38 protein-coding genes, 1 tRNA gene and 2 riboswitches (1 of these 41 only partly in view) are annotated in these 57,671 nt (G+C 64.8%); of the genes, 19 read left to right on the plus strand and 20 right to left on the minus strand.

The window, feature by feature from the left end; all coding sequences use genetic code 11:
- Positions 1 to 174: 174 nt before the first annotated feature.
- From AB870_RS22080 to AB870_RS22100, 5 genes are all read right to left on the minus strand, one after another.
- Positions 175 to 1,479, minus strand: coding sequence for an NAD(P)/FAD-dependent oxidoreductase (locus AB870_RS22080; protein WP_053059482.1), 1,305 nt, complete (start codon positions 1,477 to 1,479; stop codon positions 175 to 177).
- Positions 1,480 to 1,489: 10 nt separating this feature from the next.
- Positions 1,490 to 1,711 carry a c-type cytochrome gene (locus AB870_RS26510; RefSeq protein ID WP_157112400.1) on the minus strand — a complete coding sequence of 74 codons (222 nt, stop codon included), beginning with the start codon at positions 1,709 to 1,711 and terminating at the stop codon, positions 1,490 to 1,492.
- 302 nt (positions 1,712 to 2,013) lie between these two features.
- Complete coding sequence (locus tag AB870_RS22090; RefSeq protein ID WP_047906295.1) at positions 2,014 to 2,796, minus strand: BON domain-containing protein; 783 nt, start codon at positions 2,794 to 2,796, stop codon at positions 2,014 to 2,016.
- A gap of 120 nt (positions 2,797 to 2,916) precedes the next feature.
- Positions 2,917 to 3,504 (minus strand): phosphoheptose isomerase, encoded by a 588-nt coding sequence (locus AB870_RS22095; protein ID WP_047906296.1) that lies wholly within the window; start codon positions 3,502 to 3,504, stop codon positions 2,917 to 2,919.
- A gap of 166 nt (positions 3,505 to 3,670) precedes the next feature.
- Entirely contained in the window at positions 3,671 to 4,024 is a 354-nt protein-coding gene (locus AB870_RS22100; protein ID WP_053059484.1) for a YraN family protein, read from the minus strand.
- Positions 4,025 to 4,127: 103 nt separating this feature from the next.
- On the opposite strand from AB870_RS22100, the gene rsmI reads away from it, so the two are divergent.
- On the plus strand, positions 4,128 to 5,015 hold the full coding sequence (gene rsmI / locus AB870_RS22105; RefSeq protein WP_047906297.1) for a 16S rRNA (cytidine(1402)-2'-O)-methyltransferase: 888 nt from the start codon (positions 4,128 to 4,130) through the stop codon (positions 5,013 to 5,015).
- A gap of 127 nt (positions 5,016 to 5,142) precedes the next feature.
- Here rsmI and AB870_RS22110 read toward each other — a convergent pair whose 3' ends face one another.
- The 5 genes from AB870_RS22110 to AB870_RS22130 form a co-directional block, all read right to left on the minus strand.
- Positions 5,143 to 12,591: an NEL-type E3 ubiquitin ligase domain-containing protein gene (locus tag AB870_RS22110; RefSeq protein WP_047906298.1), complete on the minus strand. Its 7,449-nt coding sequence runs from the start codon at positions 12,589 to 12,591 to the stop codon at positions 5,143 to 5,145.
- 206 nt (positions 12,592 to 12,797) lie between these two features.
- On the minus strand, positions 12,798 to 13,592 hold the full coding sequence (locus AB870_RS22115) for an ABC transporter ATP-binding protein (RefSeq protein WP_047906299.1): 795 nt from the start codon (positions 13,590 to 13,592) through the stop codon (positions 12,798 to 12,800).
- A 2-nt stretch (positions 13,593 to 13,594) separates the two neighbouring features.
- The gene (locus AB870_RS22120) at positions 13,595 to 14,503 is read right to left on the minus strand and encodes an ABC transporter permease (protein WP_047906300.1); all 909 of its coding nucleotides are present in this window, start codon (positions 14,501 to 14,503) and stop codon (positions 13,595 to 13,597) included.
- Between the two features lie 252 nt (positions 14,504 to 14,755).
- On the minus strand, positions 14,756 to 15,742 hold the full coding sequence (locus AB870_RS22125; RefSeq protein ID WP_047906301.1) for an ABC transporter substrate-binding protein: 987 nt from the start codon (positions 15,740 to 15,742) through the stop codon (positions 14,756 to 14,758).
- Between the two features lie 538 nt (positions 15,743 to 16,280).
- A complete protein-coding gene (locus AB870_RS22130; protein ID WP_071386905.1) occupies positions 16,281 to 16,883 on the minus strand; it encodes a septal ring lytic transglycosylase RlpA family protein in 603 nt (200 codons plus the stop codon).
- Positions 16,884 to 17,118: 235 nt separating this feature from the next.
- Between AB870_RS22130 and AB870_RS22135 the strand changes: the two genes are divergently transcribed.
- A complete protein-coding gene (locus AB870_RS22135; RefSeq protein WP_047906302.1) occupies positions 17,119 to 17,775 on the plus strand; it encodes an MBL fold metallo-hydrolase in 657 nt (218 codons plus the stop codon).
- A gap of 8 nt (positions 17,776 to 17,783) precedes the next feature.
- On the plus strand, positions 17,784 to 18,527 hold the full coding sequence (locus tag AB870_RS22140; protein WP_047908561.1) for a 3'-5' exonuclease family protein: 744 nt from the start codon (positions 17,784 to 17,786) through the stop codon (positions 18,525 to 18,527).
- A gap of 80 nt (positions 18,528 to 18,607) precedes the next feature.
- Here AB870_RS22140 and arsC read toward each other — a convergent pair whose 3' ends face one another.
- Positions 18,608 to 18,958, minus strand: a complete 351-nt coding sequence (gene arsC / locus AB870_RS22145) for an arsenate reductase (glutaredoxin) (protein ID WP_047906303.1) — start codon at positions 18,956 to 18,958, stop codon at positions 18,608 to 18,610.
- A 108-nt stretch (positions 18,959 to 19,066) separates the two neighbouring features.
- Between arsC and AB870_RS26515 the strand changes: the two genes are divergently transcribed.
- From AB870_RS26515 to AB870_RS22165, 5 genes are all read left to right on the plus strand, one after another.
- Positions 19,067 to 19,216: a hypothetical protein gene (locus AB870_RS26515; RefSeq protein WP_157112401.1), complete on the plus strand. Its 150-nt coding sequence runs from the start codon at positions 19,067 to 19,069 to the stop codon at positions 19,214 to 19,216.
- A gap of 138 nt (positions 19,217 to 19,354) precedes the next feature.
- The gene (locus AB870_RS22150; RefSeq protein ID WP_084664001.1) at positions 19,355 to 19,930 is read left to right on the plus strand and encodes an energy transducer TonB family protein; all 576 of its coding nucleotides are present in this window, start codon (positions 19,355 to 19,357) and stop codon (positions 19,928 to 19,930) included.
- Positions 19,931 to 19,972: 42 nt separating this feature from the next.
- Positions 19,973 to 20,767, plus strand: coding sequence for a 2-oxo-tetronate isomerase (gene otnI / locus AB870_RS22155; protein WP_047906304.1), 795 nt, complete (start codon positions 19,973 to 19,975; stop codon positions 20,765 to 20,767).
- A gap of 709 nt (positions 20,768 to 21,476) precedes the next feature.
- Positions 21,477 to 21,932, plus strand: coding sequence for a CoA-binding protein (locus tag AB870_RS22160; protein WP_047906305.1), 456 nt, complete (start codon positions 21,477 to 21,479; stop codon positions 21,930 to 21,932).
- 116 nt (positions 21,933 to 22,048) lie between these two features.
- Entirely contained in the window at positions 22,049 to 22,987 is a 939-nt protein-coding gene (locus tag AB870_RS22165; protein WP_047906306.1) for an alpha/beta hydrolase, read from the plus strand.
- Positions 22,988 to 23,047: 60 nt separating this feature from the next.
- Here the strand turns inward: AB870_RS22165 and AB870_RS22170 are convergent, their stop codons facing one another.
- Positions 23,048 to 23,881 (minus strand): transporter substrate-binding domain-containing protein, encoded by an 834-nt coding sequence (locus AB870_RS22170; RefSeq protein ID WP_047906307.1) that lies wholly within the window; start codon positions 23,879 to 23,881, stop codon positions 23,048 to 23,050.
- Positions 23,882 to 24,250: 369 nt separating this feature from the next.
- On the opposite strand from AB870_RS22170, the gene hemE reads away from it, so the two are divergent.
- The 7 genes from hemE (at position 24,251) to AB870_RS22205 (ending at position 37,684) form a co-directional block, all read left to right on the plus strand.
- A complete protein-coding gene (hemE, locus tag AB870_RS22175; RefSeq protein WP_047906308.1) occupies positions 24,251 to 25,321 on the plus strand; it encodes a uroporphyrinogen decarboxylase in 1,071 nt (356 codons plus the stop codon).
- A gap of 405 nt (positions 25,322 to 25,726) precedes the next feature.
- The gene (locus tag AB870_RS22180) at positions 25,727 to 28,270 is read left to right on the plus strand and encodes a primosomal protein N' (protein WP_047906309.1); all 2,544 of its coding nucleotides are present in this window, start codon (positions 25,727 to 25,729) and stop codon (positions 28,268 to 28,270) included.
- Positions 28,271 to 28,423: 153 nt separating this feature from the next.
- A complete protein-coding gene (sorA, locus tag AB870_RS22185; protein ID WP_237170012.1) occupies positions 28,424 to 29,761 on the plus strand; it encodes a SorA family sulfite dehydrogenase catalytic subunit in 1,338 nt (445 codons plus the stop codon).
- Positions 29,762 to 29,798: 37 nt separating this feature from the next.
- On the plus strand, positions 29,799 to 30,131 hold the full coding sequence (gene sorB / locus AB870_RS22190; protein WP_064674889.1) for a SorB family sulfite dehydrogenase c-type cytochrome subunit: 333 nt from the start codon (positions 29,799 to 29,801) through the stop codon (positions 30,129 to 30,131).
- A gap of 145 nt (positions 30,132 to 30,276) precedes the next feature.
- Entirely contained in the window at positions 30,277 to 34,191 is a 3,915-nt protein-coding gene (putA, locus tag AB870_RS22195) for a trifunctional transcriptional regulator/proline dehydrogenase/L-glutamate gamma-semialdehyde dehydrogenase (protein WP_047906311.1), read from the plus strand.
- Positions 34,192 to 34,770: 579 nt separating this feature from the next.
- On the plus strand, positions 34,771 to 36,333 hold the full coding sequence (putP, locus tag AB870_RS22200) for a sodium/proline symporter PutP (RefSeq protein WP_047906312.1): 1,563 nt from the start codon (positions 34,771 to 34,773) through the stop codon (positions 36,331 to 36,333).
- A gap of 208 nt (positions 36,334 to 36,541) precedes the next feature.
- Positions 36,542 to 37,684, plus strand: a complete 1,143-nt coding sequence (locus AB870_RS22205; protein ID WP_047906313.1) for a branched-chain amino acid ABC transporter substrate-binding protein — start codon at positions 36,542 to 36,544, stop codon at positions 37,682 to 37,684.
- Between the two features lie 120 nt (positions 37,685 to 37,804).
- Here AB870_RS22205 and AB870_RS22210 read toward each other — a convergent pair whose 3' ends face one another.
- From AB870_RS22210 to AB870_RS22240, 7 genes are all read right to left on the minus strand, one after another.
- Positions 37,805 to 39,220: an alanine/glycine:cation symporter family protein gene (locus AB870_RS22210; protein ID WP_047906314.1), complete on the minus strand. Its 1,416-nt coding sequence runs from the start codon at positions 39,218 to 39,220 to the stop codon at positions 37,805 to 37,807.
- Positions 39,221 to 39,546: 326 nt separating this feature from the next.
- The gene (locus AB870_RS22215) at positions 39,547 to 41,484 is read right to left on the minus strand and encodes a hypothetical protein (RefSeq protein ID WP_047906315.1); all 1,938 of its coding nucleotides are present in this window, start codon (positions 41,482 to 41,484) and stop codon (positions 39,547 to 39,549) included.
- 224 nt (positions 41,485 to 41,708) lie between these two features.
- A complete protein-coding gene (locus AB870_RS22220; protein WP_047908564.1) occupies positions 41,709 to 43,112 on the minus strand; it encodes an L-serine ammonia-lyase in 1,404 nt (467 codons plus the stop codon).
- Between the two features lie 141 nt (positions 43,113 to 43,253).
- On the minus strand, positions 43,254 to 46,181 hold the full coding sequence (gcvP, locus tag AB870_RS22225; RefSeq protein ID WP_047906316.1) for an aminomethyl-transferring glycine dehydrogenase: 2,928 nt from the start codon (positions 46,179 to 46,181) through the stop codon (positions 43,254 to 43,256).
- Positions 46,182 to 46,309: 128 nt separating this feature from the next.
- Positions 46,310 to 46,693 carry a glycine cleavage system protein GcvH gene (gene gcvH / locus AB870_RS22230; protein WP_047906317.1) on the minus strand — a complete coding sequence of 128 codons (384 nt, stop codon included), beginning with the start codon at positions 46,691 to 46,693 and terminating at the stop codon, positions 46,310 to 46,312.
- Positions 46,694 to 46,767: 74 nt separating this feature from the next.
- Complete coding sequence (gene gcvT, locus AB870_RS22235; protein ID WP_047906318.1) at positions 46,768 to 47,874, minus strand: glycine cleavage system aminomethyltransferase GcvT; 1,107 nt, start codon at positions 47,872 to 47,874, stop codon at positions 46,768 to 46,770.
- A gap of 162 nt (positions 47,875 to 48,036) precedes the next feature.
- A riboswitch (glycine riboswitch) is annotated at positions 48,037 to 48,149 on the minus strand.
- A gap of 8 nt (positions 48,150 to 48,157) precedes the next feature.
- Positions 48,158 to 48,254, minus strand: a riboswitch (glycine riboswitch).
- 80 nt (positions 48,255 to 48,334) lie between these two features.
- Positions 48,335 to 49,375 carry a zinc finger Ran-binding domain-containing protein gene (locus AB870_RS22240; protein WP_157112403.1) on the minus strand — a complete coding sequence of 347 codons (1,041 nt, stop codon included), beginning with the start codon at positions 49,373 to 49,375 and terminating at the stop codon, positions 48,335 to 48,337.
- 321 nt (positions 49,376 to 49,696) lie between these two features.
- Here AB870_RS22240 and AB870_RS22250 point away from each other — a divergent pair, with 321 nt between their 5' ends.
- Both AB870_RS22250 and AB870_RS22255 read left to right on the plus strand, forming a co-directional pair.
- A complete protein-coding gene (locus AB870_RS22250; protein WP_047906320.1) occupies positions 49,697 to 51,799 on the plus strand; it encodes a UvrD-helicase domain-containing protein in 2,103 nt (700 codons plus the stop codon).
- A gap of 496 nt (positions 51,800 to 52,295) precedes the next feature.
- The gene (locus AB870_RS22255) at positions 52,296 to 53,072 is read left to right on the plus strand and encodes a metallophosphoesterase (protein WP_047906321.1); all 777 of its coding nucleotides are present in this window, start codon (positions 52,296 to 52,298) and stop codon (positions 53,070 to 53,072) included.
- Positions 53,073 to 53,145: 73 nt separating this feature from the next.
- Here the strand turns inward: AB870_RS22255 and AB870_RS22260 are convergent, their stop codons facing one another.
- A complete protein-coding gene (locus AB870_RS22260) occupies positions 53,146 to 54,045 on the minus strand; it encodes a c-type cytochrome (protein ID WP_047906322.1) in 900 nt (299 codons plus the stop codon).
- A gap of 391 nt (positions 54,046 to 54,436) precedes the next feature.
- On the opposite strand from AB870_RS22260, the gene AB870_RS22265 reads away from it, so the two are divergent.
- Positions 54,437 to 54,512: transfer RNA gene (locus AB870_RS22265), tRNA-Arg, on the plus strand.
- A gap of 428 nt (positions 54,513 to 54,940) precedes the next feature.
- Positions 54,941 to 57,671, plus strand: the 5' portion of a protein-coding gene (locus tag AB870_RS22270) for an autotransporter domain-containing protein (protein ID WP_053059488.1). It continues 860 nt past the right edge of the window; only the first 2,731 of its 3,591 coding nucleotides appear in the window; it begins with the start codon at positions 54,941 to 54,943; its stop codon lies beyond the right edge, outside the window.

Consider the following 57,671-nt stretch of genomic DNA (forward strand, 5'->3'; position numbering starts at 1 on the left):
TTCGTGGAGCCAGTGTAACCGCGAGGGGTGAGGCTGCGTCAACGGGGGAAACCGGGGGGTTTGCAGCGCTGCGACAACACCGCGAACGGGTGCGTCGGAGGGGCGTACGTCACGGCGCTTAGAGACTCCCCTCCAAACACAAACCGACGACGGCAAGCCGCGTCGCAATCCGCGTCACGCCAACATGTCGGCCCAGATACCTTGCGCCCATGCGAGTCCCAGGGCGAATTCGTCCCGTGTGGCCCGTGGCGACGCGCCTCCCGTGCCCGGCACCGGCATCATGGTGCGCTTCGATGCGTCGTAGCGATGCACGCTTGCGACATGCATCGCTTCGGTAGCCGAAACGAACGTGTAGCAGGTGTTGCTGTAAAGCGGCTCGGGATTGACCGCGCGCCCCGACAAGGCCGCCACGATCGCGGCGGCGCAAACCTTGCCGTGCTGATTCGCCATATGGCCGGACTTCGGCATTTGCGGGGCAATCTGGATCGCGTCGCCCAGAACGTGGACGTCGGGCACGGCGCTCGACGCGAAACCCAGAAACTCAACGTCGCACCAGCGCCCGTTGGCCGTGGCCAGCCCGCTGCTCACCGCAATGTCGCCGGCGCGCATCGGGGGAATCACGTTTAGCACGTCGGCACGGATTTCTTCTCCCAGATGGAAACGCGCCAGATGCCGCGTCCCATCGGCCACGGCCTCGATGCAGTCGAACTGCGGGTGATACTCGACGATGCCGGCAAATTGCGTGCGCCAGATCTCATGAAATTGCTCCGCTTCGGCGAGTACCTCGTGGTTGGCGTCGAAAACGAGCACCTTGGCGCGCGGATTGTGCTGCCGGATCCACGACGCCGCCTGACAGGCGCGCTCATACGGCGCCGGCGGGCAGCGGAACGGCGCTTCGGGAATGGTGATGGCGAATACGCCGCCCTCGGGCATCGCTTTCAATCGGGCGTGAAGCAGTGCGCTCTCACGGGCATCGGTCCAGCCAACGGGAAGCGCCTCGCGAATCGCGGGGTCGTTCAGTCCCGCAATGGCCTCGCGTTGGAGCGACACGCCGGGCGAGACGATCAGCTTGTCGTAGGCGAGGCGATTGCCGTCGGCCAGACGGACCTGCTTGCGCTCGGCGTCGATGGCCGCGGCGCGGGTACGGCGCCAGGTCACACCGTGGCGTGCGACAAGCGCGTCGTATGGCACGCTCAGATCGCTCACGCGCAGGTAACCGCCGACCACGAGGTTCGAAAGCGGCGACGAAACGAACGCGGGACCCGGTTCGACGAGTGTGACGTCGATCGTGTTGCCGGACAGGACACGCAGCGCTTTCGCGGCCGTTGCCCCGCCGAATCCGCCACCGATGACGACCACGCGCGCACGGCCTTTGACCGGCGTCGGCCATGACGGCGCCGCCAGGGCGTGCGAGACGGGCAACATCCCGGCGAGTGCGGCTGTCGAATGCAAACCGAGGAGGAATTGGCGGCGATCCATGGCGGCCGGTCTATCGGGGCGCAATCGCCGGTTGCGCGGCGAAATAGTCCGCGATGCGTTGCAGTTCGCCGTCCCGGTAGCCCTTGAGAAGTTGCGGCATCAGCGTGGCAGGTGGCTGCCCGTCGCGCATGGCGCGAAGCGACGCCATGAGCGCCGCCGCCGGACGTCCTTCGAGCGCCGGCAGCGCCGTCTTCCCCGCTGTGACCGGCGCAGCCGCGTTGTGACAACTCATGCAGGCCATCGCCCAGTCGCGTGCTTGCCAGTCGGGCAGGGAAGATCGCGAGGCGTCACCGGCCGGCGATGGCACGTAGGCCGGCGACGCTGCATGCGCGCCCGTCACAGACGGCGTCTGCGCGATGGCAAGACCTGTCGTCGCGCCGCACCCCACGTGGACGAACGTGTGAACGCAAGCCCGAACGAACACCGCCGCGACCGTCCGCGTCACCCGAAGGCGAGGCGAACGGTCGCGGCGGTTCGATGCAGGGCAACGGCCCATGCGCGTGCGCAGGAAGACCATCCGGAGCGCTGTCGCGTTCAGTTGCCGGTCTTGTTGGACGGCCCCGGCTTGACCGGGCCTTCGCTGATCGGTGCCGGCGACGACAAGGGCTTGGCCGTCACGGTATCGTTGCCGATCGGCGTCGTTGTGACCGTTGCGGCGTTGGGATCGTCGGGCTGCGCCGGAGCGGGGTTGTTCTTCGCTTCGGTCGACAGACGCTGCGCCTCTTCCGGCTTCACGTATTCATAGAGCTTCACGACCTTCTGCACGCCGTCGACACGGCTCGCCACGTTCGCGCCGATGGTGCCCTCTTCCTGCGAGACCAGCCCCATCAGGTACACGTCGCCGCGCTCGGTGACGACCTTGAAGACGTTGGCCGAAATCTCTTTCGTGTTGATGAGGTTGGCTTTGACCTTGCTGGTGATCCACGCGTCGTTCGAGCGCGAGCCGAACGAGCTCTTCGGGCCGATGGCGAGTTCGTCGACGATGCCGCGAACGTTGCTGATCTGCTTGACGATGTTCACCGCGGCCTGCTTGCTGGCGTCGTTCGGGACTTCGCCGGTCAGCAGCACACGACGATTGAAGACAGTCACGTTCACATGCACGGCGTCGTCGGTCAGCGTATTGGCGATGTTGGCTTCGGCCTTGACCTGAATTTCGCGATCTTCCGTCTGCGCACCGACCGAACGCCGGTCGGTGGCGACGAGCGCGCCGGTCGCGGCGCCGCCGAGAATGATGGGGGCGCAACCGGCCAGGGTTGCAGCAATCAGCACGGCCGCTGCAAGCGGCTTAACAACGCCTTGGACGCGTCGGAAACTCATCGGGCTTTCTCCTTCCTGGATGTTCTGACGGAACGGCCCCCGCCGCGCCGGATCGGCACCGCCCGCCCCCGCGACCCGGTGCCCGTCACTTGATCTTGACGCCTCAAGATGACAATAGGTTCACTCGTCGCCCAGCAGTATCGCGTCGATCAGATCGCACAGGCAGTGAATGGTGAGCAGGTGAACTTCCTGAATACGGGCGGTGCGATCGGACGGCACGCAGATGTGCACGTCGAGTTCGCCCAGCGCGCCATTGACCTTGCCACCGCCTTTGCCGGTCAGGGCGATCACGTGCATGCCGCGCTCACGGGCCACTTCAATGGCCTGAAGCACGTTGCCCGAGTTGCCGGACGTCGTGATGGCGAGCAGCACGTCGCCTTCCTGGCCGAGTGCGCGGACCTGCTTCGAGAAGATGGCGTCGAAGTTGTAGTCGTTGCCGACGGCCGTCAGGATCGACGAGTCCGTGGTCAGCGCGATGGCCGGCAGCTCCGGGCGCTCACGCTCGAAACGGCCGACGAGTTCGGCGGCGAAATGCTGGCAGTCGGCGGCCGAGCCACCGTTGCCGCACGCGAGGATCTTGTTGCCGTTGGCCAGGGCTTCGACCATGACGTCCGCTGCGGCGGCGATGGGGCCTGCGAGCGCGTCGCGCGCGGCCAGCTTGGTCTCGACGCTCTCCGTAAAGTGTTTCTGAATTCGTTTGATCGACATGGTCGTTCGCCAGGGTGTCGCAAGAGCTGCCGGCCTCGGAGGCCGCGCCGCACCGGGGGTATGGTTCCGGAGGGACGCGCGCCTGTGGCGCGCCGGCGTCACGGTGCCGTCGATAGTGAAAACGGCAATTCCGCAAGTGTAACAGGGCCGGCCGGCTTGGGTTCCCTCAGAGATCGTCGGCCCGGAAGGCGTCGGGCAGCCATCCGGCCACGGGCGGGCGCCCGTCGAAGGTCACGACATCGAAGCGGCAACGTGCCGCCGGACGCCGCAGCAGGTAGTGCCGCGCAGCCAACACGAGCCGTCGCCGCTTTCCATGCGTGATGCTTTGCGCCGCATCGCCGAAATCGCTGCGCGCCCGTGCGCGCACCTCGACGAATACCAGCACACCGGCGCGATCGCGCATAATGAGGTCGATTTCGCCGCCCCGGCATCGATAATTGCGGGCGACGAGCCGCCAGCCGCGCCGCTCCAACAAGCTCTGTGCGCGGCTCTCGAACGAAACTCCTAGCTGATTCGACATGGTTGTTCCGATGTTTTTCCTGACCGGCAACGCCGGTGCCGTTGCGCACCCGACCGGCGCCGCGCCCTGCCCGGCGGCGCCCCCGATTGCGGAGTCCGATGCCATGGATGAACGCCTGATGTCGCTGGCCGACGGCCAGCACTACCCGGCGGGCACGCTCTATGTCGTGGCCACGCCGCTGGGCAATGCCGCCGACATCACGGTGCGGGCCTTGCATATCCTCGGCATGGTCGACGCCATCGCCTGCGAAGATACGCGCAACAGCGCCTCGTTGTTGCAGCGGTATGGCATCGACAAACCGCTGATTGCGGCCCATCAGCACAACGAGAACGAAGCGGCGACGCGCGTTGTGGAGCGCCTGCGCGGGGGCGAGCGCATCGCCTATATTTCGGACGCCGGCACGCCCGGCATCTCGGACCCCGGCGCGCGGCTGGTGGACGCGGTGCGCACGGCAGGTCTCGGCGTGGTGCCGGTGCCCGGCGCCAGCGCGGTGATCACACTGCTGTGCGCGGCGGGCGCCTGGGTCGAGACATTCACCTTCGTGGGGTTCCTACCGTCCAGGGCACAGCAGCGCGCACAGGCGATTGCCACGCTGGCCGCCTCGACAGCCGCACAGGTGTTCTACGAAGCGCCCCACCGGATCGTCGAGACGGTCGAGGCCCTGGCCGCAGGGCTTGGCGGCGAGCGGCGCCTGCTGATTGGACGCGAGTTGACGAAGCGCTTCGAGGACATTCACGAGTGCGCGCTGGCCGATGGCGCGGCGTGGCTCAGGGCCGACGCCAACCGCCAGCGGGGCGAGTTCGTGCTGGCGGTGTCGGGCGCCGCTGCACAGGACAGCGGCGACGGCGTGAACGGTGAAGCCGAGCGCGTGCTGGCGTTACTCGTGGCCGAACTGCCGACGAAGAGTGCGGCGAAGCTCGCCGCGGCTATCACCGGCGCCCCGAAGAACGCACTCTACGAGCGCGCGCTGGCCCTCAAACCGGCGAAGTGAGCCGCATGCGTGGGGAAGCGCCTGCACAGGCGGCCGGATTATCGGAATGATCCGAGATCGTGCACGGCGCAGGCACAGACTTTGGCGCGGACGCTTACGCCGCGCCCGGCAAGACACGACGTACGACTCAGCCCTTGGCGAACAGCCGCTGGACGAGCGGCCCGTAAGCCTCGTGTACCAGATCGCGCTGCACGTCCGGCCCGACTTCCCGTAGCGCATCGTCGTCGTTTTCAAGACCGGTGCCCTTGAGCCGCTCCTGTGCGCGGGCTCTGAACGCGTCCGGATCGGCGCTCTGCGCGAGCTTGTCGGTGGCGGCGTCGAACGCTTCCGGCCACCGTCGCCGCAGCGCTTCCTGTATCGGCCCGGAATTGGACAGATAGGACGGAAAACGCTGCGCCTCACGGTCGAGCACCATGACTCTGGCCGCATCGAGGTCGTCGGGCGTCAGGCCCGCCACGCCGAAGAAGCGCATGTCTTCGGCGTCGATCGGCAACTTCAACGGCTCGCGCAACTTCACCTGATACCCAAGGTAGACCTCGACTTCGTCGACGTACGTCATGGTGGCGACTTTCGCCCGCGCGATATCCTCAAGCTCCGCGAGACGGAACAGCCCGCGCATTGTCGTTTCGAGCGCCGCCGGGTCGTTGTCGTAAGCGCCGTTGGCGACGTCCGCGGCGAGCAGCCTCTGCTTCATTTGCCCGTAAGTCCAGGTCACGCGGTCTTCGCAAGTCTCGGTCGCGCACAGGCTGAGCGGGAAGGTGTCCTTGCGCAACACCTCGTCCGTCTCCAGGCGGCGCACCCAGTGCGTGACCTTCGTCCGAAACGCCTCGCTCTCGTAGTTCACCGTGCGCCGCAGGCGATCGAGAAATGCGGAAAAGTCATCGGCGTTGTCCTCGTCGGCGAAGCGCTGCCACATTTCCTTGCGCGCTGCCTGAAGCGACGGCTCAAACCAGTCCGCGACGGCGTCTTCCAGCGCGCGCTGTCTTCCGCTCACGCCAGGCATCGAGAAATCCAGCCGGAAATCCGTCGCTCGCGCGCCCCGGCGAGTCCAGTCGGCGACCGCCTCTTCCGGTATCGGATTGCGCGACAAATCCACGCTCAAAAGGGGCCGCTGCACGCCTGCCTGCGCAATGCCGCGTACGTTTTCAAGGGCAGTGGGGACGCGGGAAAGCTCGTTGTTCGTCAGCCGCAAGTACCGCAACAGCGGCATTTGCGGAAGGTCCGACATTGTCGCAATGCGATTGTCGGACAAGTCCAGAAGCCAAAGCCCTGTCAGGCGGTGGTCCGGCGACAGCGGCACGCGCGTCAGGTCGTTGTGCGTCAGGGTGAGACTATCCAGCGCGGACATATCGACGGGCAGGTCGATTCGCTGAAGGCGCGGGTTCGCGGTGATCGCGATGCTCTGCATCGGAAGCGGCCCCGCATCAGGGGTGCCGGGTGACGCCGACGCAATCGCGACCGTGTGCAGGGCATCGTTGTTATTGATGCTCAACCCGCGCAGTTCGCGGCAATCGGCGGGGATCCGGATCGAGTTCACGTTCGTACCGTCGATGCTGATGGCGGTGACGCGGCGCATCGGCGGCAAGGCGAACGCCTCGGGGAGTCTTGCCGACTTGATGCTGAACGTCGTGACATCCGGCATATCGCGCGGGAGTGTGAGATCGACCGGGCCGGTGATTCGCAGCGTCCTGAGGTTGGGCATCGCCTCGGGGAGCGTGAGACGCGCTCCGGTATGCTCCACGACGCTCAGCGTCTCGATATCGAATGGAATGCGGTCCGGCCCGTAAAGGCGAATCACCGCTTCGGGCTCGACAAACCTGAAGGCCCACGACGGCGGCGCCCCCTCGAGAATGCGTGCGAGCGCGATCTTCCTTGCCTCCTCCTGAGACAGCCGGCCCGCCCTGCCGAAATTCTGCGGCGAAAAGTTATCGAGATAGGCCTTGGCCTCGCGCTGGTTCGGAAACAGGCCGGCGGTGACCAGCATCTTCGCCGGGGAGGCATTGACGTCGATTGGCGTGCGCAGATATTCGAGGAAGTCGAGCGGTGTCGATCCAAGCACCAGCCGCCGCTGTGCCAGCCATTCACGCCCTTTTCCATCGAACGCCGTGCTGGGGAACTCGAACTTGTCCAGATACTGCTTCACCTCGGCTTCGTTCGGAAACACATGGGAAGCGCCGAGGACCTGCTCCGCGGTGAGCCCCTCTTTGCGCAGCACGATCCACATGTCGCTGGGACGCAGATACCGGTACAAGGACGGCGGCGTGCGTCCGTTGAGCTTGCCTTCGATCAATTCGCGACGGCGCGCGGCATCGGGAAGATTGAACGCGGCAAGGTACCACCGGGCCTCCTCGGCGCTGCGAAACACCCCCTTCGCCAGCAGTATTTCCTCGGCGGTGAACATGTCGTCCAGGGTTTTTGCATAGGCGGCCGCCCAGACGGGCCGCACCCCGGTGGCCATCTCCTGATCGAACCATGCCCACATGGCGGCCTTCGGAAAGTCGAATTGCTCGCGATATCGCTGCAGCGAGGGGTCGACGCGCACCGCCCGGCTCCCAAGCACCTCCGCCGGCGTCTGTCCTGTCCAGCCGAAGATACTGCCGCGCTCGAACGAACGCGCATAGGGAAAGAACATGGGCGGAATCTTGCCGGTACTGTAGAGCGCCTGCACGAGATCCTGACGGCGCGCCGCCGCCGCGTCGCGCGGAAACACGAATGCCTTGAGAAACGTCTGCGCGTCGGCCGGGCTGAGTCCAAGCTCCATCAAGCGCACGACGGGGTCGTTCGTCCCGCGGTTGCCGCGCAACTGTGGCGCGCCGCCGAGCAGGCCCGCGTCGTCCCACCGCCACTTCCCGTCACGAAAGACGACGGGAATCCCCGCGCCGTTCGGTTGCAGGGGATCGCGCACCCTCACCGTCGCCCAGCCGTTCTGCGAAAAGACCTCAAACGTTTGCCCGCCATCGCGGATATAGCTGCGCCCGTCGCGCTCGTAACGCACGCCCGCGTTGCGGGGCCCTGTCCCCACGGGAATGGGCCACGCGTGTTCCACGTCGACGCCATGCTGCGCCAACCGGCCGTCGAGCCGCCCCTTCCCGTCGAATGCCGCGCGTTGGTATTGGATCGCGTCGATCGCCTGCGTGACCTCCGCGGCCGATGAAAAACGCGCCTTGCGCGCCCACGCCAGCAGTCGCCGGGGATCGAGCACCTTCAGGCCGGCGGCCACATCCATGAAATCGGCCCACAAGAACGCCACGTCCAGCAGCGCATCGGCAAATTTGCCGCGCTGGATGTTCCAGTAGGCATTCTTCAGATCCTCGCCGACCAGCACCGCGGTCCCGAGTCCGCACAGGATCAGCCCCGCACCGCCTGCCGGTACGATGCACACCGGCAGTGCCGCCATGCGCACGCCCGCAACAATCTGCGACCAGATCATTTCGGACCGGCCGGTGGTACTCTCCTGCGCGTCGTCGATCTTGTCGCGCAGCCGTTGTTCGCAAAAGCGTGCAAAGCTGTCGAGCACCGGGGCGCCGAACTCGGACACGCTCACGCCGTCGCTGTGACGCAATGCATCGTCGATGGTCTCCCGGTCTCTCACGAGCGCACGCGAGCGCAAGTCATCGTCGTATGGCGGACGGTGCAACTGAGCACGGTACTCGGACAGGGGCATCAACTCGGACCCATACGGTCCGTGAGGCAGCCACACGAAATCCTGGCGGATCGCCTGTCCCGCCGGATCGTCCGAGCGGCGCCAGCGGCGCGACAGTGTCAGCACGCCGGGAATGCGGCATCGGGCAACGTGCAGTTCGCCAAGCGCGGCGTTGCCGTTTGAGGTCCGGTCCGGCAGGCCTTCTATCAGCGCGCTCATCCAGACGGCATCCGTCTTGTCGATACGGCCGTTCGCGATCTCCTGCGACAGCGTCAACCGAAGCTGAGCATGTGTCGATGCTTCATTGAGCCTGCGCAGCGACTGCGCCTGCGAATCGTCCGAGCCGATCCAGGCACGCATGTGCGCGATGTATGCGTCACCGGCGTAGGTGGTTCGCAGATTTCGCTCAAGGCTTTCCCGGAAACTCGCGGTGCCGAGTACGCGGGCGATTTCCGGATCCTTGGCAGTGATGCGCGCATCACGCAGGAAATTGTTCGTCGGTGCCAGCGCATTGTCGCCGTACTGCCGATAGCCCTCCAGCACCCAGTCCGTCAGGGTCATGTTCTTGCCGTTGAACGCGATCGAGACTTCGTTCGCATCGGCCTTTTGCAGTTCCGGCAACCCGTTCGCCTTTAGCGCGCGAGTCAGCTTCCCGCTCTCGATACGACGCGTGAACTCTCGTATGGGCGGAAGATGTGTGCCTTCAAATTCGCTGAACTTCTGTTCGAGCGCGAGCGCATCGGCCAGTTGCGCCGGCAGCTTTGGCGCTTTGGCCAGGGTATCGAGCGAGACGCTCAGACGTTCGAGCTGCCGTTGCGCCCATTGCTCGACCCGAGGGCCGAGTCCATCGCCCTCATACGGCGCGAAGCGCAGATAGTCAGACTTCCAGTTCACGGGATTTTCGGACTGAACGTCGAAGAATTGCCGAAGCGCCCGGCGTTCGCCCGGCGCCGCCGCCTCTAATGCGACCTGCGGGAAAGACTTCGGCGTTTCCGTCCCCGTCTGCACGGTGGACGGCGCCATCTCGCCCACCAGCGCCTGATTCATGCGGGTCAGGTCCAGATACTGGAACAGCTCGCGGCGATTGCCGAAAACGGTCCACGCCTTGTCGTTCGGGCGGTACAGGACAACACAGCTGTCCCCATCGCCTTCCTTGCGTGTGAAGACAAGCCACGGCAACAACGGAACGGGACGGGATACGCCGGGCGCGTCCAGATGCAACTCGCCGATCTCAATTCCCGGAGCGCCTCGCAGCGCCTGCTCGATCAGCGTCAAACCGCGGACCCATGCGTGCGAGCCGCCAGTCAGATGCCCCTTGAGCTTGGCTTCCAGAATGTCGCGATACAACTCGGCCTCGAGAAATGCCGCGAAGCGGCCCTGAAGCGCGGGAATCTGCGAGCGAGCCGCATCGAGCCGCGCCTGAGGTGTCGTACGGCACCGTTCGTCGCGCAACAACGCGCGCATGCACCTCTCCTGTTCGGCGTCGACGCGCACGCCGTTCACAAACCCTTCGAACGTGTCGGGGTCGAGGTCCGGATCGCCGCAGAGGCACGCGTCGATGAGCGAGCGCCGCACCATGACCGGCTCACCGGTGGCGTGCCCCGAGGCGGGATAGCCGACCGTCCAGGATTCGGGCGAGCCGTCGAGCCCCGCGCTGGCGAACGCGACGGCAAAGCCGTCGCGCGGCTGCGTTTCGTCGAGCGCCTGTGAGAACTGCCCGAAACGATCGCCTGCGGCCTGCACATAATGCAGCCACAGCTTTTGCTCGGACTCGGGCGCGCGCGCCAGCCAGTCGAGCGCCGGATCGCTGCGCCAGCGCGCTTGCATGGCCTCGAACAGGAACGCCTCGTCGGACGCGAGCGATGAATGTTCGTATCGATCTACCGTATCGATGATCGCGGTGACGGTGTGGTCCGCGCCGCTTGCCTGCGTCGTCTGCGTCGTCTGCGCCGTCTGCACATGGGCGACACGCTCGGTCGTCGGCGCAGCCGCCGCGACGGACAGCGTGTCGCGCTTGCGGCGCGCCAATATCCGTTGCGATGCGTCGGTGCCCGGGGCAGCATGGGTGCCCGCGGGGTGCGGCGATGCTGCGCTCCCGGCGGGACGCTCTGCGTCGGCATCGGCGTCGATGACAGGAATTTCGCCGAGGTCTCTCAACAGGATCGCGGAGACTTGCCGGACGGTTTCCGGCGCGTGAGGGTCGGCGGCCGCCGATACGACATCGGCAATGGCGTCCAGCGTCGAGCCCCATACCCCTTCGGCGCCGGCATGCACCGTGCGCGCCAGCCGCTCCACCAGATGCTGTTGCGACGGCGTGACTGTCGGCACCAACGAACCGTCACCATCGCGCGACTGTGAAGCGTCCGTTGCCTGAAGTCGACGGCTCGCGGCGCGCATCCATTCACGGCCGAGATACACCACGGAACCTGCACCGCTCAGGCCCAGCGCAGTCCCCATCAGGTGAGCGCTCACGCCCGTTGCCGATTGCACGGCAGCCTCCGGCGCCTGCGGGTCATGCGTCGTCACGGTGTTCAACGGGATGTCGACGCCCTCTTCATGCGGCTCGCGGTGGTTCCTTCCCCAGGACACCAGGGTGCTCACCGCGGCGTTCAGCCCGTGCGCCACCCTGCCGAGCACACGCGGCACGCTTTGGAGCACACCGCCGTGCCGGGCGCCGGCCGAGTGTGCCATCGTGTGCGGCGCGCCACGCTCATCCTGAGTTCGAGCGTCGCGCACCTCATGCACGCTGGACGAATTGTCCGGCCGGGACGGCACGCGGCAGCGCGGCGGCGGAATCGTCGGCGGCTCGAATGGCGGCAGTTCGCCACGCTCCTGCTTTTGCCTCGCGACGCGCGCCGCCCTGGGCAACGACCAGGTCGCGATCGCATCCTTTACGCCGGCCAGTTCGCGCCGCATCACCGCGCGCTTTTCTTCGTTGGGCTCCATCAGCATCGCGTGCGACAGATCGATGGCCCGGATGTGGCGATCGAGCTGGCGGCTCTGGGTTCCCGCCTTGAGCGACGCCTTCTGGTCGAGCAACGCCGCCTTGCGCGCGCTGAGCACCGCCTGCGCCTGACGCGCCTGCCAGGCGCTCAACGCCGTGCCGGCAGCATCCGCATCCAGCGACCGGGTGTCGTTGAGGGCAAGCCACTGGGCAGCATCGTGGTTCGCGATGGCGTTGTGCTCCGCCCTGGCGGTGCGAACCGCCAGCGGGTCCACGGTCGACGCACGGAAGTCGCCGTACATCCACGTCAGCGCCTCGCGAATGACGATCGAGAGCGGCGTCGGGTCGCCGAATTGGGGCAGGCCGGGAAGCCGCGAGGCCTGGTCGTTCGCCGCTCTGACCCAGTCGCGCACCGGCAGTGCGCGCAAAACGTCGTCGGCGGGCGTGAGGGGCGAGGCATTGAGCCGGGCGCGCAGCGCGATGACGATACGGCCGAAATCGAGCCGGCGATGCGTGTCCAGCGCCTCCACGCCTTTGAGCCATTTTCGGAATGCCTCGCGCGAAACCTCGGGGAAGATGGCGTGGAAGATCTCTGCCGGTCCGGCCGCGTCGCGCGCCAGCGAAGTGAGTCGGTCGATGTCGGTTCGAGCAACCCCCGATGCTTCCAGTTCGGCCACCAGTTCGGCGAATGCCGCCTGACGCTCCTGCGCACAGGACGGCCCCCAGCGAAGCAACGCCGAGATCGCGCCGCCCAGCGCCAATGCGCAACCGAGCAGCGGCGCGCCGGCAAGGCTCACGCCGGTCGCGGTCCCCAGCGCGCCGAGTATTGACAGCACGTCGCGACCGATCGACGGCCATGGGTCCGCGCCCGGCTTTGCGGCCGCGGCACAGGCCGCGTCGGACTCAGGGTCTCCCGTGGGCGCCGGTGTCGAATCCGGTCGCACTGCCAGCGCCGGCGGACCGGCGACATTTTGCGATATGTTGAGCATCGGGCGCCTTGCCTGAAACCAAAAGCCCGGATTATTTTCCGATAGCTCTGTCGCGTCTTTCAGGATTCGTCCGCGTGGCCGGTCGAGACGTCTGCATGCGGCGTCCGCAAAAAGAAATGCCCCCGGCGAAGCGGGGGCAATGTGCGGTAGGTACGGGATGTGAGATAGCCGCGCCGTCGCCACGCGCCGGCGACCGGCCGTACCGCCTAGCTCAACAACAGCGCGTCGTCGTCGAGTTGTTCGCCGCGGGTGCGCTCGAACATCTGCAAAAGATCCGGCACGTCGAGTCCCTTGCGCGCGTCGCCCGAGACATCGAGCACGACCTTGCCCTGATGCAGCATGACCGTGCGCTCGCCGTAGTCGAGCGCCTGACGCATGCTGTGCGTGACCATCATCGCAGTGAGCTTGCTCTGCTCGACGATGCGCGCCGTCAGGCCCAGCACGAACGACGCGGTCTTCGGGTCGAGCGCCGCCGTGTGTTCGTCGAGCAGCAGAATGCGCGACGGCTGCAACGAGGCCATCAACAGACTCACGGCCTGACGTTGCCCCCCCGAGAGCAAACCGATGCGGTCCGACAGGCGGTTCTCCAGCCCCAGATTGAGCAGGCTCAATTTTTCGCGAAAACGCTCGCGCAGTTCCTTGTTGAGCGCGAAGCCAAAACCGCGGCGCTCACCGCGCTTGACGGCCAGCGCCATGTTCTCTTCGATGGTCAACGCCTCGCACGTGCCTGCCATCGGATCCTGGAACACACGCGCCACCTGATTGGCACGCTGCCACGCGGTTTTCTTCGTGACGTCGTTGCCGTCGATGGATATCGTGCCCGAATCGACCGACAAGTCGCCGCTGATCGCATTCAGGAAGGTTGACTTGCCGGCACCGTTCGAGCCGATGACCGTGACGAACTGCCCCGTCGGAATATCCAGCGACATGCCGCGCAATGCGCGATTTTCGATGGGCGTGCCCGGGTTGAAAGTTATCTTAAGGTCTTTTGCGCTCAGCATGATCAGGCACCTCCGTTCTTGCGGGCGAACAGCTTGCGGCGCGTTGCGGGCAAGACCAGTGCCACCGCAACGAGCAACGCCGTCACCAGGTTGAGGTCCTGCGCCTTCAGACCGATGAAATCGCTATTGAGCGCGAGCGCGATGAAGAAGCGGTACAGCACCGCTCCGATCACCACGGCCAGCGTGGTGAGGATGAGACGCCGCGCCGGCAGGATCGTCTCGCCGATGATCACCGCCGCCAGACCGATCACGATGGTACCGATGCCCATCGAGATGTCCGCACCGCCCTGCGACTGTGCGAAAAGTGCGCCTGCTAGCGCGACCAGCGCGTTCGACAGAGCCATGCCCGCCAGAATCTCACGGCCGGTATTCACGCCCTGCGCGCGCGCCATGCGCGGATTCGCACCGGTCGAACGCATCGCGAGACCTTGCTGCGACGAGAAGAAATAATCGAGACCGAGCTTCGCCACGACCACCACGACCAGCAGCATCAGCGGGCGCAGCACATAGTCGGGCAGCCACGCCGGTGCATTTTCGGGCAGCAGCATCGTGAAGACGGTGGGCGACGTGATCAGCGGCACGTTCGGCGCGCCCATCACGCGCAGGTTCACCGAGTAGAGCGCGATCATCATCAGGATACTGGCGAGCAGGTCCATGATTTTCAGACGCACGTTCAGCCATCCGGTAATGAACCCGGCAACCGCACCGGCGGCCATCGCCGCGAGCGTTGCGGCAAAGGGATTGGCATCGTTCGCGATGAGGATGGCGGCCGTGGCGCCACCCAGCGCAAAACTGCCGTCGACCGTGAGATCGGGGAAATTGAGGATGCGGAATGAAATCAGCACCCCGAGCGCCACGAGGCTGAAGATCAGACCGATCTCCAGAGCGCCCATCAGAGAGAAAAAGGACATGTTCGTAATTCCACTGCGCAAGACGGCCCATGCCGGGTCTCGGCATCGGCGCCCGCACGGCCGAGTCGGCCAGTTCAGGTCATAGCCGGTCGTTGTGCGACCGCGTTTCGGGGGAAGCCATCGCGCCCATTCGATAGGAAAAGAGCGGCGGGGACAGATCGTGTCCCGGCGCCGCCCTGTCGCTTGCCCGGCGGGGCGAACATCGGCCCGCCTCGCCGGCAACGCACGCGGGGTCCGCGTGCGTGTCGCTCGTTACTCTTTGATGACCGTCTTGGCTTCCTTCACCAGATCGTCCGACAGCTTCACGCCTTGCTTGGCGGCAGCGGCCGTGTTGACGAACAGTTCCAGATTCGAGCTGGTCTGCGAAGCGATCGTGCCGGGCTTTTCCCCCTTGAGGATGCGGCCCACAACCTTGCCGGTCTGACGGCCGAGATCGTAATAGTTGATGCCCAGTGCCGCGATGGCGCCGCGCTTCACGCTATCCGTGTCCGAAGCGACCAGCGGAATCTTGCGATCGTTGGCGACCTTCACCAGCGATTCATACGCCGACACGACATTGTTGTCCGTGTTCGTGTAGATCACGTCGACCTTGCCGACCAGACTGTTGGCGGCCGAGCTGATGTCCACGGTGCGCGGCGCGGCGGCCGTCTGAAGCTTCAGTCCGGCAGCCGGCAACAGCTTCTCGAGTTCCTTCACGACCACCACCGAGTTGGCTTCGCCCGGGTTGTACACCATACCCACGGTCTTGGCGTTGGGCACGACACGCTTGATGAGTGCCACTTGCTTGTCCAGCGGCAGCTTGTCGGACACGCCGGTCACGTTGGTGCCCGAGGCGTCCCAGCTCTTGACCAGTTGTGCGGCGACCGGATCGGTCACGCCGGAGTACACAAGCGGCACCGACTTGGTCGCGGCGGCCACGGCCTGAGCCGTCGGCGTGGCAATGCCGATGATGGCGTCCGGCTTGTCGCCAACGAACTTGCGCGCAATCTGTGCCGCCGTGCCGGTGTTGCCCTGGGCGCTTTGATATTCCCACTTGAGGTTCTTGCCGACCTCGTAGCCTTCTGCCTTGAGTTCGTCGCGCGCGCCGTCGCGAATGGCGTCGAGTGCCGGGTGCTCCACGATCGCCACCACAGCCACCGACTTCGTATCCGCCGCGAATGCCGCGCCGGTCGTCCCCAACAACGTTGCGGCCACCGCGCACAGCAGGGTGCGCTTGGCGTATTTGCCCATCGTCGACATCGAAACTCCTCCAGGAATATTGCTTGAATATTGATTAATAGATGTAATTGGTGCGCCCGCCCGGGTCTCTATGGGCATTCCATGGATGCACACAAAGCGTGCACCTGCGCGTGGGGCACAGTCTACCCACATCCCTCTCGACGAACAACGGTTGCCAACACAACTTCCCCCGAGGCCCGCCGAACATCGGATTGCGCCCAAACGCTGGCAGATTTATGCGGCAATCGGAAAAAAAATAGTCGATTCGGTCGTACACATTTGAATGTGCGCACGTTCGTGCGAGGCGTTCAGCCAATGAGATTCGCCGGGAATCGAAATAATCGTTCGAAATCTGCCCGCAATGAGCGTTTTTTGCGCAACAAAGCGGCAAGCGGACGTCCCGCTTTTTAGGAGGAATCGGCCGCGAATTCGGAATGTCGTTCGGTAATCGCGAGGCCGATGAGATCGAGGCACCGGACGCACCGTGTCAATCGCTCGGGTCGTATGAATCCCGTGCGTCACGACAGGACTATCGCGCCGACAGCGGTGTCGGGAAAAATCAGGGGGTGTTGTTGCTCTCGTCGAGGCCTAGCGCGGCGACTTCACTACGCGAGAGGCGGCGAATTTCGACTTTGGCATGGCCCGCGCGAATGAAGTCGAGTTGCTTGGCCGCACCGTAGGACAGATCGATGATGCGGTTACGGGCGTAGGGGCCGCGGTCGTTGATTTTCACCACGACCGTCTTGTTGTTCTTGGTGTTGCGCACCAGCGCAAAGCTGCCCAGCGGCAGCGTCGGATGCGCCGCCGTCGGCTCGTTCATGTCGAACGCCTCGCCGGTGGCCGTGCGCCGTCCGTGGAAATTCTTGCCATACCACGACGCCATTCCCGTCTGGAAGAACGTGCCGGCGTCTGCGCGCAAACGGGCTTCGCCATCGCGATCCGGGGCATCCGGATCTCCGGGATTGAGACCTTCGTTACGGTATGAACGGCCCGGCCATTGCAGATCGAAACTGGAACCGACCGGCGCATTGGCCTCACGCGCACGGGCGCGCGCGCCTGTCGCCGAAGTGGCGGCAGCCGTCTGGCTGGGGGGTTCGAGCGGCGTTGTGCAGGCTGTCAACGTCAGGGCGAGGGCGCAGCAGACCGCGAACCGTGTGAGCATGTCGCGTGTTCGCATAGCCTGCAAGTCTAACACGACGCAAATGTCAACCTAACAGCGAGCGTTCACTTACCGGCGAAGACTTGATTACAAAGCGTTACCCCGGATTCGGTGCCGCTGCCCAATGGGCGCTTTCCAGAAGCTTCCACCCGCGCGCACGGCAATGTGCTAGACGGCCCGGCGGGCGGCGGCCCCCCGGGCCGAATACAATAGACGAAAATCGCGTCCCCGATACCTCATGAACGTCACCCTGATTCCTGTCACGCCTTTCCAGCAAAACTGCACCCTGCTCGTTTGCGATGCCACAAAGCGCGCCGCCGTGGTCCACCCCGGCGGCGACATCGACCGGATCGTGGGCGAGATCGAGCGCCAGGGTGTAACCCTCGAAAAGATCTTCCTCACCCACGGTCATCTTGACCACTGCGGCGGCTCGGGGGCGCTGGCAGCCAGATACGACGTGCCTATCGAGGGTCCGCACCCGGACGACGCCTTCTGGATCGACCAGCTCGAAGCCCAGAGCGCGCGCTTCGGCTTCCCGGCGCCGGAGCCGTTTACCCCGAATCGCTGGCTGGGCGACGGCGACACCGTCACCTTCGGCGACGTCACGCTCGACGTCTATCACTGTCCGGGCCACACGCCCGGTCACGTGGTGTTCTTCTCGAAGGACGAACGGCTGGCGAGCGTAGGCGACGTGCTGTTCGCCGGCTCCATCGGCCGCACCGACTTCCCGCGCGGCAACCATGCGGACCTCATTGCGTCGATTCGCAACAAGCTCTGGCCGCTGGGCGACGACGTGACGTTCATTCCCGGCCACGGTCCGGTGTCGACGTTCGGGCAGGAACGCCGGACCAATCCGTACGTTGCCGACGCCGTACTCGCCCGGAGCGCCTCATGAGCGAGGCGATGTCCCGCACTCCGTCGCGCATCGTTCCCGTGGACGAGGAGATTTTCGTCAGTACCGACGTCGAAGCCGACGGCCCGATTCCCGGCCCGCATTCGATGCTCAGCTTCGCCTCGGCCGCTTACACGGCCGACAAGGAATTGATCGGCACCTTCAGCGCCAATCTCGAATGCCTGCCCGATGCCAAGGGGCATCCGCTCACGATGAAGTGGTGGAAGACCGAGCCCGACGCATGGGCAGCCTGCCGGGTGGACCCGGAAGACCCGGCCAAGGCGCTCAAGGCGTATGTGAAGTGGGTGGAAAAGCTGCCGGGCAAGCCGGTATTCGTCGCGTACCCGGCGGGCTTCGATTTCACGTTCATGTTCTGGTACATGATGCGTTTCGTCGGCCGCTGCCCGTTCTCGTGGTCGGCGCTCGATATCAAGACGCTTGCATTCGCGATGACCGGCATGCCGTACCGGAAGTGCATCAAGCCGCGTTTGCCGCAGGTCTGGCTCGATCCGCTGCCGCACACGCATGTAGCCCTCGACGACGCCCTCGAACAAGGCGCGCTCTTCTGCAACATGCTCGCCGAGTTGCGCGATCAGCAAAAGACGCTGGCCGAGTTGCCCGGATGGCGCGGCGCCGGCCTGAGCGCAAATGCCGAAGCCCCGGTGTTCGGCTCAGCGGCGGCCGAGGCCGACGCCGCAGCGCAAGCCGAGTCGCCTGAGACCGGCCCCGGCAAGGACAGCACCGCCCACGGCTGACCGACGCCATCGCACCGAAGACGCAAAAGGGCGCGACGTTCGCAACGTCGCGCCCTTTTGCGTCCAGCTTGCTGCGCAGCTTACAGAACTTCGCGCGCCCGTTCGGACGGACGGGCGATCACTGCCTTCTTGCCATTCACCACAATGGGACGCTGCAAGAGCTTCGGATGTGCCGCGATGGCGGCCAGCAAGGCATCGTCGCCAAGGGCCGTATCGGCCAGTCCCAACGCTTCGAATTCCGCCTCGTTGCTGCGGATCATCTCGCGTACCGGCACACCCAGCAGCTTGTGCAAACCTTTGAGGTCGGCCAGCGTGGGCGGTGTCTTCAGGTATTCGATCACTTGCAACTCGCGCCCGGCTGGGGAACCCTCCACCAGCGCCAGCGCTTCGCGCGACTTCGAGCAGCGCGGGTTGTGATACACGGTAATCATGGTCACTCCAATGCGTACAAAAACTGTCCGGCATGACAGGGCGTTCGAACAACCGCGACGCCACTTCACCCCTGGAACGTGCGCTCCGAGTATGCATGGTATCGTCGAATGCCGCTACTTGCGTGGACAGGGTGGGCATGGCGGGGCTATGGCCTCGGCGGCAAGCTGGCCGCCCTGCCGGTCCCGCGCACGCTCGGGGCGGTGCACCACCTCGTGGGGCCGCCCTTCGATTTCGCGTCGCTATGGGAGACACATTAACGCGTACGAGTTTGCCATTCGGGAAATCGATCCGCTGACAAAGCGGGACACGAATACATATATTGGGGGCAGGCGAGTGTACTTGTGCAGTTCGGATTGCTCGATCCGGCCTGTCGCGAATGTTGCGGGAGACGAATCATGAAGACGCAACTTTCCCGGAGCGCGGGTGCCGCCCCGGCACCGCGCACCGCTGCTGCGGCCACTCGTGCGGATGAGGTGGCGCATATGGCACCTGCCCCTCATACCGCCATGGCCGCCGTCGCCGCCCTTGCCGGCGTTCTGCTGGTGGCTGGCTGCGCGAATCCCGATTTCGAACCGAAGAAACCGCTCGTTCTGAATCTGCCGATGGGTCAGCCACCGCTCACGGGACTCGATCAATACAAGATCGCCGCCGCGCAGCGCGTCACCGAAGTCAATGCCCGTCAGATCACGCCGGGCAATCCGCAACCGATGCTGCGCTCTGTCGTGTCGCTGGAATATTGGGTAGACCGCAACGGCAATGTCACCGGCGTGGCGCTCTACCGCAGCAATGGCGACCACGAGGCCGAGCGCATCGCCATCGCCAGTCTGAGGTGGGCCAGCCCGCTGCCCGCGCCCAGCCGCGCGCTCGTCGACAGCAGCGGGCGCGTGCGCGCCATCGAAACCTGGCTCTTCAACAACGACGGACGGTTCCAGTTGCGCAGTGTGGCCGCGCCCCAGATCGACGGGCAGTGATATGGTGATGGGCATCCGCCCACCCGGGCGACGGAGAATCCCATGCCGCGATTTGCTGCGAATCTGACGCTGCTCTATCAGGAAGTCCCGTTTCTCGACCGTTTCCGCGAAGCCGCGAGCGATGGTTTCCGGGGCATCGAATTCCTCTTCCCGTACGACCATCCCGCGCAGGAGATCCGCAAGCGGCTGGACGACGCCGGCCTCACGCAAGTGTTGTTCAACGGCCCGGCCGGCGACTGGGCGAACGGCGAGCGGGGCCTCGCGGCACTGCCCGGGCGCGAAGCGCAATTTCGCGACAGCATTGAACTCGCGCTGGACTACGCCGATGCGCTCGGCTGCCGTCAGCTTCACGTGATGGCCGGCTGCCCCGACCCCGCGCACTCGCCTGAGCGCTGCCGCGCCACGTATCTGGAGAACCTCGCGTATGCGACCGGCCAGGCGGCGGCACATGGCGTCACCGTACTCATCGAGCCGATCAATCCGCGCGACTTCCCGCGCTATTTCCTCACCTGCCAGGATCAGGCGCACGCCATCCGGCAGGAAGTGGGCGCAAGCAACCTGAGAGTCCAGTTCGATGCTTATCACTGTCAGATCGTCGAAGGCGACCTCGCGGTGAAGTTGCGACAGCACATCGCCGGCATCGGGCATGTACAGGTCGCCGGGGTGCCTGCACGTCATGAGCCGGACACCGGCGAGGTGAACTATCCGTTCCTGTTCCGCCTGCTCGACGAACTGGGGTATGCCGGATGGGTCGGCTGCGAGTATCGCCCCCAAGGCGCAACGCGCGCGGGCCTGGGCTGGCTCAAGCCATGGCTGAGGGCTACCGCAGGCCAATAACGAACGCCGGTGAATTTACGCAAGGGTGAATCGCTTTCCGATAATTGAATCGGATGGCGAAACAATTCGACCTTCGAGAAGGCAAACGTCGGAGGAAGGCTTAGGAAAGATGTAGGAGGAGGCAGGCAAAAAAAATGGCGGGACACACGGGCCCGCCAAAACCACACGCTACGGGGTTAGCGCGAGGAGACCAGATTCGGAGCACTGCATCGAACCACCTGCAAACGACGCCGGGGGACGTCATTCGCCGATACAGCCACGCTGCCGCGTTACCGGGGGATAAGCACTTCAGCGTTGAGATGCATTGTGGTGGAAACGTATGGAGGGAGGGGTAACAAAGTGTTTCAGGTTGTAACACCTCAAGCGTTTCACTACCGTCGTCGTGCGCCTGTACGCCTTGTCCCATAAGGGCTCCGGGGCACGCCCCCGTCTCGCCTGTTGATTCGTCGTCCTGAATAACTTGCCTCACAAGGTATCGTTGCGGCACCGGCGAAGGCATTCGTCTGCGGAAACGATACGTATTCCCTATCGTTGCCTCAATACCGGTTCGAAGTCGCTGATCCACACCCTTCGGCTTTTTTCTGCGCGGCGTCTGTGCCCGTCCGCTGCCGCGTTACGGCGCCGGTTCACTCCGCTCTTGAACGTACCGTCCGGCAATGTGCTAACGTCAATGTTTGTGCGTGGCAACAAAGTGAACACAAAGTGAGCAATGGACACCACTGAACGTTTGGGTCGGATACTTTCGCGCGACCGGGTGATTGCCGTGGTCGGCCTGTCGCCGCGGCCGGACCGGCCGAGTTTCACCACGTCGCGTTATATGCAGCAGCACGGGTATCGCATCGTGCCGGTCAACCCGCAGGCTGCCGATTCCGGCGAGACGATTCTGGGCGAGACCGTCTACGCGAGCCTCACCGAGGCGGCCGACGCCTTGCGTGCCGACGGTGTGCGCATCCAGATGGTCGACTGCTTTCGCCGCAGCAACGACATTCCGCCGATTGCCGACGAAGCCGTGGCGATTGGCGCCACGAGTCTGTGGATGCAATTGGGCATCGAAAACGACGAGGCGGCTGCCGTGGCATTGGCCGCGGGGCTCGATGTCGTGATGGACCGTTGCGTCAAGATCGAGTATCAGCGCTGGCTGATGCAGGGCGGCGGGTTGCCGTAACGCGCCAACGACCGCTGATGCGTGTCTTGCGTGCCGTTGCCTCGTCATGAATTCCGAAAAACAAAAAAGCGCTTCCTTTCCACTTTCCCGCTAACACGCTAACCACCGACGCCGCCATGACCATCGACGCCGATCTGCTCGCCTACTACGACCTGATGGCGCGCAAGTACCCCACGCCGGAGAACGCCCCCGCACCGACCCCGCAAGAAGTCCGGGCCCGGTTCGCCACGGTGGCGGTCGAGGCCTTGCGCCCGCTGCCGGCAGGATTGCGAAGCGAGACGTTCGAGATCCCGTTGCCGGGCCGCAATCTGCGCGCAAGGCTGTACCGTCCGGCCGGTCGCACCGTGCCGCTCGTCGTGTACTTCCATGGCGGGGGCTGGGTCGTGGGTGACGTCGATACGCATGGCACCGTGGCGGCCTTCCTGGCACAGGACGCCGACGTTGCCGTGTTGAGCGTCGATTACCGGTTGGCGCCGGAGCATCCGTTCCCCACGCCGGTGGACGATGCCCGGGAAGCGTTGGCGTGGGCTGCCGAGCAGCGCGCCCGGCTGGGGTTGAGTCTGGACCGTCTGGCGGTGGCTGGCGACAGCGCTGGCGGGCATCTGGCCGCACAGGCGGCAGCGTGGTTCAACGACAGGCATCCGGGCATCGTCGGTGCGCAATTGCTGATCTATCCGGTCGTGCAGTACCGCTTCGACACGCCGAGTTACGAGCGTCTGGCGCATGGCGTTGGTCTCACGCGTGATGAAATGCGCTGGTATTGGAAGGAATTTCTCGCGGGCGTGGAGCCGGCGGCGAACGATGTGCGGGTGAATTTGATGGCGGAAGCGCCGCGGCATCCGTTACCGAACAGTTTGGTGATTGCGGCGGAATACGATCCGTTGCATGACGAAGCGGTGGACTATGCCAGGTTCGTCGCGCGCACGGGGTCGAAGGCGGAGGTGATCGAGGCCACGGGCCTCACCCACAGCTTCGCCCGGTTGCAGCCATTCGTGCCGCACGCGCGAATGGTGATGCACGATGCTGCGCAGCGGCTACGAGCGTGGCTGGACTGACCGGGGACCCGGGAGGATGGCCCCGGCCGCAGCACTACCCGACGCAGGGAAGCCAGCCGGTCACTTCAGCCATTTGTCGACCACTCCCTGATACTCGCCGGTTTTCTGGGCGAGATTGAGCCACTGATCGACGTAATGCTTGAAGACATCGTCGCCGCGCGGCAGGAGGTAGGCTTTCTCGCCAAACTGGAGAGGCTTGTCGGGATTGACCGGACAGAGGGCCGGATTGATCTTGTGCTGGAGCAGGGTTTCGGAGGAATCCGTCACCATGACGTCGGCCTTGCCGTCGGCGATCTGCTGGAAGATCGTGACGTTATCGGGATAGATCGTGAGCGAAGCGTTCGGCAGATACTGGCGGGCGAAGCGTTCGTTGGTGCCGCCCGGGTTGGCGATGGCGCGGGTGCTGGGCTTGTTGAGGTCGGCGAGCGTCTGATACTTCGCGACGTCGGCGCAGCGCACGATGGGTGACTTGCCGTCCACCATCACGACGTTGCTGTAGTAGGCGCGCGCGGCGCGATCAAGGGTGACCGAGATGCCGCCGACGGCGGTGTCGCACTTGCCTGCGGTGAAGTCGTCCATCAGGCCTTTCCACGTCGTGGGGACGATGACCGGTTTCACGCCGAGCGACTTGGCCAGCGAAGCGACCAGATCCACGTCGACGCCTTCGAATTGCCCGTCCGGGCGACGATACGAATAGGGCTTGTAGTCGCCGGTCGCGCAGGCGCGCAACGTGCCCGACTTCACGATGTCGTCGAGCCGCGAGTGGACGGCAGGCGACGACATCGGGCTGGGCGCGGCGGATTGGGCCAGTGCGACGTTCGCCGGGATACCGGTGGCGAGGGTGACGGCGAGCGCCGCCCCTGCCGTGAAGGCCACGCGGGCGGCCGTCTTCATGACTGTCATGCTTGTCTCCGTTTTGTTTTGTTGACGTACTCGCGGCAGTGGCACGGTCGACGCCTCCTGGCACCATCGCGCTTCATTCCGCGCTTCATTCCGCGCTTCACTTCACTTCACGCCATCCCGTACCCTGCGCCATGCCGTCGCATGCGGCACATGGGCGTTCATACTACTGTTCGGCCGGGCCCGCGCCAACCCATGCCAAAAATGCGCGCCCATCGCGACTCTCCTCGCTCCGAACTGGCGTCGAGGGTGTGTCATGCGCGTGGCATTTATGTGCGGCATAACAGCCCGCAACGCGACCGCCCTCCGGATACCCGGGTAAAATGGCCGCTTGCCCAAAACCTTCCCACTCCCCGCTGCGACGTGTCCCAAGCTCTGCAAAACGATACTTTCCTGCGCGCCCTGCTGCGCCAGCCGACCGAGTACACGCCGATCTGGCTGATGCGCCAGGCGGGCCGGTACCTGCCCGAATACAACGCGACACGCGCCAAGGCCGGCAGCTTCCTGGCGCTGGCCAAGAACCCCGCCTACGCGACCGAGGTCACGCTTCAGCCGCTCGAACGCTTCCCGCTCGACGCGGCGATCCTGTTCTCGGACATCCTCACCATTCCCGACGCCATGGGCCTCGGCCTGTCGTTCGAGGCCGGCGAAGGTCCACGCTTTGCGCACCCACTGCGTACCGAAGCCGACGTGCGCCGCCTTCAGGCGCCGGACCTCGACAGCCTGCGTTACGTTTTCGATGCCGTGAGCGAGATCCGCCGCGCCCTGAACGGCCGCGTGCCGCTCATTGGCTTCTCCGGCAGCCCGTGGACGCTCGCGTGCTACATGGTCGAAGGCGCCGGTTCGGCCGACTTCCGCACCGTCAAGACGATGATGTACGAGCGGCCCGACCTGATGACGCACATCCTCGAAACCAACGCGCGCGCCGTCGCCGCCTATCTCAACGCGCAAATCGAAGCGGGCGCGCAGGCCGTCATGGTGTTCGACACCTGGGGAGGCGCGCTGGCCGACGGTCTGTATCAGCGCTTCTCGCTCGCGTATATGAAGCAGGCGCTCGAAGGCGTGCACCGCGAGTGGAACGGCGTGCGCGTCCCGCATATCGTCTTCACCAAGGGCGGCGGCCAGTGGCTCGAAGCCATCGCCGACACCGGCCCGGACGCCATCGGCCTGGACTGGACGGTCGATCTCGCTGCCGCCCGTCGTCGCGTAGGCGATCGTTGTGCGCTGCAAGGCAATTTCGATCCGACAGCGCTCTTCGCGGCCCCCGGTGCCATCCGCACCGAGGTTCGCCGCCTGCTCGACGCCTACGGCAACGCATCAGGGCATGTCTTCAATCTCGGACACGGCATCTCGCAATTCACCGATCCGGAACACGTCGCCGCCCTCGTGGAGGAAGTCCACAGCTACAGCCGAACGCTGCGCCAAACGGCATGAGCCGATGATTTTTGTCACTTGCACACGCAGTGACGCGGGTTCGCGGGGCATTTCGCCCTGCAAACCCAACCGTCGTTCGACGCGGCGAATGTCAAGGGAAATGCAGTCGAATAACCCCTCCAATTTACGGAGTTGTCCCGAAGACTTATGCACAAATTCTCGCTGCGCCGCCGCAAGTGAGAGACAAGGAAAAGGCATTGTCGGCGCGCTTCATAAGCTATTGATCGAAAAGCATTTTTGATTCACGACAAGCCAGAACGACGAGCGATGCGAGGACCGTGCGGCGTGGCTCGCGAGAGATAATCCCCACAGTTCTCAACATAGTTATCCACAAGCGATTCGACGCCGGCGGAAAGCCGACTCAAATCCGGGGTTTACCGGCACTTCTCAGGATTCACTTTAAGTTTGACGCGCGCCGACGATCTGTCCGATCCGTTCATTGCATCGAGCGACGATGCTCTTTTCCCGGCGACCCAGCCTCGCACCGGTGCGCCCGCGATCGCCCGCGTGGCGCTCGATACGCCGCTTCTCACGCTGTTCGACTACCGCCTCGATCAGGCCGCAAGCCCCGGCCAACTCGTGCAGGTTCCGTTCGGACGGCGACAGGTCGTGGGGGTCGTCTGGGAGTTGACGCAGCGCAGCGAAGTCGATCCGAAAAAGCTGCGGGAAGTGACATCCGTCTGGCATGAATTGCCGCCGCTCGGCGACGATTGGCGCGATCTGATGCAGTTCGCCTCGCGTTACTACCAGCGCGGCGTCGGCGAAGTCGCCCTTCCCGCGATTCCGGGGCATCTGCGCACGCCCATGCGCTGGCCGCGGCTGCTCGCCCAGCGCGGCGTGCAGCGTTACCGGATTGCCGACGGTGCACTCGGTCCGTTGATGCAGAGTGTGCCGCCCCGTTTGCGTGCCCAGCGCCGGCTGGCCGAAGGACTCGCTCAGGCCGGCACCCTGGATGCCGACGAAGCCCGTGCGCTGTGCGCCAAGGCCGCGGATGTCCTCAAGCAATGGACGGCCGCGGGCTGGGTCGTTGTCGAGACCGTGGCGTTTCATGAGGCGGTACGTGAAGCCCGCGATACCGACGGTGACGACACAGACCGCGCGGCCGCTCACGATAGGCACACCGAATCGTGCGATGGGCTGGACGACGTGTTGGGCGACGCCGCCGACGGCCGCACCGTCGGCACGAAGACGCTCACGGCCGGCCAGGCCGACGCCGTCGCCGCCATTCGCGACGCGCTGATTGCCGCCGGTGCGAGGCACCTCGCCGCCTCGGCTGCCTCGGTCGCGATGAGCGGCGTCGAAGCCGCCCATGCGGCCAACTCGCCGGCCAGTCCGGCGCCCCCAGCGGAATCGCTCCCGCCCCCCCCGCCGTTCCTGCTCTATGGCGTCACGTGCAGCGGCAAGACCGAAGTCTATTTGCGAGCCGTTGCCCAGGCCCTGCACGCCCGCGAGTCGCACGACGCGCAAGTGCTCGTTCTGGTTCCGGAAATCAACCTGACACCGCAGCTCGAAGGCGTCTTTCGCGCACGGTTTCCGAACGAGCAGCTCGTCACGCTGCACAGCGGACTGGCCGAGGGCGAGCGTGCCCGGCACTGGCTCGCGGCGCATCGCGGCGAAGCGCGCATCGTGCTCGGCACCCGGCTGGCGGTGATGGCGTCGTTGCCGCACCTGCGGCTCATCGTCGTCGACGAAGAACACGACCCTTCATATAAGCAGCAGGAAGGCCTGCGCTACTCGGCGCGCGATCTGGCGATCTGGCGCGCCAACCGTCTGCGCATTCCGGTCGTGCTCGGTTCGGCCACGCCATCGCTCGACAGCTGGAATCGAGCGGAGCAAGGGCGCTACGTCCGTCTGACGATGCCCGAACGCGCCACGCCGGACGCCGTGCTGCCGCGTGTGTCGCTCATCGACATGGATATCGAGCGCAAGCGGCAGCGCATGGTGCACGAAGGCCTGTCGCAACCATTGCTTGCGGCCATCCGGGCACGCCTCGACGCGGGCGAGCAAAGTCTGTTGTTCCTGAATCGTCGAGGCTACGCGCCGGTCCTGAACTGCGACGCCTGCGGCTGGATCAGCGACTGCCGCCGGTGCAGCGCGCACATGGTGCTGCACAAGCCGGAGCGGCGTTTGCGTTGCCACCATTGCGGCGCGGAATCGCGCATTCCTCATGCCTGCCCCGACTGCGGCAACCTCGATCTCGCGCCGCTCGGGCGCGGCACGCAACGCATCGAGGAAGCACTGACCGAGCACTTCCCCGAAGCACGGCTCGCGCGCATCGATGCCGACAGTACGCGTCGCAAAGGCAGTGCGCAGGCACTCTTCGCACAGGTCCATGCAGGGGAAGTCGACATTCTGATCGGCACGCAAATGGTGGCCAAAGGTCACGATTTCCGAAACGTCACGCTCGTCGGTGTGGTGAACGCCGACAGCGCCCTCTTCTCGCACGACTTCCGTGCGGCGGAACGTCTCTTCGCCCAGCTGATGCAGGTGGCAGGCCGTGCAGGGCGTGCCGCACGGGCCGACGGCCCCGGTGACGTGCTGATCCAGACAAGCTACGCTTCACACCCGCTCTTCGCGTCGCTCATGCGCCATGACTACGCCGGCTTCGCGGCGCAGCAACTCGAAGAGCGGCGCGTCGCGCTGTTGCCCCCGTATACCCGCCAGGCATTGCTTCGCGCCGAGGCCCGCAAGCTCGACGACGCCATGGCCTTCCTCAAGCAGGCCCGCGAGATCGCCGCCACCCCGGCGCTGAACGACTCGCGCATCTCGCTGGGGGACCCCGTACCCATGACGATGGTGCGTATCGCCGGCACCGAGCGCGCGCAACTCGTCGTCGAAAGTCCGCACCGCGGGGCGCTCCAGCGCTTTCTCACTCAATGGATGGGTGAGTTACGCCCGCTCAGGGCACCGGTGCGCTGGCACCTGGAAGTCGACCCGCTCGAAATATAAAACGGTATATAGCGTTCCGAAAATTTGACAATATCGGAAGAATCCACGACGATGCGGGCATCACAAGACGGAAAAAAAGACCGCTGGAAGTCCGCTGCACGTCGAACGGTTCACGTCATCTGAACGATAAAAACGTCCCACAGGAGACATCCGATGAAGTCCCACGACAGGAGCGCCGCCCCCACGGCGCCGCAAGCTGCTGCATCCCTGGCTCCCCCCGAATACGCCTTCTCCGAGTCGCCGGCCGAGTCGCCCGTGGCCGAGGTGTCGCGCCGTCGCTTCCTGCGACGCGCCGGTGCCCTCGGTGTCGGGGCGAGCCTCGCAGGCCGCGCGCTCGACGTACTCGCCGCCGCCACCGCCCCGCAAACGGTGACGCTGCCGTTCGCGAACGGTGAGCGCGAACTCGTCGCGTATCCGCAGAAACGCCCCCTGATTCGGCTCACCGCACGTCCGCCGCAACTGGAGACGCCGTTCGAGGTCTTCAACGACGGGCTCATCACGCCGAACGACGCCTTCTTCGTGCGGTATCACCTCGCGGGCATTCCGACCGATATCGACCCTGCGAAGCACCGTATCCGCGTGGGCGGCAGCGTCGCCAAACCGCTCGACATTTCGCTCGCGTCGCTCAAGAAGGACTTCGGTACCCCCGTCGAGATCGTTGCCGTGCACCAGTGCTCGGGCAACAGCCGGGGATTCTTCGAGCCCCGCGTCGGCGGCGGGCAGATCGCCAACGGTGCGATGGGCAATGCGCGCTGGCGGGGCATTCCGCTCAAGCGAATTCTCGAACGCGCCGGGGTGTCGGCCAGCGCGAAACAAGTCACGTTCGAAGGGCTCGACCGGCCGATCGTTCCGGCGACACCGGAGTTCGTGAAGGCACTCGACCTCGATCACGCCATGGACGGCGAGGTCATGGTCGCCTTCGCCATGAACGGCAAGGATCTGCCGATGCTCAACGGTTTTCCGGTGCGGCTTGTCGTGCCGGGCTACTACGGCACGTATTGGGTGAAGCATTTGGCGGACATCAACGTCATCGATAAAGTCTTCGACGGCTTCTGGATGGCTTCGGCGTACCGGATTCCGGATAACGACTGTCACTGCGTCGAACCCGGCAAAGCCCCGGAGAAAACGAAGCCCATCGGCCGCTTCACCGTGCGCTCGTTCGTGACCAGCCATACCGACGGCCAACAGGTGCCGGCAGGCAAACCCCTGCGGGTGCGCGGCATTGCGTTCGATGGCGGCGAGGGCATTCGCGACGTGCAGTTCTCGGCCGACGGCGGGCAGACCTGGCAAGCCGCCAAGCTGGGCAACGAGTTGTCGAAGTATTCGTTTCGCGAGTGGACGGCCTCGTTCACGCCGCCGCAAGCCGGCGAGTATGTGCTGAAAGTTCGGGCGACGAATCGCGTGGGAGTCACGCAGCCGCTGCAATCGTTGTGGAATCCGGCCGGCTATCTGCGCAACGGCGTGGAAGCCGTGCGCGTCGTGGCTGCGTAAGGCAGGCAAACGCGCAAGCGAGGAGGGGAAGACAACCATGAAACATCTGAAATTTATGCATCGCGCGGCCATCGTGCTCGGGTTGCTCGGCACAATTGCCAGCGCCCCGGCTCTTGCGCTCGAGATCAAACTGCCGCAGGAGACGGCGCAACTCAAAGCCTCGACGCTCGCGGGCCATCAGGCCGCCAGCGCATGGTGCGTGATGTGCCATTCGATCGACTACATCAACGCCCAGCCACCGATGCCCGCCGCCTTCTGGAACGCCGAAGTCACGAAGATGGTGAAGGTCTACGGCGCCCCGATTCCGGAAGATCAGGTCAAGCTGATTTCCGAGTATCTGGGCGCGACCTACGGTACCGAGCGAAAATAGTCGCACGTCAGGAGTGATACCGGCGGTGCAACCGCATTTTTGACTCTGGTTGCACCCCTGTCGAAACCCGGTTACGATGCCGCAATTCACCCCCTATGGGTGTCACGCATTCTTTTGCGTTTTCGCGTCTTCAGGTAACCCACTCATGGCTAACACCACTCTCGGCGTCAAAGTCGACGACGTCCTGCGCACCCGGCTCAAGACGGCCGCCCAGCAAATCGAGCGCACCCCGCACTGGCTCATCAAGCAAGCCATCTTCGCTTATCTGGAGCGCATTGAGAGTGGAGCCCTTCCGCCCGAACTGAGCGGTGCAACCCAATCGGGCACCGAGGTGATCGACGGCCACGCCGGCGACGACACCGTCCCGCATCCGTTCCTGGAATTCGCGCAGAACGTGCAACCGCAATCGGTATTGCGCGCCGCGATCACGGCCGCCTATCGCCGCCCGGAGCCGGAATGCGTGCCGGTGCTCATCGGCCAGGCCAAGCTGGCACCGGCGACGGCCGCGCAGGCATCCGATCTCGCGCGCAAGCTCGTAGTCGCGCTGCGCGGCAAGAGTACCGGCGGCGGTGTGGAAGGCCTGATCCATGAATTCTCGCTGTCCAGCCAGGAAGGCGTGGCGCTGATGTGTCTGGCCGAAGCGCTGCTGCGCATTCCCGACAAGGCCACGCGCGACGCCCTGATCCGCGACAAGATCAGCAAGGGCGATTGGCACGCTCACATGGGCAATTCGCCGTCGATGTTCGTCAACGCCGCCACCTGGGGCCTGATGATTACCGGCAAGCTCGTGACCACCACCAGCGAAACCGGTCTCACCAAGGCGCTCACGCGCCTGATCGGCCGTGGCGGCGAACCGTTGATCCGCAAGGGGGTGGACATCGCGATGCGCCTCATGGGCGAACAGTTCGTCACCGGCGAGACCATTTCCGAAGCGCTGGCCAACAGCCGCAAGTACGAAGCGCAGGGCTTCCGCTATTCATACGACATGCTCGGCGAAGCGGCGACCACCGAAGAAGACGCACAACGCTACTACGCCAGCTACGAGCAGGCGATCCACGCCATCGGCAAGGCATCGGCCGGGCGCGGCATCTACGAAGGCCCGGGCATCTCGATCAAGCTCTCGGCGCTGCATCCGCGTTATTCGCGCAGCCAGCACGAGCGCACCGTCGCCGAACTGCTGCCGCGCGTACAGGCACTTGCCAAACTGGCGCGCTCGTACGACATCGGCCTGAACATCGACGCCGAAGAAGCCGACCGCCTCGAAATCTCGCTCGATCTGCTCGAAGCGCTGTGCTTCGACCCGGAACTGTCCGGGTGGAACGGCATCGGCTTCGTGGTGCAGGCGTATCAGAAGCGCTGCCCGTTCGTGATCGACTTCATCATCGATCTGGCGCGTCGCAGCCGTCACCGCATCATGGTGCGCCTGGTCAAGGGCGCCTACTGGGATACGGAAATCAAGCGCGCGCAGGTCGACGGGCTGGAAGGCTATCCCGTCTACACGCGCAAGATCTATACGGATGTCTCGTACCTCGCCTGCGCGAAGAAGCTCCTTGCCGTGCCCGATGCGATCTACCCGCAGTTCGCCACGCACAACGCGTATACGCTTTCCGCGATCTATCACCTCGCGGGCAACAATTATTACCCCGGTCAGTACGAATTCCAGTGCCTGCACGGCATGGGTGAACCACTCTACGAGGAAGTCGTGGGGCCGATCGCCGCGGGCAAGTTGGCGCGACCGTGCCGTGTGTACGCTCCGGTCGGCACGCACGAAACGCTGCTCGCCTACCTCGTTCGCCGTCTGCTGGAAAACGGTGCGAACACGTCGTTCGTTAACCGCATTGCCGACGAGACCGTCAGTGTCGACGAACTGATCGCCGATCCGGTTTTGGAAGCGGAGAAGGTGCAACCGCTCGGCGCGCCGCATGCCAGGATTCCGCTGCCGCGCGATCTGTATGGCGTATCGCGCGCCAACTCGTCGGGCTTCGATCTTTCGAACGAACACCGCCTCGCTTCCCTGTCGTCGGCCCTGCTCGCCAGCGCGGGTACGCCGTGGCGCGCCGCTCCGATGCTCGCCGACGGCGAGCGTACGGCCGGCACGCCGCGCGCGGTGCGCAATCCGGCCGATCTGCGTGACGTGGTCGGGCAGGTCATCGAAGCGACGTCTGCCGATGTGCAAGCCGCATTGACGCACGCGGTGGCCGCCGCACCGATCTGGCAGGCCACGCCCGTCGAAGAGCGCGCCGATTGCCTGATGCGATCTGCCGATCTGCTCGAAGCACATATGCCCACGCTCATGGGGCTGTGCGTTCGCGAAGCAGGCAAATCGCTGCCGAACGCCGTCGCCGAAGTGCGCGAAGCCGTCGACTTCCTGCGCTACTACGCCGCGCAGATCCGTCAGGGTTTCTCCAACGATACTCACCGCCCGCTGGGCCCGGTGCTGTGTATCAGCCCGTGGAATTTCCCGCTCGCCATCTTCGTCGGTCAGGTCGCCGCCGCGTTGGCCGCCGGCAATCCCGTCATTGCCAAACCTGCCGAACAAACGCCGCTGATCGCCGCCGAAGCCGTGCGTCTGATGCAGGCCGCAGGCATTCCGGCCGGCGCACTGCAACTGCTGCCGGGCACGGGCGAGACCGTGGGCGCGGCGCTGGTGACCGATGCGCGCACCAAGGCGGTCATGTTTACCGGCTCGACGGAAGTGGCGCGCATCATCGCGCGCACGCTGGCGGACCGTCTGGACGCCAACGGCCGTCCGATCCCGCTGATCGCCGAGACCGGCGGGCAGAATGCCATGATCGTCGACTCGTCGGCGTTGCCCGAGCAGGTCGTGTACGACGTGCTTGCCTCGGCCTTCGATTCGGCCGGTCAGCGTTGCTCCGCCCTGCGCGTGCTGTGTCTGCAAGACGACATCGCCGACAAGACGCTGCACATGCTCAAGGGCGCGATGCGGGAACTGGCTATCGGCAACCCGGATCGTCTGTCCATCGACGTGGGTCCGGTGATCGACGCCGAGGCGCAGAACGGCATCAACCGTCACATCGAGCAAATGCGCGGCAAGGGCTTCCCCGTGGAGCAACTCGCGCTGCCCGAGTCCACCCGTCACGGTACCTTCGTGCCTCCGACGCTCATCGAGCTGACCGATCTGAAGGCGCTGCAACGCGAAGTATTCGGTCCGGTGTTGCACGTGATCCGCTTCAAGCGCGCGCAACTCGACAAACTGCTCGATCAGATCAACGGCACCGGCTATGGCCTGACGTTCGGCGTGCATACGCGCATCGACGAGACCATCGCTTACGTGACCGAGCGCGCACGCGTAGGTAACGTCTACGTGAACCGGAACGTGATCGGTGCCGTAGTCGGCGTGCAGCCGTTCGGCGGTGAAGGGTTGTCTGGGACGGGTCCGAAAGCGGGCGGCCCGATGTATCTGCCGCGCCTGCTGGCGACCCGTCCGGCCGCGCTGGCGCCGGAACTCAATCGCAACGAGGCTGCCCTCTCGCCGCTGGCCGGCTATCGCGACTGGCTGCGCCAACAACCGGATAGCGCCGCCGCGATCGAGCGTGTCGACCGCTATCTGGCGACGTCCGCCCTCGACGCCACGGCAGTACTGCCCGGCCCGACCGGCGAGCGCAACACTTACGGTCTCGAACCGCGCGGTCCGGTGTTGTGCGTGGCGGCCACGACGCTCGGCGCGCGCACCCAACTGGCTGCGGTGCTGGCCACGGGCAACAACGCCGTCTTCACGGACAGCGCCGCCGCCCGGGAACTGGTGAGTGCGCTTCCCGCAGCCCTCAAGGGTCGTGCAACGGTGCTGGCGGCGGGCACGGACGCGGCCGGCGAGGCATCGCTTGCCGCCGTGCTGTTCGAAGGCGACAGCGACGAGCTGCGTGCCCTGAACCGCCGCATCGCGACCCGCAACGGTCCTATCCTGTCGATGCAGGGCCTCGCGCCCGAAGCGCTGGCTGCCGGTGACGACTATGCGCTGGAGCGTCTGCTGTGCGAGCGCTCGGTGTCCGTCAATACGGCTGCCGCCGGCGGTAACGCCAACCTCATGACCATTGGCTGATCCGTGGTCTTCGCCGGATTTGGTGACGCTTCCAAAGCGGATTCGTCCTAAATCCGGCGACGCCGTACCGCGCTCGCCCGGGCGCGCGCCGCGGTCATTGCCGTACCTCGCACAATGAGGTGGCGATAGCCGTGACGTTCCGGCCTTCCCGCGCCGCATCGCCTCTTCCTCCTATCCCGCCGCTCGCTCCTCTCCCCCGGCCCTCCCCTGCTCTGCCGCACTCCGCCGGGTTTTCACGCCCTTTTCGCGTCCTTTTCGCGTCCTTATCACGCCCTTTTCACGCCGCTTTCGTTGAGCAGCGTCATGCCCGCCATCAGCGCGGCCCGTGAAGCCCGCACAACCTTGTCGTCACCGACGATTCCCTGCCGAGCCGCTAGATGCGTACATGCGCCGTTTGAGCGATTTCGCGGTATCTTCGCGCCCGCCCCCGACATATAACGCGTCTCACCGTCATAGAGCGGTCAACCCGCGCCGGCGACATGCATCGCCGGCCACTGCGGTCGTCGACACGCGTAGCGCCGCTTTCGTCATGCCGGAAGTCAGGCACCGACGCACGTCCGCGCCGCACAAGGAGGCAACATGTCCGTATGGAACCCCACGGCGGTGTCGTTCACCGTCTATTTGCTTTTGATGCTGGTGATCGGCTGGCTAGGCTACCGGCAAACCAACAACCTCTCCGATTACATCCTCGGCGGACGCCGCCTCGGCAGTTTCGTCACCGCGCTCTCCGCCGGCGCCTCCGACATGAGCGGCTGGCTGCTACTAGGTCTGCCCGGCGCCATTTACGTGGGCGGTCTATCGGGGGTCTGGATCGCCATCGGACTCGCGGTCGGTGCCTGGGCCAACTGGCGTCTAGTGGCGGCCCGCCTGCGCGTGCATACGGAAGTCTGCGGTAATGCACTCACGCTGCCCGAATACCTCACGCAACGTTTCGACGACCGCAGCCATGTGCTGCGCATCGTCACGGCGCTCGTGATCCTGATCTTCTTCACCGTCTACTGCGCGTCGGGCGTCGTCGCCGGTGCACGGCTGTTCGAAACGATGTTCGGCCTCGATTACCACACCGCGTTGTGGATCGGCGCGGTGGCGACCATCGCCTACGTATTCATCGGTGGCTTTCTCGCGGTGAGCTGGACCGACACGGTGCAGGCCTCGCTGATGTTCGCAGCGCTGGTCGTCACGCCGATTGCGGTGATCGCCATCGACGGCGGCCCGCTCACGGCAATCGACGCCGTCACGGCGCTGCACCCCGCTCACACCGACTGGTTCGGCGATCTCGCACCGGTCGGCGTACTGTCCTTGCTCGCCTGGGGCCTCGGCTATTTCGGTCAGCCGCACATTCTCGTGCGATTCATGGCGGCCCGCTCGGCGGCAGCGATTCCCAAGGCGCGCCGCATCTGCATGACGTGGATGGTGCTGTGCCTGACGGGCGCGGTGGCAGTGGGCTTCTTCGGATTGGCGTACTACAGCGCCCGGCCGGAACTCGGCGCTGGTGTGAACGCCAACTCGGAGACGATTTTCATCGCGCTGACCACGCAACTCTTCACCCCGTGGCTGGCCGGCGTACTGCTCGCCGCGATTCTCGCCGCCGTGATGAGCACGCTGTCGTGCCAGTTGCTGGTGTGCTCCAGTGCCTTGACCGAAGACCTCTATAAGACGTTTGCGCGCGGGCCCGTAAGCCAGCGCCGCCTGGTGTGGATCGGCCGCGCCATGGTGCTGACCGTGGCTGTGGTCGCCGCGCTGCTGGCGCTCGATCCGGAAAGCCGCGTGCTCGGCATGGTGAGCTACGCGTGGGCGGGCTTTGGCGCCGCCTTCGGCCCGCTGGTGCTCGCGACGCTGCTGTGGCCGCGCGTCACCCGCAACGGGGCGCTCGCCGGCATCGTCGTCGGTGCCGCCACGGTACTGATCTGGAAACAGTTCGGCTGGTTCGACCTGTACGAAATCGTGCCGGGATTCGGGTTCGGGGCGCTGGCGTTGTATGTCGTGAGCCGTCTGGACCGTGCCCCGAGCGCCGGGGTACTGGCGCGCTACGCTGCTGCCGAAACCCGTCTGAAGGAAATTCAGGACGGCCGGACCACCGGCGCCGACATTGCCGGCGGCAGCGGTGGCACCGAAGCCCCCGCGGCGCAACCTTCGCCATAAGCCGGTAGCACCTTCTATCGGAACTTCTCCCTCTTGACCGGCGCGTGCAGCCATCCAATACTGCCGCGTCGGACGCATTTTGCGTTTGATTGCGATGAATGCCGTCCCGGGTCAACCGGCCTGGTACAGACGGCGTTTCAAGAAAGGTGTGCTACGGCGATCCCGCAGACACGCCGCTCAACGACAAACACATGCAAGGAGAGGGTTGATGCAATCGAAGCTTACGGCTAGCGCCGTCGCAGTCGCCGGGCTGCTCGCGTTTGGCGCAGCCAATGCGCAACAGGCGCAGGAAGTGAAGCTGGGTTTTGCCGCACCGCTCACGGGCGCACAGGCCCACTATGGCAAAGACATGCAGAACGGCATTCAATTGGCCGTCGACGAATACAACGCCACCAAGCCGACCATCGACGGCAAGCCGGTGAAGTTCGTGTTGCAGGCCGAAGACGATCAGGCCGACCCGCGTCAGGGCTCGCTGGTCGCGCAGAAGCTGGTCGACAACGGCATCAAGGGCATGCTCGGCCACTTCAACTCCGGCACGACGATCCCCGCTTCGCGCATCTACGCACAAGCCGGCATTCCCGAAATCGCCATGGCGACGGCGCCGGAATACACCAAGCAAGGCTTCAAGACGACCTTCCGCATGATGACGTCGGACATCCAGCAGGGTTCCGTCGTCGGCACGTTTGCCGTCAAGAAGCTGGGCTTCAAGAACATCGCCATCGTCGACGACCGTACTGCTTACGGTCAGGGCCTCGCAGACGAATTCGAAAAGGCCGCGAAGGCTGCCGGCGGCAAGATCGTGCGCCGTGAGTTCGCCAACGACAAGGCCGTGGACTTCCGCGCCATTCTGACCAACCTCAAGCGCTCCAACCCGGATGTGGTCTTCTACGGCGGTGCCGACGCACAGGCCGGCCCGCTCGCCAAGCAAATGCGTGAGCTGGGCATCAAGGCCACGCTGATGGCCGGCGAAATGGTCAAGTCGGACGCCTTCCTGAAGATCGCTGGCGACGCCGCCAACGGTTCGGTCGTCTCACTCGCTGGTCTGCCGCTCGACAAGATGCCTGGGGGCGCCGCTTACGAGTCGCGCTACAAGGCCAAGTTCGGTGCCGCACCGGAAACGTACTCGCCGTACGCCTATGACGGCGCCATGGCCATGATGTCGGCCATGAAGAAGGCCAACTCGACCGATCCGGCCAAGTATCTGCCGGTACTGGCCAAAACGAGCATGCCTGGTGTGACCACGCGCGAACTGGCCTACGATGCTCAGGGCGACCTGAAGTACGGCTCGATCACGCTGTACAAGGTGGCCGATGGCAAGTGGACCGTGCTGGAGACCGTCGGCGGCAAGTAAGCCTTCGGCACGGATCCGATAACGATTCACGTGGCAAACGACAAGGGCCGGTGAGGATGACTCACCGGCCCTTGTGTCTTCACCGCTCGCGCGCATTCGCGTGCGGTGACAATGCGGGTGTCACCACACGTCCTGCGGCAACCGCTCGCGCAACGGCGGTGGCATCACGTCACGCGTGAAAACCGGCTCTGCGACCCCCGCCTTGCGCTGACGCTGATAGTCCCGCCATGCGACCAGCGCAAATTTCATCAGCAGCGCAATAGCGACAAGGTTGATGAACGCCATCAGTGCCGTGCCGACGTCTGCAAAGCTCCACACCAGCGGCAGACTGGCCACCGACCCCAGCATGACGGCGAGCAGCACGAGGGCGCGGAAGACATTGAGCAGCCACGGACGCTGCGTCATGTAATCCATGTTCACTTCCGCATAGGCGTAATTGCCCAGCACGCTGGAATACGCAAGAACGAACACCGTGATCCCCGTGAAGACGACAGCCCAGTCGCCGAAATGCATGGCGAGCGCGCGCTGCGTGAGGACAGCCCCTTCCGGAGCGCCGCCCGGCGTGACCTGCCCCGAGAGCAGGATCATGAAGGCCGTGGCCGAGCAAACGACGACGGTGTCGAAAAACACGCCGAGCATCTGCATCAGTCCCTGCTGCACCGGATGCTTCGTCGTGGCCACCGCGGCGGCATTCGGCGCACTGCCCATGCCGGCTTCATTCGAGAACAGACCGCGCTTCACTCCCATGAGCACCGCCTGACTCACGGCATAGCCCGCAATCCCGCCCGCCGCCGGCTCCAGGCCGAAGGCGTGACGCCAGATCATCGAAATCATGCCGGGGATCTCGTGCATGTGCGCGATACAGACGAACACGGCAAGGCTGAGATACGCGATGGCCATGACCGGCACGAGCCATTGCGCGAATCGCGCGACGCGTCGCACACCGCCGTAGATGATCGGTGCCGTGAGAATGACCAGCGTAATACCGATCCACTGCCGGTCCCAGCCGAACGAGGCTTCGAGCGCCTCGGCAATCGAGTGCGACTGCACCGAGTTGAGCGCAAAGCCAAAGGTATAGAGCAGGGCAATGGCGAACACGATGCCGAACTTGCGCGATCCGAGTCCGAGTTGGATGTAGTACGCCGGGCCTCCCCGAAAGGTCTCGTCGCGATGGGAAATCTTGAAGATCTGCGCGAGCGTCGATTCGACGAATGCCGAGGCCATACCGAGCAACGCCGTCATCCACATCCAGAAAATCGCGCCCGGCCCGCCGATGGTCAGCGCCATCGCCACACCGGCAATATTGCCGGTCCCAATGCGACTCGCCAGCCCGGTGGCAAATGCCTGAAACGGCGAAATGCCGGAAGCCGCGCCGGACGTGCGCAGCAGCGCAACGCTGTGCGCGAGCGCGCGAAACTGAATCCCGCCAAAGCGCAGCGTGAAATACAAACCCGCCCCCAGCAGGGCAATCACAAGGGGATAACCGCCCAGCACCCCGCCGATGGCATCGACCGCCGATTTGAGCCAACTCTCCATGGATAGCGTCTCCTGTCGCAATCACCGAACCCACTGACTGCCCCTCGGGAATGAGCGGCAAGGGACGGAGAATCGCAAGAATTCGGCGAATTCGACAAAAAGTCGCTGCACTTTGCGTTTATTCCTACGCGCAGGTCACGCATAAGCGGCCGGCAATAAAAAAGCCGCGCGGCATTCGCCGGGCGGCTCAAAGACAAGGCAAGGAGACATCGGTGAGTAGATTAACTGGGGAATGTGGCATTCATGTGACGGACATATGGGCGTTCGGCGGGTGACAGAGAGGCGTTTTGATCCGTACAGGCATCGAACTGGCACCACGGTTGCGGTCACCATTTGGATGCACAGTTATTGCCGTCGTAATTGCATATCGAGAAGCCTGCCGCCAGTGCGTCTGCCTTCGTTGGAAAAGCGCAGGTCACTTCGCCATAGGTATTGCCAAAGTCGACGATGGGCGTTCCGTCGGTATCGATCTCAACAGAGGCCCGTTTGGAACCTCCGGACGTCGCATAGCACCAGGACCGCTCCGTCACTGTGCATGCCAGCGCACCTTTCATACGGCTCCGATAGCTACCGCTGCAATTGGCCCACGCGTAGTTCCAGATGCCCATCACGATGTGCTCTTGCGGGCGACGCGTAAATATGGCGGCGGCCCTGTCCTGGAACTCGAAGGAATCGCTCGCGAACTGTTCACGCGGCGCAACGGTGAGATAGGTCCAGGAACTGGGGCCGGTCATCGAATACACGCGCCCTTTTACCCGTGACGATCGCGATAGACACGCAACGGCAACCCCAAGTCCGCTCCTGTAAAACGATATCGAGCCGTCGGACATCAACGTAATCTCAGGGCTGCCCACATTACCGCCAGCCATGAGGAATGCCTGAGACGTCAGGTCACTTCGCGACATGTCGACATGCGCACAGGCCAGCGCGCCTTCGACACGGCTCATCCCCTGATTCCGGCCCGGCTTGAAAACGGAGAGCCACATTGCCTCATTCTTTCGAATGACCTGAATGATGGGATCCGGTACCTCGGTGATGCTTTTCGGCGCACTCGCCAGTTTCCAGACCCCGCCCTGACAAGAGAGCACCCGGCCGCCAGCGTCGAGTGCAATACCGTTCGATACAGAACCATCGATGCCGCCGACGCCACCACAAGCGCCGCCAACGCTGTACTCCTTCTCCAGCACGACGACACCCGATCCCGATTTCAAGGCCTTCGTCGTTGTGACCGTATCGGCGGAAATCGATCCGGATTTCATCGTCCTGGTCTCTGCGTTGTCTGCACTCACCTTGCCGTCGACCTTCACGCTGCTCGCGCTCAGCGGACCCTTGACCTGCGCGGTAGTGACATCGATACCCCGCATCTTCAGCGTTCCGTCTCCCTCGATGTTCCCTGCCCCGACAATATTGCTTTGCGCCATGGTCTTCGGATCGGTCGTCAGATTCAGCGTGCCTCTTATCGTGGCACCGCCCATGTCCACCGGGCCGGTCACGGTCGCACTCGCTACCTCGAGAGACTGTCCCGCGATCTTTCCCGCGCCGACGATGGCGTGTTTATCCATCTTGAGATCGCCGGTCATGGCCCGCGAACCATCGCGACGAAGGTAGACGTCCGCCGCACTGGACGAATATCCGCCGCGCATGGCAACGAGGCCTCCTGTCGTCGCGAAATTCTCGACAGTACCGCTGCGTCCATTAGTCTCGAGAAATCGAAACGCGTGCCCCCCGTCGGCCTGTGAAACTCCGCCTAACATGCCGATCTTGCGCGCAGCAATAGCCGCCGCATCCATATCCGGTTCCGACGAATAGGACTTTGCAATCGGCTTCTCGATGTACGTCAGGGTTTCGACGTTGCAGTTCGTTTGCTGTGTATCGCATCCGAGATAAATCCGAATCACGTAATCCCCCACGTTCCCCGGCGGACGCTCACCGATACCCGTCGCGTGCGTCGCCTCGATCAGCGTGGCGGCCGTGAGATTGCCGACGTAAGCACCGTTCGAATCCGTTGCGTGATGGAATGTCACGCCCCCCACGTCAAACGTCCCGTTCTGGCTGCGTAGCAGTGCATCGATCTCATGATGATGTTCGACGACGAAGCTCTGCACTTTGTCGCCGACGATCTTGAGCGCCTCGCCGATGCGCTCGGCCCGCTCGATTCGCATCTGACGCGCGTAATTCACGCCCCAGAACGAGATCAGTACGCCAAGGATGGCGACCGCAATCGCGGCCGAAATCAGGAATGCGCCTGTTTGCTTCTTTCGCATTGTCCGTGCCCTCTCTCTCAGTCACGTCACGGCCGCGCAACGCCATATCGTGCGTGGCAGTAAAGACGTCAAGCCCGCTATTCTCTAGGCAAGCGTCCGAAAGAGGTCTGGGAAATGCCCGAACTTCGCGAACCACGCTCGCGAAGCCGACAATGCGGGTCTCAAAAAGAAAAAAACCGCACGGCGAAAACCGTGCGGCTTTGATGTTCCTACGCAGAACGCGCTTAGCACTCGACGATATTCACCGCCAGTCCGCCACGCGCCGTTTCCTTGTACTTCGTCTTCATGTCGGCACCGGTCTCGCGCATCGTCTTGATGACGGAGTCGAGCGACACGTAGTGGGCGCCATCGCCGCGCAGTGCCATGCGCGCAGCGTTCACCGCCTTGACCGAAGCCATGGCGTTGCGCTCGATACATGGAATCTGTACGAGCCCGCCGACCGGATCGCACGTCAGGCCGAGGTTGTGTTCCATGCCGATCTCGGCGGCGTTCTCGACCTGCTCCACCGTGCCGCCCAGCACGGCCGCAAGCGCGCCCGCCGCCATCGAGCACGCCACACCGACTTCGCCCTGACAGCCGACTTCGGCCCCCGAAATCGACGCGTTGAGCTTGTACAGAATGCCGATGGCGCCGGCCGTGAGCAGAAAGTCGATCACGCCCTGCTCGTTCGCGCCATGCACGAAGCGGTCGTAATAATGCAGCACCGAGGGGATGATGCCCGCGGCGCCATTCGTCGGCGCGGTAACGACACGGCCGCCGGCCGCATTCTCTTCGTTGACGGCGATTGCGTACAGGTTCACCCAGTCCATTACCGACAGTGGATCGGACAGCGTGCGCTCGGCGCGTTGCGTCAATTGGCGGTACAGTTCCGGCGCGCGGCGGCGCACGTGCAGCGGCCCTGGCAGTTCGCCGTCGGCTTGCGCGTTGCCAATGCCGCAACCGCGCGTCACGCATGACTGCATCACGTTCCAGATGTTGAGCAACCCGTGGCGAATGTCGGCCTCGGCGTTCTCGCCGTGATGCCATACCAACTCGTTTTCCCACATCAGTTGGGCGATGGTCTTGCCGCTGGCCCGGCACATCTCCAACAGTTCCTTGCCCGTGCGGAACGGATACGGCAGTTGATCGTGCGCCGAGAGCACCTGCGCATTCGAGGCGCCGGCCGTCACCACGAAACCGCCGCCGACCGACAGGTAACGCCCCTCGCGAAGCTTGTTGCCGGCCGCATCGAACGCGTGAAATTTCATGCCGTTCGGATGCTCGGCCATCGCTTCTCGCCGGTAGAACACCATGTGCTCCTTCTCGACGAACGGCACCTCGTGCTTGCCGAGGACCGACAGCGTTTTTTCCCTGCGCATCGCGGCGAGACGCTCGGCAATCGTCGACGGATCGACGGTGTCGGGGGCTTCGCCCATGAAGCCGAGCAGCACGCCCTTGTCGGTGCCATGGCCCTTGCCGGTGGCCCCCAGCGAGCCGTACAACTCGGCACGCAGCAACGCCACTTGCGACAGCAGTCCGTCGCGGTCCAATCCCTGCACGAACATCAGTGCCGCGCGCATCGGCCCCACGGTATGCGAACTCGACGGTCCGATACCGATCTTGAACAAATCGAAAACTGAAACGGCCATGGCACTTTCCTGAAGTTCTGAAACGTATGTGTGACGCATCGAATGCCGCCGGTCCGGCGCATTCGCGTGACATCGATAGAGACAAAAAGGGGCCAGCAATGTTTCTGCCGGCCCCCGTTTATCGATACTTCGCGACGCTTGTTACTCGTAATCGCTCATCGGTACGCAGGCGCAGAACAGGTTCCGGTCGCCATAGACGTTATCGGCACGTCCGACCGGCGGCCAGTACTTGCGCTCGCGCAGCGCCTTTACCGGGTACGCAGCCTGGCTGCGGGGGTAAGCGTGCGCCCATTCGTCGGCCGTCACGACATCCGCCGTATGCGGGGCATGCTTGAGCGGATTGTCTTCGCGATCGGCACGGCCTTCCTCGACCGCGCGGATTTCCTCGCGAATCGTGACCATCGCCTCGATGAAGCGGTCCAGTTCGTGCTTGGACTCCGACTCGGTCGGCTCGACCATCAGCGTGCCCGGCACCGGGAAGCTCATCGTCGGCGCATGGAAACCGAAGTCCATCAGGCGCTTGGCCACGTCGTCGACGGTAATGCCGCTGGTGTCCTTGAGCGGACGCAGGTCCAGAATGCACTCGTGCGCCACCAGTCCGCCCGGGCCCGTATAGAGCACCGGATAGTGCGGCGCGAGTTTCCTGGCGAGGTAGTTGGCGTTCAGGATGGCCGTCTCGGTGGCCGCCGTCAGGCCCTGCGCCCCCATCATGGCAACGTACATCCACGAGATCGGCAGGATCGACACCGAACCGTACGGCGCGGCCGACACGGCGCCGATGCCGCCGGCGTCGCGTGAATAGCCGGTCGAGCGCTGATTGGGCAGGAACTGCGCCAGATGCGGCCCCACCGCCACCGGCCCCACGCCCGGGCCACCACCGCCGTGCGGAATGCAGAATGTCTTGTGCAGATTCAGGTGCGAGACGTCGCCGCCGAACTCACCCGGCGCGCACAGACCGACCATGGCATTCATGTTCGCGCCGTCGACGTACACCTGACCGCCGTTCGCATGCACGATTTCGCAGATCTGACGCGCCCCCGCTTCGAACACGCCGTGCGTGGACGGGTACGTCATCATGATCGCAGCGAGACGGTCACGATGCTGTTCCGCCTTCGCTTGCAGGTCGGCCAGGTCGACGTTGCCGTTGGCGTCGCAGGCGACGACCACGACCTGCATGCCGGCCATCTGCGCCGAAGCGGGGTTCGTGCCGTGCGCCGATGCCGGAATCAGGCAGATGTCGCGATGCGCTTCGCCACGCGAGGCGTGATACGCCTGAATGATCAGCAGACCGGCGTACTCGCCCTGCGAACCGGCGTTCGGTTGCAGCGAGACAGCGGCATACCCCGTGGCCGCAACGAGCATCCGCTCCAGCTGGTCGATCATCGTGCGGTAGCCGACGGTCTGCTCGGCCGGGGCGAACGGGTGGATCTGTCCGAACTCCGGCCACGTCACCGGCAGCATTTCCGAGGTGGCGTTGAGCTTCATCGTGCATGAGCCCAGCGGGATCATCGTGCGATCCAGCGCCAGATCCTTGTCCGAAAGACTGCGCAGGTAGCGCAGCATTTCATGCTCGGAGTGATAACGGTTGAACACCGGGTGCGTGAGATACGCGCTCTGACGCGCGAGCGACGCCGGAAAACCGTTCGAGACGGTGGCTTCGATGGCATCGAAGTCGAGCGACACCGCACTCTTGCCGAGACCTTCCGCGACAACTTCCCACAACGCGATCACGTCGGCGCGCGTGCTGGTCTCGTCGAGCGACATGCCCACGGTGTCGGCGTCTTCGCGACGCAGGTTAAAGCGGCGCGCAGCGGCGACCGTGTGCACGGCGTCGGCGCGGCCCGCGACTGGCACCGTCAGCGTGTCGAAGAAAGTGGCGTTGCGCGGCGCCGCGCCCAGCGCGCTCAGACCGGCGGCCAGCACGGCCGTCAGACGGTGCACGCGCTCGGCGATGATTCGCAGCCCTTGCGGGCCATGATAGGCCGCGTACATGCTGGCCATGATGGCGAGCAGCGCCTGTGCCGTACAGATGTTCGAAGTGGCCTTTTCGCGGCGAATGTGCTGTTCGCGCGTTTGCAGCGCCAGACGCAGCGCGGGTTTGCCTTGCGAGTCGACCGACACGCCGACCAGACGGCCCGGCATCGAGCGCTTGAGTTCGTCGCGCGTGGCCAGATAGGCGGCGTGCGGGCCGCCGAAGCCCATCGGCACGCCAAAGCGCTGACTGTTACCAACGGCCACGTCCGCCCCCCACTCGCCCGGCGGCGTGAGCAGCGTGAGTGCGAGCAGATCGGCGGCGGCGACCAGCATGCCGCCCTTTGCATGGATCGCATCGGCCAGCGCGCGATAATCGCGCACGTCGCCTCCCACCCCCGGGTATTGCACCAGCACGCCGAAGGCATCGACATCGGCAGCCGCGGCCACCGGGCCGACCTGCACTTCGATGCCCAGCGGCCTGGCGCGCGTTTGCACCACTTCGATGGTTTGCGGCAGCACGTCGTCGGCCACGAAGAAGGTGTTCGACTTCGACTTGCCGGTGCGCTTGACCAGCGTCATCGCTTCGGCGGCGGCCGTGGCTTCGTCGAGCATCGACGCGTTGGCGATTGCCAGACCCGTCATGTCGACGATCATCTGCTGATAGTTGAGCAGCGCTTCGAGGCGGCCCTGCGAGATTTCCGGCTGATACGGCGTGTAAGCCGTGTACCACGCCGGATTCTCGAGCACGTTACGCAGAATCACGCCCGGCGTGAACGTGTTGAAGTAGCCCTGACCGATGAACGACTTGAAGACCTGATTCCGGTCGGCGAGCGCGCGCAATTGCGCCAGCGCCTGCGATTCCGTCTTTGACGCGGCAAACTCGCCGAGCGACGTGGCGAACGCTTCGCCGTTACGGCGGATCGAGGCGGGCACCACAGCGTCGATCAGGGCAGCGCGCGACGCGTAGCCAAGCTCGGCGAGCATGGCCTGCTGTTCGGGGGAGTCCGGGCCGATGTGGCGCGCGGAGAAGTTATCGCGCTGCTCGAGCTCGGTAAGCGAGCGGCGCGCAGCTTGCAGGTCAGTCAAGGCATTCATGGGTCAAATCTCTCGTTCGTTCACGGCAAGTGACGGCGGGGTGATGCTCGGTACGAAGTACTGGGGCCGATGTCACGGAAAACACGGCACGGCAGGAACCGAAGCCCTTGCCGCGCCGCGCACCGGCATCAGGCGCCGATCTTCCGGGCGTAGCCGGCGGCATCCAGCAGCTTGTCCAGCTCGCCGACGTTCGACGGCTTCACGCGGAACAGCCAGTTGCCGTACGCGTCGCCGTTGATCAGGTCGGGCGAGTCCGGCACTTTGGCATTGACTTCGATGATCTCGCCGCTGACCGGCGAGTGCACGTCGGCCGCCGCCTTGACCGATTCGATCACGGTGGATGGTTCGTCAGCGGCCACCGTACGGCCGACCTCCGGCAGTTCGACGAACACGATGTCGCCCAGGGATTCCTGTGCGAAGTCGGTAATGCCGACCGTCACGGTGCCGTCGGCTTCGAGGCGTGCCCATTCGTCGGATTCGGTGTACTTCAGGTTATCGGGGATGTTCGCCATGTTGACGCTCCGGGATTCAGTGTTTGGGGTATTCGGTTTTCGATAATTCGTGCCGCCGCACCGTGGGGCCGATCTCAGGCCGCCACGGCCTTGCCGTGACGCACGAACGGTAATTTGACCACACGTGCGGGCAATTGCTTGTCGCGAATTTGCACATGGACGATGGCACCGTCCGGCACACCCTTCGGCAAACGGGCAAACGCGATCGATTGCTGGAGGGTCGGACTGAACGTGCCGCTGGTGATTTCGCCGTCGCCTGCATCCGTCACCACGACCTGATGGGCGCGCAGCACGCCGCCCTTGCCGTCGAGCACAAGACCGGCGAAGCGCCACGTCTGGCCGCGCGAGAGCAGCGAATCCTTACCGACGAAGGTGCGCTCGCTTTCCTTCTCGACGGTCCAGCCCAGCCCGGCGTCGAGTGGCGAGACGTCGTCGTCCATGTCCTGCCCGTAGAGGTTCATGCCCGCTTCCAGACGCAGCGTGTCGCGCGCGCCCAGCCCGGCCGGGCGCACGCCCGCCGCGAGCAGCGCGTTCCACAGCGCCGCCACGTGCTCGCCACTCACCACGACTTCGAAGCCGTCTTCGCCCGTATAGCCCGTGCGCGCGATCATCAGTTCGCCGAAAGGGGTGTCCTTGGCGAAGGCGGCGTTGAACGGTTTGAGCGGTTCGCTTGCGGTCTGGCTGCCCGGCACGGCCTGCCAGACCTTGGCGCGGGCGTTCGGGCCCTGCACGGCAACGATCGACAGGTCGCGGCGCGGGGTGATCGTCAGGCTGTAGTCGCCGTGGGCGTTGAGCTGACCGATCCACGCGAGATCCTTCTCGGCGGTCCCGGCATTCACGACGATGCGGAACCAGTCTTCGGCGATGAAATAGATGATGAGGTCGTCGATCACACCGCCGTTCGGGTTGAGCATGCAGGTATACAGCGCCTTGCCCGGGGTTTGCAGCTTATCGACGTTATTGGCCACGGCGAAGCGCAGGAATTCGCGGCAGCTCGGGCCATGCAGGTCGACCACGCACATGTGCGAGACGTCGAACATGCCCGCGTCGGTGCGAACGGCGTTGTGCTCTTCGATCTGGGAGCCGTAGTTCACGGGCATGTCCCAGCCGCCGAAATCGACCATGCGGGCGCCGGCTGCGCGGTGCGTATCGTTAAGCGGAGTGCGTTTGAGTTCGGTCATCGGGGCATCTGGCCGTCAGGCGTCAAGGTTCGTGAATTCCGGACAGTGTCACAGTACCTCCTGTGCTTCGTCCGAAAATGCAAAAAGGGGTCATCTCGACGACCGGCACTTGGCGCGTACGGCAAGTGCGCAGCACTTGCCCGGCGCAATGCCAGTTGGCGAGAAGACCCCTCTGTCCTTGGTACCTGAGAGATTGCCCGGTACGTGACGACCGGCCCCTTCGGTGGGCTGCCTGCGTGCCCTGCACGCCGCAACCGCTCTCCAGAGATCGAAGGCGATGCCTTCGGCGCGGCCGGTCCTTGATGCCTGAGAGTTTGTGGGTATTACCCCTTCGGCGGCGCCGGCATGTGCTTCCCGGTGCGCTCTCCCGACCACGCTCGCGCACTTTACGGGGAAAGCCGGGGGCTGTCAATTTAGCGCAAATGCGACCCGGTTTCCGATATCTGCGGCGCGTGCTGCGTCAGCGCGACTCCCCGGGATTGGTGCCCGCCGGACATCCGTCCCTGCCCCATCTTCCGTTGCAAACGGCCCAGACGCAGCGCTGCCTGGGTATCACTTCGAACCAGCGATAGCGTTCGCACTGCGCCAGCGCGGCGGCAATCGTAGTGGCCGCCGAAGGCGCCGAGGCGAGCGCAGTGGACGCCTGCGGTTGGGGTTCGGTGGCAGCCAGCGGGCCGATGTCGTTGCCGTCGTAATGCGCGGGCAGATCGGCGTTGGCCGCCGGGCGCGTTGCAGCCGCATTGGCCGAGTTAGCCGTAGCGCCGTCTCGCCGACTGAGCAATTGCATCATCTCGTCCGGCGCATTTTGTGCCGTCGCGGGGGGAGGTGCGGGGAAGGAGGGTGACGGCAGCGCCGTTGCCGCAGCCGTCAGTGCCGCCGTCGCAGCCGACGCACTGAGCGGCGCGGGCGCCGGCAGTGTGGCGGCGCCGGTCGTTGCGGCGACGTCGGCAGCGGCGCCGGAAGCCGCGGCGTCCACGGCAGCGAGCGCCTGTGCGCGTGCCAGCGCAGCGGACGCGTCGTTTGCAGGGCTAGCCGGGGCCGGCGTTACCGGGGCGCTGTCACCGGCGTTGAAAGGCGCGACGGCCAGCCCCCCGGGTGGCTTGGGCACAGGATCGACGTACGGTGCGCGCAAATTCCACCAGATACCGAGCAGCGCGATGGCCGCGAACAATGCCGTGCCAAGTACCAGTGCACTGTTGAGCCAACCGGGTTCTTCACCGCGCCTGCGCCCGGTGCGTTTGCCCGGCTGCCCGGCCTTCCCTGCCGCAGGTGCGGCGGCAGAGGCTTCGACATACGGATGGGCGACACCATCGCGCGCCACGGACGACGCCGCGCCCAGCGCTGGCTCAAATGCACCGGCGGCACCGGTCGCACCGGGGGCGCCCGCCGCTGCCGGACCGTCATCCCGGAAACCGGGTTCGGCGTCCGCGAGTGTTGCCCCGCACTTCACACAATGCAGCGCACGCGTCGCGTTATTCGTCCCACAGGTTGAACATTGCACGGCGACCTCACCACGATGGCAATGTTCTTCATTATAGGCACCCGCTCCGCGTCGATGCCAGCGTGTCCCATGTCGAAGGCGACGACACGTCGCGCCGGCCCCACAGCGCATGCGAATGACGTTGGCAACGCCCTCGGGGTGTCACAGCCGGGTGCCCCCTGCATGATAGACTTGCCCACCACCCGGCGCATGCGCGTTTCCGGTCGACGCATCGAGCCGCCGAATCGACAGATCGGCAACGATGCCCCGGCGGAATGCTTCCGGCATGCGGCACGCGGCCATGGCTGTCGTCTTCACCCTTCGTTCCCGTCCCTTCGCTCCATGTCGTCCTTTCCGCTCAATCCTGCCCAGAACGAAGCCACGCACTATTTCGATGGCCCCTGCCTCGTGCTGGCCGGTGCCGGCAGTGGCAAGACGCGCGTCATCACGCAGAAGATCGCGTGGCTCATCGAAGCGAAAGGATTCGAGCCGAAGCACATCGCGGCGGTGACCTTCACCAACAAGGCCGCAGCCGAAATGCGCGAGCGTGTGGCCAAGCAACTGGAAGGCAAGACGCTCACGACACCCGGCAAGGCAGGCCGCAAGGTGCCGGTCAATCAACTCACGATCTGTACGTTTCACTCGCTGGGCGTGCAGATCCTGCGACGCGAGGCGGAGAACGTCGGTCTCAAGCCGCAGTTCTCGATTCTCGACGCCGACGACTGCTTCGGTCTGATTCAGGAACAGCTCGGCACAACCGACAAGGCCATGATTCGCGGCGTGCAGACGGCCATCTCCCTCTGGAAGAACGGCCTCGTCACCCCCGAAGTGGCACTTGCCGCTGCGCAGACGGCCGATGAGCATCAGGCCGCGCTCGTCTATCGCAATTACATGGCGACGTTGCAGGCTTATCAGGCAGTCGATTTCGACGACCTCATCCGTCTGCCCGCCGAACTCTTCGAGCGCGACGAGGAAGTGCGCGAGCGCTGGCAGAACAAGTTGCGTTATCTGTTGATCGACGAATATCAGGACACCAACACCTGCCAGTACCTGCTGCTCAAGCTGCTCGCCGGACCGCGCGCAGCCTTCACAGCGGTGGGCGACGACGATCAGGCGATCTACGGCTGGCGCGGCGCGACGCTGGAAAACCTCAAGCAACTGCAAGTCGACTTCCCGACGCTCAAGGTCATCAAGCTCGAACAGAACTACCGTTCGACGTCGCGCATTCTGACGGCGGCGAACAACGTCATCGCGAAGAATCCGAAGCTATTCGAAAAGAAGCTCTGGAGCGAGCACGGCCTCGGCGATCCGATCACCGTGACCGCGATGAACGACGAGGAGCACGAAGCCGAGTCGGTCGTTTTCCGTTTGTCCGCCCACAAGTTCGAGCGGCGCGCCGAGTTTCGCGACTACGCCATCCTGTATCGCGGCAACCATCAGGCCCGCATATTCGAACAGGTACTGCGCCGCGAACGCATTCCCTATGTGCTCTCGGGCGGCCAGTCGTTCTTCGACAAGGCGGAAATCAAGGATCTGTGCGCCTATCTGCGGCTGCTGGCCAACCCGGACGACGACCCCGCCTTCATTCGCGCGGTGACCACGCCGCGCCGGGGAGTGGGCAGCACCACGCTCGAAGTGCTGGGCGGATTCGCCGGACAGGCGAAGGTGTCGCTGTTCGAAGCCGTCTACATGGGGGCGGTCGAAGCGCGCCTGCAACCGCGCCAGCTCGATCCGCTGCGCGCGTTCTGCGACTTCATTCAGCGCATCGCGGCGCGCGCGGCACGCGACCCCGCCAACGAGGTCATCGACGATCTCATGGAAGGCATTCACTACGAAGCCTATCTTTACGACACGTTCGACGAGCGTCAGGCGCAATCGCGCTGGACCACCGTGCTCGAATTCCTCGAATGGATGAAGCGCAAGGGCACGCGCGGTGAGGCGTCCGCGACCGCGCACGGCCTCGACTCGCTCGAAGAACAGGACGACGACGCCAAGAGCCTGATGGAACTCACGCAGACCATCGCACTGATGTCGATGCTCGAAGGCCGCGATGGCGACGACCCCGACGCCGTGCGCCTGTCGACGTTGCATGCGTCCAAAGGACTGGAGTATCCGCACGTGTTTCTCGTCGGCGTGGAGGAAGGCATCCTCCCGCACCTGCGCGAGGACGAAGAGGTGACCGCCGAGAAGATCGAAGAAGAACGCCGCCTGATGTACGTCGGCATCACACGTGCGCAGCGTACGTTGCAACTGTCGTGGTGCAAGAAGCGCAAGCGCGCGCGTGAGACCTATTCGTGCGAAGTGTCGCGCTTCGTGCCGGAGATGCAACTCGACGAAGCGCCGCCCCCGCCACCCGAAGATGCCCCTATGTCGCCCAAGGACCGCCTCGCGAGCCTCAAGGCGATGCTCTCGGGCGGCGCGAACAAGACGCCGCCGGGCGCTTGAGCCGATCGCGCCGGGCCACAAACGAAGAGCCCCCGCGTGCGGGGGCTGGTCTGAGAAACGGCGACGTCCTTACCGGGGCTGTCGGCGGCGGCAGGCACGCCGTGAAGCCAATGCTGGCTTGCTGCTCGAGAACTGCTACTTGCCACTACCCGAAGACGTCTGGTCACACGCGGTGGCCGGGCTGGACGCCACGACGATTCCCGCCAGACCGGTCAAACAAAGCAGGACTGCAACCATCACTTTTCGCATAGGCTCGCCTCCTCTCGTCAAATCAGGTCAAGTTGCACTATAGGACTCCGTCCTTTCGAAGACAAAGACATCTTGACCATCGCCGCGGGGCGGGCGATAGTCGATAAAAAACGGACGAAACAATACGCGTATCGCGTTGATTTCGGTCCAATGCCCACACCTTCCTGCAACGTCAGGCGTCATCTCCGATGCGCACCGCTGGGTGGCGTGTGCGGCACCGATCCTAAGCCTTTGAGGAGCGTGGTGCGTGAGACTGCATATCCTGTCCGACCTGCATTTGTCGGTGGCCCCGCTGGCCATTCCCGAAGTCGATGCCGACGTCACCATTCTTGCTGGCGACATCAGCCGTCCGGCACAAGCCATCGAGTGGGCGAAGCAACTGCCGCGCCCGGTGGTCTACGTTCCCGGCAATCACGAGTTCTACGGCGCGACGCTCGCGGGCACGCTTGCCGACTTGCGCCGTCTGAGCGCGGGCAGCAATGTCCATTTGCTCGAACGCGGCGCAGTGACGATCGATGGCGTGCGCTTCGTCGGCACGACGTTGTGGAGCGACTTCGCGTTGTACGACGCCGAAGGCAAGCACGATGCGGTGCTCGAGGAGACGCAAAAGTTCGTGCGCGATTTCACGCGAATTCGTATCGGCGATCCGTCGGCCCCGTGGTCGGACCTGCCGTTCTTCACGCCGGACGATTGCGCAGCGCTGTGCCGCGAGAACGTCGCCTGGCTGGCCCGCACGTTCGCCACGCCGCACGACGGCCCGACGGTGGTCGTGACACATCATGCACCGGCACCGCAGAGCATTCATCCGCGCTTTGCGGGGTCACTCGTCAATCCCGCCTTCATTTCGGATTTGACCCCGCTCATCGAGCAATCCGACGCCGCGTTATGGGTCCACGGCCATACGCACGATTCGTTCGATTATCGCGTTGGCCACACGCGTGTGCTGTGCAACCCGCGCGGTTATTGCTTCGAAGGACGGGTCGAGAACCCGGCGTTCGATCCGCAAATGATCGTGAAGGTGTGAGGCGGTTCGCGTAATAACAGAAATCCCCGCCGAAGCGGGGATTTTTTCTACGACGCCCGGTTGCGCGACGCGCTTACTTCGCGGCACTCACCATGTAGTCCACGGCGGCCTTGACGTCGTCGTCCGACGCGCCGGCCGCACCGCCCTTCGGCGGCATGGCGTTCAGCCCCTTGATCGCGGCATTGTGAAGCGTGTCGATGCCGGTGGCGATGCGCGGGGCCCAGGCGGCCTTGTCGCCGAACTTCGGTGCGTTCATCACGCCGCTGGCATGACAGGCCATGCACACGGTGTCGTAGAGTTTCTTGCCCGCGTCGAGGTTGCCCCCGGCGCTGGCGGCGGCAGGCGCCGCGGTCTTGAGCGAAGCCATTGCCGCCGCGGCAGCGGCCGCGCTGCCGGCATCGGCGCCGGAGGCGGCATTCGGGGCCGCCGCCGGGGCAGATGCCGCCGCGCCCGCAGCGGGCTTCGCCGGCTCTGCGGGTTCGGGCAGCTTGCCGCCCGAAGCGTTCGCCATATAGACGATGGCGCGCCCGATCTCGTAATCCGTCACGTCGTCCGGATTGGTGCCGCCGCGTGCGGGCATGGCGCCCTTGCCGGCCAGCGCAATCTTGAGCATTTCGTCGTAACCGGGCTTGATGCGCGGCGCCCAGTCTTCGGTGGAACCCACTTTGGGGGCGCCAGCCGCGCCGGAGGCGTGGCATGCCGCACAAACGGCCTTGTAGAGCTGTTCGCCCGTCTGGTAGACGGGTGGCGCGTTGGCATCCTTGACCTCGACATGCGCCACGGGTGCAATGCGCTCGGCGATGGCTTTTTCGGTCATGGCGGAGCTGCCCGCACCGGTCAGGGCATTGTTGCCCACATAATTGACCAGCAAGACGATGACGACGATGGGAACGAGAAAACCGGCAATGACGGCGGCAATGAGCTGCTTGGGTGTTTTGATCAGGGATTCGTGCTCGTTATGTGCTTCACTCATGCGGGATCTCTCAATAGTTTTTGTGGAAACCGAGTGCGTCACGCCGGATAGCTTGCACCAGAAGCTGGCACCATCCAGTCAAAATAACGAACCATTGTAGCAACAAACCCCCACACGATGGCACGCTGGGGCGGTGCGCAGACGCCGCAAAAAGTCCCGTATTTTCCCTAACTTACGCGAAAGGCAAAGCGGTGTTCCGCATGCTTCGTGCGCAAAACGCGCACACGTTGCACGCACAGCAAAACCGCGCGGGACGGGCATCCGGCAGCGAATCGCCGCATTGTGGGGCGCGAGTATGCACGGGGCATGGACGCCACGCGGCAAAACCGCTATGCTTCTACCTCTTTGCCTGCCGGCGCGCGCTCGCGCATCCTCCCCGGCGGTCATCACAGCGCCCGTAGCTCAGGGGATAGAGTATCGGCCTCCGAAGCCGAGGGTCACTGGTTCGATTCCAGTCGGGCGCGCCAATCTGCAATCGACGTGCGCGCACCCAAGCGCGGACAGCGCTCACTAGTCGCGTTCCCTTTGGAATAAAGATTGCCTGTTCGTCATCCTCTATGGCGAAGTCCCTTGCTTTGTATTACATTCGGTGTCCGATGCGCCACCGAGATGGCGCACGTCCCGGCGCTCACGAATTCGCGACAGAGGTCGCCTTCGGGCGCCTTGACACCGATATGATTGCCGTACTGCGGGGGAAAGGCCATATCTTCGGTCTCCGGTCGCCATGCACGGCGCGATAGGAGAGGTTCGAGTGGTCCGCCGCAAACCGGAATACATAGCACGCCGTGCGAAATCCACCACTACGGCATTCGCCGCTCGCCGGGCCTCCAGCACGCCTGACGCTCCAAACGCCCTCGCTCCCCGAATCCGGCGATCCGCCACAGGGTCGAGCCGCGTGCGCCTCGTGCGAACGGCCGGCAGCACGGCCATTGCGCTGGCGCTTGCGGGCGCCGCCGCGCCCGGCTGGGCAGCCTGCTCCACAAGCGACCTCAGTGGCTGCGGGGCGGCCGGTGGCGCCGGGGTGGCAGGCCGCAGCGGGGCCGGCGGCAACGGCAACGGTCAGGGCGGCGGGAGCAGTCACTTCGACGGGCTCACCACCGAAACCATTCAGGACCCCGGAAACTGGGCCAGCGCAGGCACGGGCGGCAACGGGGCGTCCGGCGATATCACGGGACCAACGGCTAACGGCCCGGCAACCATTAACTTGTCCAGCAGCATCGTCTTCCATAATTCCACGATCACGGGTGCTTCCGGCAACGCCGGGGCGAATGGCAACAACTTCGGCACGGGCGGCAACGGCGGAAATGCCGGAATGTATTACCTCGGCGGCAACGTCATCACCGACGGGTCGACGGTGATGACGGGCGGCGCGGGCGGACAAGGCGGGAACGCCGCCGCCGGTGCGGGCAACGCCGGCGGCGGCGGCGGCGGAGGCAGCGGGCTAATGTCGGCCTGGTTCGCGACGACGATCACCAACTCCGGTACGCTTCGCGGCGGCGACGGGGGGGCTGGCGGGTCCGGCGGCTTCGGCGGCGGTGGCGGCGCAGGCGGCGACGGACTGCTCGTGCTGGGCGGCAGCGCCACCATCACGAACATCGGCACGATTATCGGCGGCGCAGGCGGGGCGGCCGGCACCGGCACCAACGGGCCTGCCTCGAATGGCGTCGCCGGCGCCGGCGGCATCGGCGTCGAACTTGCCGGAACCGACAACGCGCTGGACAACTACGGAACGATCTCGGGCGGCACGGGCAACGGCGGCGGCGTAGGCATCGTCACGTACGGCATGGACACGATCACAAACGCTGGTCTCATCATGGGCGCGGTGACGAGCACCGGCCCAAGAGCGGCGGCCATCGAGTTCGGCGGCACGAACAACAAGCTCAATCTGCTGACGAATTCCGTCATCATCGGCGACCTGCTATTCGATGCCGGAGCGACGGCCACCATTGCGGCGCTCAATCCCTCGCTGGTGCTGAACAATGCCATAGCGCTCACGGACACAGCGTCGAGCGCGACCTTCTCGACAGCGGGCAACGGCCTGACGATAACCGGTACGGTTTCCGGGGCCGGTTCGGTCAATGTCACCGGCGCCAACACGCTCACGATGGCGGCCATCAATACGTATACGGGTTCGACAACCATCGCCGGCGGCACCCTCGCCCTCGTGGACAACGGCAGCATTGCCGATTCCTCGGGAGTTGTCGTCAACTCGGTGTTCGACATCTCCGCGCTCACGTCGGGCACATCGATTCAGGCGCTCTCCGGCTCGGGCACCGTCAGGCTCGGCGCGCGCACGCTCACACTGACCAACGCAGCCGGTACGTTCGACGGCATCATCGGCAGTTCCGGCGCAGGCGGACTGCGTCTTGCCTCCGGCACCGAGACGCTGACCGGCGCGAACACCTACACCGGCGCGACCACGATCGACAGCGGCGCCATGCTCAGACTGAGCGGCAACGGGAGCATCGCCGCATCGAGCGGCGTGGCCAATAACGGTACGCTCGACATCTCGACCACGAATAACGGCGCATCGCTCACGAGCCTGAGCGGCAGCGGGGCCGTCTCGCTCGGCGCGCGCACGCTGACCCTCACGAATGCGTCGGGCACTTTTGCCGGCACCATTACCGGCACTGGCGGGCTCACTCTCAACGGCGGCACGCAGACATTGTCCGCAGCGAACACCTACACGGGCGCGACGACGATCAATGGCGGCACGCTCGCGCTCGTCGGTTCAGGCCGGCTCTCGGCAGCCTCGGCGGTCCTGCTTGCGGGCAACGGCGCGACGCTAGACGTTTCCGGCGCGGGCGCGCAAACCTATTCCTCCCTGTTCGGCGCGGCCGGCACGCGGCTGCTGCTGGGCACGAACACGCTGAGCGTCGATGCGGCGACCGATAACACCTATGCTGGGGAACTCGCGGGCAGCGGCGCCTTCGTGAAACAGGGCGCCGGCATGCTGGTGCTCAACGGCGCGAGTACGGCATTCTCCGGCACGACCACCGTGAGCGGCGGCACGCTGGAAGTGGGCGATGCCAGCCACGACAGCGCGGTCCTTGGCGGCAACGTCGACGTTGCGGCGCAAGGCACGCTGCGCGGACACGGCACCGTTTCCGGCAACGTGGCCAACAGCGGTATCGTGGCGCCCGGCGGGTCGATCGGTACATTACGTGTCGGCGGCAACTACACACAGGCATCGAACGCGACGCTCGCCATCGAGGTGAGTCCCACGGCGGCCTCGCTGCTGGCCGTCTCGGGCAGTGCAACGCTGAATGGCGTGCTCGCGATTACATACGACCCCGGCACGTATACGGCCAAACGCTATACCGTGGTGAGCGCCACGAACGGCGTGAGCGGGCGTTTCGCTTCGGTGACCGGCACGCTCGCCTCGGGCGCGAACCTCGGCAACCTGCAATCATCCGTCGCCTACGGCGCGAACGACGTCACCCTTGCGCTGACCGACCCGGCCTCGGGCAATCCGGCCCCGGAAAATCCGGCCTCCTCGGTGCCCGTCGTCATCGCGCCGAAGGCCACCAGCATCTACACGGCGCTCGGCACTGCGGCACTGCTCAATGCGCAGTCGGCCACCGCGGCCGTGCTCGAGCGCGCGACCCGCCGTACGGCCGAAACGG

It is taken from the genome of Pandoraea faecigallinarum, from assembly GCF_001029105.3.
GTDB lineage: Bacteria > Pseudomonadota > Gammaproteobacteria > Burkholderiales > Burkholderiaceae > Pandoraea > Pandoraea faecigallinarum.

Excerpts from the sequence above, each read along its gene's own strand:
- AB870_RS22100 (WP_053059484.1), bottom strand. The coding sequence starts at position 4,024 with ATGTCGAATCAGCTAGGAGTTTCGTTCGAGAGCCGCGCACAGAGCTTG.
- AB870_RS22135 (WP_047906302.1), top strand. The coding sequence starts at position 17,119 with ATGAACGTCACCCTGATTCCTGTCACGCCTTTCCAGCAAAACTGCACC.
- AB870_RS26510 (WP_157112400.1), bottom strand. The coding sequence starts at position 1,711 with ATGAGTTGTCACAACGCGGCTGCGCCGGTCACAGCGGGGAAGACGGCG.
- gcvH (WP_047906317.1), bottom strand. The coding sequence starts at position 46,693 with ATGGCGAACATCCCCGATAACCTGAAGTACACCGAATCCGACGAATGG.
- rsmI (WP_047906297.1), top strand. The coding sequence starts at position 4,128 with ATGGATGAACGCCTGATGTCGCTGGCCGACGGCCAGCACTACCCGGCG.
- putP (WP_047906312.1), top strand. The coding sequence starts at position 34,771 with ATGTCCGTATGGAACCCCACGGCGGTGTCGTTCACCGTCTATTTGCTT.
- arsC (WP_047906303.1), bottom strand. The coding sequence starts at position 18,958 with ATGATTACCGTGTATCACAACCCGCGCTGCTCGAAGTCGCGCGAAGCG.
- otnI (WP_047906304.1), top strand. The coding sequence starts at position 19,973 with ATGCCGCGATTTGCTGCGAATCTGACGCTGCTCTATCAGGAAGTCCCG.
- AB870_RS22140 (WP_047908561.1), top strand. The coding sequence starts at position 17,784 with ATGTCCCGCACTCCGTCGCGCATCGTTCCCGTGGACGAGGAGATTTTC.
- AB870_RS22220 (WP_047908564.1), bottom strand. The coding sequence starts at position 43,112 with ATGGCCGTTTCAGTTTTCGATTTGTTCAAGATCGGTATCGGACCGTCG.
- putA (WP_047906311.1), top strand. The coding sequence starts at position 30,277 with ATGGCTAACACCACTCTCGGCGTCAAAGTCGACGACGTCCTGCGCACC.
- AB870_RS22080 (WP_053059482.1), bottom strand. The coding sequence starts at position 1,479 with ATGGATCGCCGCCAATTCCTCCTCGGTTTGCATTCGACAGCCGCACTC.
- AB870_RS22160 (WP_047906305.1), top strand. The coding sequence starts at position 21,477 with ATGGACACCACTGAACGTTTGGGTCGGATACTTTCGCGCGACCGGGTG.
- AB870_RS22130 (WP_071386905.1), bottom strand. The coding sequence starts at position 16,883 with ATGCTCACACGGTTCGCGGTCTGCTGCGCCCTCGCCCTGACGTTGACA.
- AB870_RS22165 (WP_047906306.1), top strand. The coding sequence starts at position 22,049 with ATGACCATCGACGCCGATCTGCTCGCCTACTACGACCTGATGGCGCGC.
- AB870_RS22215 (WP_047906315.1), bottom strand. The coding sequence starts at position 41,484 with ATGCGAAAGAAGCAAACAGGCGCATTCCTGATTTCGGCCGCGATTGCG.
- AB870_RS22150 (WP_084664001.1), top strand. The coding sequence starts at position 19,355 with ATGAAGACGCAACTTTCCCGGAGCGCGGGTGCCGCCCCGGCACCGCGC.
- AB870_RS22110 (WP_047906298.1), bottom strand. The coding sequence starts at position 12,591 with ATGCTCAACATATCGCAAAATGTCGCCGGTCCGCCGGCGCTGGCAGTG.
- gcvP (WP_047906316.1), bottom strand. The coding sequence starts at position 46,181 with ATGAATGCCTTGACTGACCTGCAAGCTGCGCGCCGCTCGCTTACCGAG.
- gcvT (WP_047906318.1), bottom strand. The coding sequence starts at position 47,874 with ATGACCGAACTCAAACGCACTCCGCTTAACGATACGCACCGCGCAGCC.
- AB870_RS22095 (WP_047906296.1), bottom strand. The coding sequence starts at position 3,504 with ATGTCGATCAAACGAATTCAGAAACACTTTACGGAGAGCGTCGAGACC.
- AB870_RS22125 (WP_047906301.1), bottom strand. The coding sequence starts at position 15,742 with ATGTCGACGATGGGCAAATACGCCAAGCGCACCCTGCTGTGCGCGGTG.
- sorA (WP_237170012.1), top strand. The coding sequence starts at position 28,424 with ATGAAGTCCCACGACAGGAGCGCCGCCCCCACGGCGCCGCAAGCTGCT.
- AB870_RS22250 (WP_047906320.1), top strand. The coding sequence starts at position 49,697 with ATGTCGTCCTTTCCGCTCAATCCTGCCCAGAACGAAGCCACGCACTAT.
- AB870_RS22090 (WP_047906295.1), bottom strand. The coding sequence starts at position 2,796 with ATGAGTTTCCGACGCGTCCAAGGCGTTGTTAAGCCGCTTGCAGCGGCC.
- AB870_RS22210 (WP_047906314.1), bottom strand. The coding sequence starts at position 39,220 with ATGGAGAGTTGGCTCAAATCGGCGGTCGATGCCATCGGCGGGGTGCTG.
- AB870_RS22205 (WP_047906313.1), top strand. The coding sequence starts at position 36,542 with ATGCAATCGAAGCTTACGGCTAGCGCCGTCGCAGTCGCCGGGCTGCTC.
- AB870_RS26515 (WP_157112401.1), top strand. The coding sequence starts at position 19,067 with ATGCCGCTACTTGCGTGGACAGGGTGGGCATGGCGGGGCTATGGCCTC.
- AB870_RS22120 (WP_047906300.1), bottom strand. The coding sequence starts at position 14,503 with ATGTCCTTTTTCTCTCTGATGGGCGCTCTGGAGATCGGTCTGATCTTC.
- AB870_RS22260 (WP_047906322.1), bottom strand. The coding sequence starts at position 54,045 with ATGAGTGAAGCACATAACGAGCACGAATCCCTGATCAAAACACCCAAG.
- AB870_RS22115 (WP_047906299.1), bottom strand. The coding sequence starts at position 13,592 with ATGCTGAGCGCAAAAGACCTTAAGATAACTTTCAACCCGGGCACGCCC.
- AB870_RS22170 (WP_047906307.1), bottom strand. The coding sequence starts at position 23,881 with ATGAAGACGGCCGCCCGCGTGGCCTTCACGGCAGGGGCGGCGCTCGCC.
- sorB (WP_064674889.1), top strand. The coding sequence starts at position 29,799 with ATGAAACATCTGAAATTTATGCATCGCGCGGCCATCGTGCTCGGGTTG.